At 70.6% G+C, this 57,126-nt stretch carries 48 protein-coding genes and 8 pseudogenes (1 of these 56 only partly in view); 39 read left to right on the top strand and 17 right to left on the bottom strand.

From position 1 onward, the window contains the following. Together IE98_RS0139385 and IE98_RS52145 are read left to right on the top strand one after the other, a co-directional pair. Positions 1–527: the 3' portion of an ABC transporter ATP-binding protein gene (locus tag IE98_RS0139385; RefSeq protein ID WP_030277266.1), read on the top strand. Its footprint begins 193 nt before the window's first position; the window shows 527 of its 720 coding nt (coding positions 194–720); its start codon lies beyond the left edge, outside the window; its stop codon occupies positions 525–527. 28 nt (positions 528–555) lie between these two features. Further along, positions 556–1,155: a TetR/AcrR family transcriptional regulator gene (locus IE98_RS52145; RefSeq protein ID WP_030277265.1), complete on the top strand. Its 600-nt coding sequence runs from the start codon at positions 556–558 to the stop codon at positions 1,153–1,155. Positions 1,156–1,176: 21 nt separating this feature from the next. Here IE98_RS52145 and IE98_RS52760 read toward each other — a convergent pair. After that, positions 1,177–1,450, bottom strand: a pseudogene (locus IE98_RS52760) (transposase); the annotation flags it as partial. A 913-nt stretch (positions 1,451–2,363) separates the two neighbouring features. On the opposite strand from IE98_RS52760, the gene IE98_RS0139375 reads away from it, so the two are divergent. Continuing rightward, the gene (locus tag IE98_RS0139375) at positions 2,364–3,530 is read left to right on the top strand and encodes a serine hydrolase domain-containing protein (RefSeq protein WP_324605843.1); all 1,167 of its coding nucleotides are present in this window, start codon (positions 2,364–2,366) and stop codon (positions 3,528–3,530) included. Between the two features lie 151 nt (positions 3,531–3,681). On the opposite strand, the gene IE98_RS0139370 is transcribed toward IE98_RS0139375, so the two are convergent. Next, entirely contained in the window at positions 3,682–4,407 is a 726-nt protein-coding gene (locus IE98_RS0139370; protein WP_030277262.1) for a TetR/AcrR family transcriptional regulator, read from the bottom strand. Between the two features lie 101 nt (positions 4,408–4,508). Here IE98_RS0139370 and IE98_RS0139365 point away from each other — a divergent pair, with 101 nt between their 5' ends. Both IE98_RS0139365 and IE98_RS0139360 read left to right on the top strand, forming a co-directional pair. After that, positions 4,509–5,588 carry an alpha/beta hydrolase gene (locus IE98_RS0139365; RefSeq protein ID WP_030277261.1) on the top strand — a complete coding sequence of 360 codons (1,080 nt, stop codon included), beginning with the start codon at positions 4,509–4,511 and terminating at the stop codon, positions 5,586–5,588. A gap of 161 nt (positions 5,589–5,749) precedes the next feature. Further along, complete coding sequence (locus IE98_RS0139360; RefSeq protein WP_030277259.1) at positions 5,750–6,247, top strand: cupin domain-containing protein; 498 nt, start codon at positions 5,750–5,752, stop codon at positions 6,245–6,247. On the opposite strand, the gene IE98_RS52755 is transcribed toward IE98_RS0139360, so the two are convergent. Both IE98_RS52755 and IE98_RS47395 read right to left on the bottom strand, forming a co-directional pair. Next, positions 6,165–6,482 (bottom strand): glycoside hydrolase domain-containing protein, encoded by a 318-nt coding sequence (locus IE98_RS52755; protein WP_420706266.1) that lies wholly within the window; start codon positions 6,480–6,482, stop codon positions 6,165–6,167. The genes IE98_RS0139360 and IE98_RS52755 overlap by 83 nt on opposite strands. After that, entirely contained in the window at positions 6,377–6,745 is a 369-nt protein-coding gene (locus IE98_RS47395) for a glycoside hydrolase domain-containing protein (protein ID WP_420706267.1), read from the bottom strand. Before IE98_RS47395 ends, IE98_RS52755 begins: the two co-directional genes overlap by 106 nt. A 698-nt stretch (positions 6,746–7,443) precedes the next feature. Here IE98_RS47395 and IE98_RS0139345 point away from each other — a divergent pair. The 4 genes and pseudogenes from IE98_RS0139345 (at position 7,444) to IE98_RS0139330 (ending at position 10,065) form a co-directional block, all read left to right on the top strand. Next, positions 7,444–7,644 carry a hypothetical protein gene (locus IE98_RS0139345; RefSeq protein ID WP_030277257.1) on the top strand — a complete coding sequence of 67 codons (201 nt, stop codon included), beginning with the start codon at positions 7,444–7,446 and terminating at the stop codon, positions 7,642–7,644. Beyond that, on the top strand, positions 7,645–7,881 hold the full coding sequence (locus IE98_RS47390; protein ID WP_078661668.1) for an STAS domain-containing protein: 237 nt from the start codon (positions 7,645–7,647) through the stop codon (positions 7,879–7,881). It begins immediately after the preceding gene. Further along, a pseudogene (locus IE98_RS51605) lies at positions 7,857–8,191 on the top strand (aminotransferase class I/II-fold pyridoxal phosphate-dependent enzyme); the annotation flags it as partial. The gene IE98_RS47390 and the pseudogene IE98_RS51605, both read left to right, overlap by 25 nt. Before the next feature lie 107 nt (positions 8,192–8,298). Then, the gene (locus tag IE98_RS0139330) at positions 8,299–10,065 is read left to right on the top strand and encodes an RICIN domain-containing protein (protein ID WP_078661667.1); all 1,767 of its coding nucleotides are present in this window, start codon (positions 8,299–8,301) and stop codon (positions 10,063–10,065) included. A gap of 261 nt (positions 10,066–10,326) precedes the next feature. Here IE98_RS0139330 and IE98_RS45525 read toward each other — a convergent pair whose 3' ends face one another. Together IE98_RS45525 and IE98_RS0139320 are read right to left on the bottom strand one after the other, a co-directional pair. Then, positions 10,327–11,388 carry a Helicase associated domain protein gene (locus IE98_RS45525; protein ID WP_030277254.1) on the bottom strand — a complete coding sequence of 354 codons (1,062 nt, stop codon included), beginning with the start codon at positions 11,386–11,388 and terminating at the stop codon, positions 10,327–10,329. Between the two features lie 45 nt (positions 11,389–11,433). After that, positions 11,434–11,658: a hypothetical protein gene (locus IE98_RS0139320; protein WP_030277251.1), complete on the bottom strand. Its 225-nt coding sequence runs from the start codon at positions 11,656–11,658 to the stop codon at positions 11,434–11,436. Positions 11,659–11,776: 118 nt separating this feature from the next. Here IE98_RS0139320 and IE98_RS49795 point away from each other — a divergent pair, with 118 nt between their 5' ends. From IE98_RS49795 to IE98_RS0139265, 9 genes and pseudogenes are all read left to right on the top strand, one after another. Then, on the top strand, positions 11,777–11,935 hold the full coding sequence (locus IE98_RS49795) for a hypothetical protein (RefSeq protein ID WP_159401208.1): 159 nt from the start codon (positions 11,777–11,779) through the stop codon (positions 11,933–11,935). A 377-nt stretch (positions 11,936–12,312) separates the two neighbouring features. Beyond that, positions 12,313–12,603: a S26 family signal peptidase gene (locus IE98_RS0139310; protein WP_234443865.1), complete on the top strand. Its 291-nt coding sequence runs from the start codon at positions 12,313–12,315 to the stop codon at positions 12,601–12,603. A 79-nt stretch (positions 12,604–12,682) separates the two neighbouring features. Continuing rightward, a complete protein-coding gene (locus IE98_RS0139305) occupies positions 12,683–13,816 on the top strand; it encodes an IS630 family transposase (RefSeq protein WP_324605842.1) in 1,134 nt (377 codons plus the stop codon). A gap of 738 nt (positions 13,817–14,554) precedes the next feature. Continuing rightward, the gene (locus tag IE98_RS0139290) at positions 14,555–14,950 is read left to right on the top strand and encodes a hypothetical protein (RefSeq protein ID WP_030277242.1); all 396 of its coding nucleotides are present in this window, start codon (positions 14,555–14,557) and stop codon (positions 14,948–14,950) included. Positions 14,951–15,671: 721 nt separating this feature from the next. Next, positions 15,672–15,767: pseudogene (locus IE98_RS48655) on the top strand (cold-shock protein); the annotation flags it as partial. A gap of 356 nt (positions 15,768–16,123) precedes the next feature. Further along, positions 16,124–17,632, top strand: a complete 1,509-nt coding sequence (locus IE98_RS0139285; RefSeq protein ID WP_030277240.1) for a DEAD/DEAH box helicase — start codon at positions 16,124–16,126, stop codon at positions 17,630–17,632. Between the two features lie 212 nt (positions 17,633–17,844). Beyond that, complete coding sequence (locus IE98_RS43845) at positions 17,845–18,225, top strand: CBS domain-containing protein (protein ID WP_052391551.1); 381 nt, start codon at positions 17,845–17,847, stop codon at positions 18,223–18,225. Positions 18,226–18,915: 690 nt separating this feature from the next. Next, the gene (locus tag IE98_RS0139275; RefSeq protein WP_030277237.1) at positions 18,916–19,278 is read left to right on the top strand and encodes a hypothetical protein; all 363 of its coding nucleotides are present in this window, start codon (positions 18,916–18,918) and stop codon (positions 19,276–19,278) included. A gap of 2,120 nt (positions 19,279–21,398) precedes the next feature. Then, on the top strand, positions 21,399–21,701 hold the full coding sequence (locus tag IE98_RS0139265; RefSeq protein WP_030277236.1) for a hypothetical protein: 303 nt from the start codon (positions 21,399–21,401) through the stop codon (positions 21,699–21,701). Positions 21,702–21,904: 203 nt separating this feature from the next. Here the strand turns inward: IE98_RS0139265 and IE98_RS0139260 are convergent, their stop codons facing one another. The 3 genes from IE98_RS0139260 to IE98_RS0139250 form a co-directional block, all read right to left on the bottom strand. Further along, complete coding sequence (locus tag IE98_RS0139260; RefSeq protein ID WP_030277235.1) at positions 21,905–22,120, bottom strand: hypothetical protein; 216 nt, start codon at positions 22,118–22,120, stop codon at positions 21,905–21,907. A gap of 100 nt (positions 22,121–22,220) precedes the next feature. Then, positions 22,221–22,565, bottom strand: a complete 345-nt coding sequence (locus tag IE98_RS0139255) for an ATP-binding protein (RefSeq protein ID WP_159401207.1) — start codon at positions 22,563–22,565, stop codon at positions 22,221–22,223. 136 nt (positions 22,566–22,701) lie between these two features. Then, the gene (locus IE98_RS0139250; protein ID WP_052391550.1) at positions 22,702–23,118 is read right to left on the bottom strand and encodes an STAS domain-containing protein; all 417 of its coding nucleotides are present in this window, start codon (positions 23,116–23,118) and stop codon (positions 22,702–22,704) included. A gap of 359 nt (positions 23,119–23,477) precedes the next feature. Here IE98_RS0139250 and IE98_RS52750 point away from each other — a divergent pair, with 359 nt between their 5' ends. After that, on the top strand, positions 23,478–23,642 hold the full coding sequence (locus IE98_RS52750; RefSeq protein WP_078661670.1) for a YdeI/OmpD-associated family protein: 165 nt from the start codon (positions 23,478–23,480) through the stop codon (positions 23,640–23,642). A gap of 138 nt (positions 23,643–23,780) precedes the next feature. On the opposite strand, the gene IE98_RS0139245 is transcribed toward IE98_RS52750, so the two are convergent. Further along, positions 23,781–25,469 (bottom strand): glycosyltransferase, encoded by a 1,689-nt coding sequence (locus IE98_RS0139245; protein WP_159401206.1) that lies wholly within the window; start codon positions 25,467–25,469, stop codon positions 23,781–23,783. Between the two features lie 533 nt (positions 25,470–26,002). On the opposite strand from IE98_RS0139245, the gene IE98_RS0139240 reads away from it, so the two are divergent. Both IE98_RS0139240 and IE98_RS0139230 read left to right on the top strand, forming a co-directional pair. Continuing rightward, positions 26,003–27,331: a glycosyltransferase gene (locus IE98_RS0139240; protein WP_234443863.1), complete on the top strand. Its 1,329-nt coding sequence runs from the start codon at positions 26,003–26,005 to the stop codon at positions 27,329–27,331. 846 nt (positions 27,332–28,177) lie between these two features. After that, the gene (locus tag IE98_RS0139230) at positions 28,178–28,882 is read left to right on the top strand and encodes an SDR family NAD(P)-dependent oxidoreductase (RefSeq protein ID WP_052391548.1); all 705 of its coding nucleotides are present in this window, start codon (positions 28,178–28,180) and stop codon (positions 28,880–28,882) included. Between the two features lie 583 nt (positions 28,883–29,465). On the opposite strand, the gene IE98_RS0139220 is transcribed toward IE98_RS0139230, so the two are convergent. Next, the gene (locus tag IE98_RS0139220; RefSeq protein ID WP_030277222.1) at positions 29,466–30,443 is read right to left on the bottom strand and encodes an ABC transporter substrate-binding protein; all 978 of its coding nucleotides are present in this window, start codon (positions 30,441–30,443) and stop codon (positions 29,466–29,468) included. Between the two features lie 258 nt (positions 30,444–30,701). Between IE98_RS0139220 and IE98_RS0139215 the strand changes: the two genes are divergently transcribed. Further along, positions 30,702–32,150, top strand: coding sequence for an aspartate ammonia-lyase (locus IE98_RS0139215; protein WP_052391547.1), 1,449 nt, complete (start codon positions 30,702–30,704; stop codon positions 32,148–32,150). A 93-nt stretch (positions 32,151–32,243) separates the two neighbouring features. On the opposite strand, the gene IE98_RS52140 is transcribed toward IE98_RS0139215, so the two are convergent. Beyond that, entirely contained in the window at positions 32,244–33,518 is a 1,275-nt protein-coding gene (locus IE98_RS52140; RefSeq protein ID WP_052391546.1) for a cyanophycinase, read from the bottom strand. 354 nt (positions 33,519–33,872) lie between these two features. Here IE98_RS52140 and IE98_RS0139205 point away from each other — a divergent pair, with 354 nt between their 5' ends. The 7 genes and pseudogenes from IE98_RS0139205 to IE98_RS0139175 all read left to right on the top strand — a co-directional run. Continuing rightward, the gene (locus IE98_RS0139205) at positions 33,873–34,826 is read left to right on the top strand and encodes an ABC transporter substrate-binding protein (protein ID WP_030277216.1); all 954 of its coding nucleotides are present in this window, start codon (positions 33,873–33,875) and stop codon (positions 34,824–34,826) included. A gap of 1 nt (position 34,827) precedes the next feature. Further along, positions 34,828–35,793: an amino acid ABC transporter permease gene (locus IE98_RS0139200; RefSeq protein WP_052391545.1), complete on the top strand. Its 966-nt coding sequence runs from the start codon at positions 34,828–34,830 to the stop codon at positions 35,791–35,793. 4 nt (positions 35,794–35,797) lie between these two features. Then, a complete protein-coding gene (locus IE98_RS0139195) occupies positions 35,798–36,562 on the top strand; it encodes an amino acid ABC transporter ATP-binding protein (protein ID WP_030277212.1) in 765 nt (254 codons plus the stop codon). After that, on the top strand, positions 36,559–37,785 hold the full coding sequence (locus IE98_RS0139190; RefSeq protein WP_052391544.1) for a M20 family metallopeptidase: 1,227 nt from the start codon (positions 36,559–36,561) through the stop codon (positions 37,783–37,785). Before IE98_RS0139195 ends, IE98_RS0139190 begins: the two co-directional genes overlap by 4 nt. 115 nt (positions 37,786–37,900) lie before the next feature. Next, the gene (locus IE98_RS0139185; RefSeq protein WP_030277208.1) at positions 37,901–39,196 is read left to right on the top strand and encodes a cyanophycinase; all 1,296 of its coding nucleotides are present in this window, start codon (positions 37,901–37,903) and stop codon (positions 39,194–39,196) included. Positions 39,197–39,302: 106 nt separating this feature from the next. Beyond that, on the top strand, positions 39,303–40,187 hold the full coding sequence (locus IE98_RS0139180; protein WP_030277207.1) for a MurR/RpiR family transcriptional regulator: 885 nt from the start codon (positions 39,303–39,305) through the stop codon (positions 40,185–40,187). A gap of 500 nt (positions 40,188–40,687) precedes the next feature. After that, a pseudogene (locus tag IE98_RS0139175) lies at positions 40,688–41,014 on the top strand (DUF5959 family protein); the annotation flags it as partial. A gap of 397 nt (positions 41,015–41,411) precedes the next feature. Here IE98_RS0139175 and IE98_RS43835 read toward each other — a convergent pair. Beyond that, positions 41,412–42,675, bottom strand: a pseudogene (locus IE98_RS43835) (non-reducing end alpha-L-arabinofuranosidase family hydrolase). 714 nt (positions 42,676–43,389) lie between these two features. Between IE98_RS43835 and IE98_RS49790 the strand changes: the two are divergent. Together IE98_RS49790 and IE98_RS0139160 are read left to right on the top strand one after the other, a co-directional pair. Beyond that, positions 43,390–44,241: a hypothetical protein gene (locus tag IE98_RS49790; protein WP_159401204.1), complete on the top strand. Its 852-nt coding sequence runs from the start codon at positions 43,390–43,392 to the stop codon at positions 44,239–44,241. Between the two features lie 52 nt (positions 44,242–44,293). After that, positions 44,294–44,581, top strand: a complete 288-nt coding sequence (locus tag IE98_RS0139160; protein WP_052391543.1) for a hypothetical protein — start codon at positions 44,294–44,296, stop codon at positions 44,579–44,581. A gap of 126 nt (positions 44,582–44,707) precedes the next feature. Here IE98_RS0139160 and IE98_RS49785 read toward each other — a convergent pair whose 3' ends face one another. Then, positions 44,708–45,130, bottom strand: a complete 423-nt coding sequence (locus tag IE98_RS49785) for a hypothetical protein (RefSeq protein ID WP_159401203.1) — start codon at positions 45,128–45,130, stop codon at positions 44,708–44,710. Between the two features lie 183 nt (positions 45,131–45,313). On the opposite strand from IE98_RS49785, the gene IE98_RS0139155 reads away from it, so the two are divergent. Next, the gene (locus tag IE98_RS0139155) at positions 45,314–46,615 is read left to right on the top strand and encodes a hypothetical protein (protein ID WP_030277201.1); all 1,302 of its coding nucleotides are present in this window, start codon (positions 45,314–45,316) and stop codon (positions 46,613–46,615) included. Positions 46,616–46,696: 81 nt separating this feature from the next. After that, complete coding sequence (locus tag IE98_RS0139150) at positions 46,697–47,329, top strand: hypothetical protein (protein WP_030277199.1); 633 nt, start codon at positions 46,697–46,699, stop codon at positions 47,327–47,329. Between the two features lie 147 nt (positions 47,330–47,476). Here the strand turns inward: IE98_RS0139150 and IE98_RS47370 are convergent. Beyond that, positions 47,477–47,791: pseudogene (locus tag IE98_RS47370) on the bottom strand (helix-turn-helix domain-containing protein); the annotation flags it as partial. A gap of 308 nt (positions 47,792–48,099) precedes the next feature. Here IE98_RS47370 and IE98_RS0139140 point away from each other — a divergent pair. Next, complete coding sequence (locus tag IE98_RS0139140) at positions 48,100–50,499, top strand: 2OG-Fe(II) oxygenase (RefSeq protein WP_030277196.1); 2,400 nt, start codon at positions 48,100–48,102, stop codon at positions 50,497–50,499. A 200-nt stretch (positions 50,500–50,699) separates the two neighbouring features. Continuing rightward, a complete protein-coding gene (locus IE98_RS43825) occupies positions 50,700–51,089 on the top strand; it encodes a hypothetical protein (protein ID WP_234443862.1) in 390 nt (129 codons plus the stop codon). A 156-nt stretch (positions 51,090–51,245) separates the two neighbouring features. Here the strand turns inward: IE98_RS43825 and IE98_RS0139130 are convergent. Beyond that, positions 51,246–51,740, bottom strand: a pseudogene (locus tag IE98_RS0139130) (IS5 family transposase); the annotation flags it as partial. A gap of 208 nt (positions 51,741–51,948) precedes the next feature. Between IE98_RS0139130 and IE98_RS43820 the strand changes: the two are divergent. From IE98_RS43820 to IE98_RS49780, 3 genes and pseudogenes are all read left to right on the top strand, one after another. Further along, positions 51,949–52,996: pseudogene (locus tag IE98_RS43820) on the top strand (IS256 family transposase). Positions 52,997–53,231: 235 nt separating this feature from the next. Then, the gene (locus IE98_RS0139120; protein ID WP_159401202.1) at positions 53,232–53,528 is read left to right on the top strand and encodes a hypothetical protein; all 297 of its coding nucleotides are present in this window, start codon (positions 53,232–53,234) and stop codon (positions 53,526–53,528) included. 49 nt (positions 53,529–53,577) lie between these two features. Further along, positions 53,578–54,351 (top strand): hypothetical protein, encoded by a 774-nt coding sequence (locus tag IE98_RS49780; RefSeq protein WP_159401201.1) that lies wholly within the window; start codon positions 53,578–53,580, stop codon positions 54,349–54,351. 128 nt (positions 54,352–54,479) lie between these two features. Here the strand turns inward: IE98_RS49780 and IE98_RS0139105 are convergent, their stop codons facing one another. Further along, positions 54,480–55,862 carry a helicase associated domain-containing protein gene (locus IE98_RS0139105; RefSeq protein ID WP_106976832.1) on the bottom strand — a complete coding sequence of 461 codons (1,383 nt, stop codon included), beginning with the start codon at positions 55,860–55,862 and terminating at the stop codon, positions 54,480–54,482. Positions 55,863–56,282: 420 nt separating this feature from the next. Here IE98_RS0139105 and IE98_RS0139095 point away from each other — a divergent pair, with 420 nt between their 5' ends. After that, the gene (locus IE98_RS0139095) at positions 56,283–57,032 is read left to right on the top strand and encodes an IS5/IS1182 family transposase (RefSeq protein WP_030277189.1); all 750 of its coding nucleotides are present in this window, start codon (positions 56,283–56,285) and stop codon (positions 57,030–57,032) included. Positions 57,033–57,126 lie beyond the last annotated feature (94 nt).

Genomic DNA, 57,126 nt, shown 5'->3' with positions numbered 1-57,126 from the left:
GCCTCCTCGCCGTCGCCGGCGGCCTGCAGAACCCCACCCGCGGCACCGTCCACGTCGCCGGCACCGACCTGACCACCCTCAAGGAACACCAGCGCACCGCCCACCGCCGCCGCCACATCGGCTACGTCTTCCAGCAGGCCAACCTCTTCGCCTCCCTGACTGCCCGTGAACAGCTCCTGCTCACGGCCCACGTCGCTGGCCGTCTCGACCGTGAGACCCGCCGCCGCGCGGACGAGCTCCTCGAAGCCGTCGGCATGAGCTCCCGTGCCGAGCACCGTCCCGACCGGCTCTCGGGCGGTGAGCGCCAGCGCGTCGGCATCGCCCGGGCCCTAGTCCTGGCCCCGGAGGTTCTGCTCGTGGACGAGCCCACCTCCGCCCTGGACCGCGCCCGCGCCTGCGACATCGTCGACCTGCTGGCCCGGCAGACCCGCGCCCACCGCACCGCCACTGTCATGGTCACCCACGACCACGAGATACTGGATGCGGCCGACCGCGTCCTGACCCTGCGGGACGGTCGACTGACCTGACGAACACCCCGAAAGGCATCCCCGCCCCATGCCGAAGATCAGCGCCGCCACCGTCGCCGAGCACCGTGCCCAGCAACGCGCCGCGCTGATTCAGGCCGCCGTCGACGTCCTCGTCGAACAGGGCGCCGCCGCGGTCACCCCGGCCGCGGTCGGCGCCCGCGCCGGGCTCGCCCGCTCCAGCTTCTACCAGTACTTCCCCTCCGCCGCCGCCCTGCTCGCCGCCATCGTCGAAGAAGCGTTCACCACCGCCGACACCGCCACCACCCAGGCCCTCGCCGACATCCACGAACCCGCCCAACGCCTCGACGCCTTCATCCGCACCGAACTCCACCTCGCCGCCCAAGGCGCCCACCGCCCCGCCAAAGCACTCATGCAGGCCGACCTCCCCCCCGAGTGCCTGGCCCGCGTCCACGAACTCCACCACCGCCACTACGCCCCCCTCCAAGCGGCGATCACCGCCATGACCGGAGAAGCTTCCGAGCTGACCGGCCAACTCGTCGGCGGCACCGTCCAAGCCGCCATGACCGCCATCGAACACGGCGCCGACCCCACCCGGGTCGCCGACCGCGCCCTCGCCCTCCTTCACCACGGCCTGACCGAGTCGGCCACCGACCGACCGCCAGCGTGATCACCTCTCCGCCGCGCGCAGTCACAGGAGCAGCGACGCAACAACAACGCCCGCCCGGTAGCGACCTGCGAGCTTGTCGAACCTTGTGGCGATCGCACGGAACTGCTTGAGACGGGCGAAGCACCGCTCCACGACATTGCGGTCGCGGTAGTTCTCCCTGTCGAAGGCGGGCGGACGACCGCCGAAGCCCCCCGGCGTCGGCGGTTGGCGGCTTGGTCACGGCGCTCGGGGATCGTTGCGGCGATGCCCGGCGCCGCAGCAGACAGCGAATCGCCTTGCTGGAATAGGCCGTGTCGGGCTTGGGCACGACAGCCTCCCCAGGCTCGGTACGTCTGCGGCTAACGTGCATTCACCCGTCGTGCTTCCGCGGGCGTGTGGCGCGTGTCAGGGGAAGGGGAGGTCGGCCCAGACGGTTTTTCCTGCGCCGCTCGCGCGGCATCCCCACGCAGTGGCGAGGTGCTCGACGGTTGCTGGTCGAGGTGTCCCGGTGCGCCGTCGTGATGCTGCCGCGGGGAATGGCCGATGTTCCCGGCCTGTCGGCCCTGCGACGGGCAGTGGCGGTGCCTGCGGTGGAGGGCGGAACACGCCGAGGTGCCCGTGTCCGGGTTGCGGCGTGTTCACGGCGCGGTCGTCCAGTAGGGCAGGCGAGGCGGGCTGATGGATCGGAAGGATGCCGCGCGGCCAGACCTTCCCGACCGTGACCACCGGGTGGACGCGGAGATCGACCAGCTCGTCGATCGTCTGCGCGAAGCCGCGCGGTCAGGACCGTTTCCGGGACATGCTGGACGCGTTGATCGCGGTGAGTCGGCAACTGGAGCCGCCGGTCGTGCTGCGAAGCGTGATCACGACGGCGATGGGCCTGGTGAACGCCCGCTACGGCGCCCGGGGCGTGCCCAGCGAGGACGGCCAACCGCTGGAGGAGTGCATCCCGGTCGGGCTGAACGAGCACGAGCTGGCGGACCTGGCCGGGGTCGCACTCTGGCTGAACGCCCGAGTCCAGTGCGGTGGCCGAGAAGGGCCACCGGGGTTGCCGGGGGTGGGCCACTGCTGGTCAGGACCTCACCGTGCGCGCGGGGGCGAGGGGCAGGGCGGTTGGGGGATGGGGACAGCCCCCGCATCAACCCGGGTGTCAGCAGGATGGGTGACCGGTGCGGCGACCCGGCACGCTGGGCGTGAACGGGTACGGACGCCAGGAACAGGGGAGATCGATGAGGGCACGTGCGGGGGCCGCAACACTGTGGGCGGGAATGTGCATAGTGGCGGTGTCGGGGTTCCGCCCGGTGGCCGTTGCGGAGCGGGTGCCGGTATCGCCACCCGTCGGCCTCGTGGAAGGCATTGAGCAGGCGGTCGCGGATGGATTCCCAGGAGTCGTAGCCTACGTCAGGCGTGGAGAGCAGGAGTCGCGCGTGGCGGCAGGGCTCGCCGACAGGGCGAGCGGCGAGCGGGCCCTGCCGCACCAGCGGTTCCGGACCGCCAGCAACACCAAGTCATTCGTGTCGACGGTGCTTCTGCAACTGGAGGGCGAAGGACAGCTCTCGCTGGACGACAGTGTGGAGAAGTGGGTGCCCGGCATGGTCCAGGGAAACGGCAACGACGGCCGGGCCATCACCATCCGGCAGCTGCTCAACCACACCTCGGGCATCTACGACCCCACCACCGAGGCGGAGTTCTTCGCCCCCTACCTGGTGCGCCACGACTGGGACTACGTCTACACCCCGCGGGAGGTAATCGCCCGCGCCGTCCGGCACGAGCCGAAGTTCGCGCCCGGCAGCGGCTGGTCGTACTCCAACACCAATTACCTACTCGCCGGACTGGTGATCGAGGCAGTCACACGTCACAGCGCGCCCGTCGAGATTCATCGGCGGATTCTCGCCCCACTCGGGCTGAAGGACACCTCCTTCCCGCTGACCGACCCCACTATTCACGGCCCTCACCTGCACGGTTACGACCTCAAGGGACAGGATGTAACCCGATTCAGCCCCTCGTACGACTGGACCGCCGGCGCCATGATCTCAACGGTCAACGACCTGGCCCGATTCCACCGGGCCCTGTTCACCGGCGCGCTGCTGCGCCCCGCCCAGCAGCGCGAACTCCTGACCACGGTGGAGTTTCCCGACACGCCGGCGTACGGACTCGGTGTGCAGCGCATGGGCCTGCCATGCGGTTCGGGGCCGGGCGCCTTGCCGATCACTGTCTGGGAGGCCGACGGGGGCGGACCCGGGTTCACCAGCATTTCACTCACCACCGTCGACGGTGAGCGACAGCTGGTCCTCGCTGTCAACGTCTTCGACCTCGGGGCCGATCTGAAGGGCGAGCAGCCCGTCCCGCGGAGCACGGGGTTGGTGAAGGCGCAAGCGGCAGCCCTGTGCGGCTGACGAGACGTCATGACAGTGCGCGCAGCCTTGCGTGGTGGTGGGTGCTCCGGTTCCGCAGGGAGCTTGGTGCGTGGCCGGCGTCAGATCGCCCCCTCCATGCCCGAAACAACGAGCAAGGCAGGCGATAGTCACATGATCGGGCGGACAAGTCCTATGCGTGGTCGATCAGGTAGGTGACGCCGTCGAGGATGCGGTCGAGGCCGTAGTCGAGCGGGTCGTTGCCGTGGGGGGCGAAGGCGCCGGCGGCGATGGCGGCGGCGAGCGCGGGGAAGCGGTGCCCGTGGCGCTCGAGTACTTCGCCGGCGAGCCGGTTCCACTCCTCGTTGCCTTCCTCGTCCGCATGGGCGAGCTGCTGGGCGAGGTTGCGGATGTGGCCGATGATCAGTAGGACGGTGTCGTGCTGCTGTGCGGCCGTCAGCCCGGCCGGGGCGAGGGCGGCCAGTGCCGCGTCGAGCCAGGCGAGCTGGTTGGGGCCCATGAGCTGGCGCCGCATGGCGGTGGCGGTCAGGATCCACGGGTGGGCGCGGTACAGCGCCCAGCACGCGCGGGCCCAGGCGGTCAGCTGCGCACGCCACCCCTCCAAGCGGCCGATGTCCTGGGGAGGCGTGCCGAGCACCGAGTCGGCCATCAGGTCGACCAGTTCGCCCTTGCCGGGGAAGTAGCGGTAGAGGGCCATGGTGGTGACGCCCAGGTCGGCGGCGACGCGCTGCATCGAGACCGCGTCCAGGCCCTCGGCGTCCGCGACCGCGATGGCTGCGGCGACGATGCGCTCCGCGGTCAGCGAGGGCTTCGGGCCGCGCCGCGGCTGCTCCTGCTCTCCCCATAGCAGCGCCAGGGTCACCTTCGGGTCGCGCTTCTTCTCCCTGCTCCCGGCCATGTGTCGACTCCTTCGCGGACGGTGGTGGTTGACGCTCCATCAGAACTGTGTATAGCATACACTCAATTGCGTATCCGATATACAGTTCAGGGGGGTCAACTGTGATCACCGCCGCCCTCATCGTCGCCACCCTCGCCACGCCCATCGCCGGGATTCTCGGCCACCGCCACATCCGCCAGGCCGCCGGCGCCCGGCAGATGCGGATCGAGGCCCCCAACGGCATCGACGAGCAGGGCTACGTGCGCATCGGCGGCATCGACCAATGGATCTCGATCCGTGGCGAGGACCGCGCCAACCCGGTGATGCTGGAGATCCACGGCGGCCCCGGCGCCTCCAACGCCATCTACGGACCGCGCACCCGCGCCTGGGAGAAGCACTTCACGATCGTGCGCTGGGACATGCGCGGCACCGGCAAGACCCTGCGCCGCTCCGGCGCCGCCCACCAGGGAGAACTGAGCTTCGCCCGGCTGTACGAGGACGCCGTCGAGGTCACCCGCCACGTACGGACCAGGCTGGGCGTCGGCCGGGTCGTCCTGGTCGCGAACTCCTTCGGCAGCGCCCTCGGACTGCGCCTGGCCCGCCAATATCCCGACCTCTACTCCGCCTACGTCGGCACCGACCAGAACATCCACGACGCCGGCCGCGACGACAGCGCCCACCGCGCGCTGCTCGCCCGCGTGCACGCCGCCGGCAAGCGCAAGGAGCTCGCCGCCCTCGAGGAGATGGGCGCCGATGCGCGGACGTGGACCGCCGAGCAGTACGCCTCCTACGCGAAGATCGCGGCCACCAGCGACCCGCTGACCTTCGCCACCATGAAGTCCGTGGTCATGAAGTCGCTCTGGTTCTCACCCCTGCACTCGCTCGGCGAACTCGGCGCCCTCGGCAAGGGCATGAAGCTCTCCGCGCAGATCCTCCCCGCCACCGCCGGCTTCGACGACTGGGCCGACGGCACGAGCTTCGACCTGCCTTTCTTCATCTTCCAGGGCGACCAGGACGTCCTCACTCCCACAGGCCGGGCCAAGCGGTTCTTCGACGACGTGCAGGCCCCGGTGAAGGACTTCGCCCTGATCGAGGACGCGAGCCACTTCGCCTCCTTCCGCCACCCCGAGCAGTTCCTGAACCTCATGCTGACCAAGGTCCGCCCCCTGGTCACGAACCAGGAGCAGGTCGCGGCCAAGTGACGGGGCCGAAGGCGAGGGCCCGGCCGCCGCCGGCCCCGGGTAGTGGACCCGTGGATTGCCATCAGGAATGAACCATTCATGGGTCTTTTCCCGCCATGCAGATGTGGACACAAGGCCGGGAGGGAACTCCGAAACGGCCACCGACCAGGGGAGATGCCACCATGAGCACCAACATGCTGAAACCCGTTCTGACCCGTGCCGCCGAGGCGGAGACGACCAGTGACCCGAGCAGCACGATGACCCTGCTGGCCGACTGCGGGACCGACGGCAGCCCGATCACCAGCTATCGCTCCACGTTCGCGAAGGGCGCGGTCGGGGCCCCGGCCCACTTCCACACCCGGGCCTCGGAGCTGTTCTTCGTCATCTGCGGCGCGCTCCAGGTGCTGGTGGACGACGAGGTGAAGACGCTGAACGAGGGCGACTTCCTGCTCGTCCCGCCGCACACCCCGCACGCCTTCGCCGCAGCCCCGGGCTGCGAGGCCGACGTGCTGTTCACTTTCACGCCCGGCATGCCTCGCTTCGACTACCTGCGCCTGCTCGGCCGGGTGATGCGCGGCGAGGCGAGCCCGCAGGAGATCAAGGACTCCTCCGAGCTGTACGACAACCACCACGTCGACAGCCCGCTGTGGCGCGCCACCCTGGAGGCGGCCGCCGAGTAGGCCCAGCCCCTCGAGGAGGACCCGGACGCCGACGCTGAGGCGATCCGGCAGGCTTACGCTGCACGGCCGCGTCGCCTCCGGCGGCAACACCCGCGAAGCCGTAGAACCCGGGCCGGTAGGAGCGGGCCTTCAGCGCCCGGTTGAAGGACTGGGTGGAGGCGAGGACGGCGCCGCAGGCGGTGTCGGCGCTGTTGTACGCCTCGACGTCGAGGTAGACGGTGCTGCTGGCGCGCATGCCGAGCGCGGACGCCTTGGCGGCGGCGTCCGCGCCGTCGGCCGCGCCGAGGAGACCGCGGTGGCGGTGGTGGTCTTCTCCGGGCTGCTGCCGGTCTGGCACGGCGGCTGGGCGCCGACGTGCAGCGGGATCAGCTTCCAACCTGAGGAGCTGACCGGCCGGATCCAGGAGGCGGTGAGCTGCGGCTGGGCGCAGCCGCGGCTCTTGCCGCCCACGTACACGGCGATGGCGCCGTAGGGGGAGGTGCCGCGCCAGGCATTCATGGTGGCGAGCGGCGGGGCGGTGCAGGTGTCGAAGGCGAGGCCGGTGAAGGTGCTGCCCGAGGAGGTGCCCGCCGGGGCACCCCCGGCGGCCGTCGGCGTCTTTGATGCACCGACGGATATCGACGCCGAGGCTGAGGCCGACGCCGAAGCGGAACCTGACACGGAAGCAGAAGCCGACGGTGCCCCCGGTCGCGGTGACCGTGGTGGTGCCGCTGACCAGCGCGGCCTGAGCGTTCGTCGAGTTGACCAGGATGTCGCCGGTAACGTGAATGCTGCCGGGGTGGACGTACAGGGCGTCCGCGGCGCCGGCGTTGAGGACGCACAGGCTCGCCGTACACGCGGTCGCGGCCCGCGCCGTACCGGACGGTCCGGCCACCACCGAGATCAGCGTCCACACGAGCGCGACAACCAGAGCATGAACCGCATACGGCAGACGGCACAGCCTTTGAGGACGGCTGCGCGCTGTCGCAACCGGCCGCGAAGCCGGCGCAACGCGGGCTGATCCCCTGTCGCCGTTCTCACGTCGGCCCGTGCCTGCCTGGGCAATGCCTGCGCCTCCAGCGACAACTCTCACCGCCACGTCCGTCATCCTCAGCGCGGCCCAGAACGTACCAAATACGCTATACCGGACGCCGTTCTTGCACGGAGTGACGTGCCCTCGGCGTGTCGGGCAGCCTCCTCGCCGAGCAGGGCGTTCGATGCCGGTGCCCGGCCGGGACATCGACCTTGCAGCCGGGACGGTCGTCGACGACCCTGCCGCCGGCGCCCGCTTCCGCTCGCTCGACAAACCGCCGCCGCGGTCTACCCGCAGCTCAACCCGCGCTGGCGAGGCCGATCACGGCCAGCAGCAGAAGCTGGAGGCTCATCTCACCGAGACGGTGAAGACCGGCCAGCCGTGACTGGTCGTCGACCTGTCCGGCCTGACGTTCTGTGACCCGACCGGCTTGAACGTCCTGCTGCGGGCCCGCAGGGACGCCGAGAACTCAGGGATGGGGATGGTCCTGGCCGCGCCGTCGCTTGCGGTCACGCAGGTCCTGGAGATCACTGGGACCGACGCGGTGTTCACCGCCCGGGGCAGCGTTCGCGCCGCCCTTGCCCGACCTGATGAGTCCGACCCGCCGTCCCGTTCAGCCTGATGCCGGGTACCCCCGACCTGACCCGCTTCCCGCGCGGCCCCTGGCCGGCGGCGGCCCGCCGCGCCCTGAACGCCGCCCCGCACGACGTGTTCGGCTACGGCGCGACCCGCGTGGCCGGATCGAACTGCGCCAGGCCCTGGCCTGCTACCTGGCCCGGGTCCGCGGCGTGCGCACCGACCCGGAGCGGCTGCTGGTCTGCTCGGGCTACACCCAGGGCCTCGGCCTGCTCTGCGCGGTGCTGCGCGAGCACGGCCTGGCGAGCGTCGCGGTGGAGGAGTACGGGCTGCCGCCGCACCACGAGATCATCACGCTCTGAAAAATCCTTTCGATCCGGGGCAACCTTTCCGGGGGCGGTGACAACTGGGGGATGTCCGGACAGGCGGTCCGGCCAGAGGCCCCGGCTGAAAGAGAGCAGACATGTCCCTCGCGCCAAGTCGCAGGAAGCGGCGCCTGTACCAGCGCCGGAGTTTCTGGGCGGCCGTCGGCCTGGCGGTCCTGGGCGGCTCGGTGGCCGTGGTCAGCACGGCCTCGGCGGGACCCGTGGACACCAACACCTGGTACACGCTGGTCAACCGCAGCACCGGCCAGTCGCTGGACGCCCTCGAGTACGCCACGTACGACGGCTCTCCGCTGGGGCAGTGGAGCCGCACCGGCGGGACCAACCAGCAGTGGAAGTTCATCGACTCCGGTGACGGGAACTACCGGCTGCAGAACCGGAACTCCGGCAAGGTGCTGGACGACTACGGCTGGTCGAAGACCGAAGGCTCCGGGCTGGTGCAGTGGCGCGACCTGAACGGCGCCAACCAGCAGTTCCACCTGGAGAAGTCGTCGGACGGCTACGTGCGTCTGATCAACCGCTTCAGCCACATGGCCGTCGAGGTCCCGGGCGGCTCCAAGACCGACGGGGCCCACCTCGCCCAGTACCACGACTGGAACGGCCCCCAGCAGCAGTGGCAGCTCGTCCCGGTCGGCGGCGGCAACACGGGCGGCTCCGGCAGCACCGCCACGCCCACCAAGCCGGCCGGCAGCGCTCCGGCGAGCCAGGCCCCCAGCACCCGCCCGGCCTCCACGCCGCCGGCGCCCCCGACCACCGGAGGCGGCAGCTCGGCGAAGACCCTCATGGGCAGCACCACGATGCTCATCGGCGGCGCGATGTCCGACGCCTCGGCGAACGCCGCGCCGTTCGACGTGCGGTACAACTACGTGCACAGCCGGCCCGCGCCCTCGTCGGACTACTACACGGCGGCCCGCTGCCAGGATGCGTGGTCGGGCTGGTGGGGCTGCTGGACCGGCAGCACCACGGCGCCCGGCACGTTCATCACCTACAAGGACGCCAATGCGACCAAGATGACCTACCAGGGCAAGTCGCGCCCGCAGAAGCAGCTCTGGACCTGGTACTCGCTGCGCGACCTCGGAGACGCGGCGGGCCAGGGCGACGGCCCGGGCGAGGTCCAGGCCATCAACAGGACCGACCTGCTCACCCGCTACCTGAACGACTACCGCTTCTTCCTCCAGAAGATCGGCACCTCGCACGACATGATCGACCTCGAGCCCGACTTCTGGGGCTACGTCCGCTCGCTCGGCAACCCGCACCAGGTCGCCGCACAGGTCAAGGCTGCGAATCCCACCGACTGCGGATCGCAGGAGAACAGCGCCACTGGCCTGGCCCAGTGCATGATCGCGATGGGCCACAAGTACGCGCCGAACACCGGCATCGGCCTGCACCTGTCCTGCTTCGACTGGCAGCAGAACACCCCGCAGTGCGTCAAGGACTACGCGGACCTCGGCGCGAAGAACGCCGACTTCCTGGTCACCGACGTCACCGACCGCGACGCGGGCTGGTACGCACTGCCCGCCCACGGCAGCAAGAACACCTACTGGAACGACCAGAAGGGCTTCGCCGCCCTCGCCTTCTACAAGACGATGACCGAGTCCGTGGGCAAGCCGGTGGTCCTGTGGCAGGTCCCCCTGGGCAACATGGCGCAGAGCAACACGCCCGACCACTACAAGGACGACAAGGTCGACTGGTTCTTCTCGCACCTGAGCCAGGCGGCGGACGCACACGTCGGCGGCATCCTGTTCGGCGCCGGCTGGCAGGAACAGACCACGCCCGAGACCGACGGCGGGAACCTGATCAACAAGACGATCGCCTACCGCAACGCGGGCGGCACGCCGCTCAAGTAGCCGGCAAGCGCACAAGCGCGAAAGCCCCAGGCCGTCGGCCTGGGGCTTTCGCCCGTCCCTGGGCCTTCGCCGGGCCCGGAGCCCTCCGTCAGTGGCCGCGACTTGGAGCAGGATTGTGGGTCGCCAGGGGCCGCCGGTTGGAGACGACCGGCGGTCCCGTACTACCGATTGACGAACACCAGGCCCCGCACGGCAGCGCCCCTGCCCCCACGACCCCAAGAAGCCGCCACCCGTGCGTGGGTGGCGGCTTCCGGTGCTTTCTCAGGGCTGCAGCAGCGTATCGCCGACCGGCAGGCCGGGCCGGGACGCCGGGTCTACCAGTCGAGTGGCGGGCCGAGGTAGTCGTCGCCGTACGCGTCGGCGGTGCGCTCGTCGGGATCGGACCGCCGGAACACCTGCCGCCAGCCGGACCGGGGCGTGCCCTTGTCGATGCAGGGGCCACGCCGCACGGCACGCTGCCGGGTGGCGTTCCACGGCTCGGGGAGAAGGTGTCCGCCGTGGCAGTCGACGCCCCCGCAGTGCACCCCCACCGGGCCCTCGCTGTGGCCGCTCATGCCCACTCCACTCCACGCCGTGCTCGGCGAGCTGCGCCAGCTGCCCCGGCGTGAGCTTCGCGCGGCGGGCCTTCTGGTTGTTCAACCACGCACCCAGACCGACGTGGACGACCTCGACGCTCTCCTCCCCACCGGGGCCGGCCACCGCGACCTCCAGCGGCTCCTTGTGCGGGCGCGGAACCCGGACATGGCCCTCCCGCTCGACGAACCGCGCCAGGGCGGCCAAGCCCTGGGCGAAGTGGTCCGCGCGGGACACCTTCGGCTTCGCCTCCGCCGCGGCCTTCGCCGCCACCAGCCCCGGGTCCTCCTCGATGCCGATCGCCGCCAGCAGGTCCTGCTGATCCGCCTCCAGACCCGGCCAGCCGGCCCGCTGCGCCACGACCCAGCGGCCGAGCTGCTCGCCCTCGAACACCGTCTCTTCGGGCGACGCGGCCCAGTCGACCCGCCCGTCGGACTCCAGCCACCACATCCGCGCCACGCTGTAGGCGCGCTGCCAGACGATTGGCCAGGCGGGGCACCACCACGGGTCGATCTCCTCCAGCGCGGCCCTCCGCTCCGGCGCCAGCGCCCCCGGCTCCCCGGCCGGGCTGGTGTTGGTGACGGCGATCCGCAGCAGGCCGGTGCCCGGATCGAAGCGGAGGCAGAGCGCGGTCGGCCCGCCCCCGTGGTCGGCGGCGTTGGCGAGCAGCTCGGCGCTCACCAGCACCAGGCATCGACTGGCGGTGATCTGGAGGACCCGGTGCACGGTCCGGCTCGGGGCGGCCGGCATCGGCGGCACGCCCCGGGCATGGGCTGCGGGCCGTCAGCAGCGCGTTCAGGGCGCCGGAGGTGAACAGCCGGGCCTCGGACAGCTCGACCACGACCATCGCCGAGCGCCGCCGAGAACCTGGTCCACCAGTGCCCGTCGCATCCGGTCCTCGTTGTCCGTGTGCAGGTCCCCGGCGAGCGAGCACACCATGGCGTCGCCGACCGCGGTGACGGCGATCTCCAGGTCCGGCGGCGGTCCGCCGGGCAGCGCGGACTGCTTGAGAGTGGCCATAGCGTCTGTCCCGGTCCACCAGAGGCTCCACTGCCATGGTGGGCGCCGGGGCATCCGTGTCCACGCGGGTGCGGGAGACAGCGCGGCGACAGCCGACGGGCATCCGGTGAGCGTCACGATGACACCTGGGGTCAGTCTTACGGGAGCATCGACAGACCAGGCCGCCATCCCCGCGGCGGGTCTGCAGGAGCACTACTTCCGCGACGGCTGCTGCCGCGCGTCCGGCTTGGCGGTGGAGTTCACCGGGATCGAGTGGGCCGACTTCGGCGGCCTGTGATGGGTGCCGGGCCTGGGCTGACCGATCGGCCGGAGGGCGATTCCTCGCGCTCACCGACACCGCCGTGTGCCGCGCTCCAGGGACTGTCACGTGCGCGCACCCTGCGCGCACGTGACGCGCCACGGTTCTGGTGACGGCCCGTATCAGTAGCGGCGTGGTCCCTGCCCCGCCCGTGGGGCACCTCCGCCCCGGGTTGCTCACCAAGTTGCCTAGTGCCGCATCAGGCAACGTTCGCCTTGTCGGTGGCGCCGGGAACGAAATAATCCGTGGGCCGGCCGAGTCGACTCTGCGACGATCGCCGGATGGGTGCATTGGATGGAGTGGCGGCCAGGGTCGCTGGCGGAGCTACGGTTGAGTTCCGGCCGAGCGGGTCTTCGATGGTCCCGCTGATACGCAGTCGGCAGCTGGTGGTCGCCGCCCCGGTCGACCCGTCGAAGCTCGAACTCGGCGACATCGTCCTCGCCCGCGTCGCCGGAACCGTGTACCTGCACCTGGTGTCGTCCCTGGACCCGGCCAGGAGGCGGGTACAGATCAGCAACAACCGGGGCCGGGTCAACGGCTGGACCAGCCACGACCGCGTCTTCGGCATCTGCGTCGCGGTCGACGGGGTCTCCCGGTCAGGTGTCGCGGGCAAGACTCTGCCGCCCCTGAAAGCCGGTCCTGAATAGCGAGACAAGGGAACAGAACCCGCTCTCGCCGCGGCGGGGTCCTTCGTCGCAGCGGCAGGTAGGCCGCCAAGCTATGCGGGTGGCACAACGAGTGAGCGTTCGCGAGATCGATGACGACGAGGGACAGCACCTGCTGCGGATCATCCGCAGGGGGACGGGATCGGTGGTGACCTGGCGGCGGGCCCAGATGGTGCTGTTGTCCGCGCAGGGCATGCCCGTGGCGAAGATCGCTGCGGTGACGTTCACCAGCCCGGACCGCATCCGGGACGTGATCCACAACTTCAACGCCGACGGCTTCACCTCGCTCTACCCAAGGTACAAGGGCGGCCGGCCCAGGACGTTCATCCTGCCCGAACGCCGGGAGATCAAGAAGATCGCCAAGTCCAAGCCGGCCGAGCACGGCCTGCCGTTCTCGACCTGGAGCCTGGTCAAACTGGCCGACTTCCTGGTCGCCGAGGGGGTGGTCGACGACATCAGCCACGAGGGCCTGCGGGTTCTGCTCCGAGAGGAGGGCGTCTCCTTTCAACGGGTGAAGACCTGGAAGACCTCCCGTGACCCCGACTACGCCGCGAAGAAGGCCCGGGTCGAACACCTCTACGCAATCGCCGACGGCGAGGTCATACCCGACGAAGGCGAACCCGAAGTCGTCTTATGCCTGGATGAGTTCGGCCCGCTCAACCTCCAGCCCCACCCCGGACGCCAGTGGGCCGAACGCGGCGGGAGGCACAAGGACCCCAGCCGGGAGCCACGGCCGCGCCGCCGGGCGACCTACACCCGTCCGCATGGGGTCCGGCACCTATTCGCTGCCTACGACCTGGGCAAGGACCAGCTCTACGGCCACATCAAGCCGAGGAAGCACCGCACCAGGTTCCTGGAGTTCTGCCGGTACCTACGCAGCCTCCACCCCGTCGACAAGCGCATTGCGATCGTGCTCGACAACTTCTCCCCTCACCTGAGCACGAAGAAGGACAGCCGGGTCAGCGACTGGGCTGCGGCCAACAACGTCGAGTTTGCCTACACCCCGACCAACAGCTCCTGGCTGAACCGGATCGAGGCCCAGTTCACCGCCCTGCGCTACTTCGCCCTCGACGGCACCGACCACCCCACCCACAAGGCCCAGGGCAGCATGATCCGCCGCTACATCATCTGGCGGAACAAGCACGCCGCCAACCAGCGGCTACGCGAGGTGGTCGACAGGGCGAACGTTGCCTGATGCGGCACTAGGAGTGGCCTACGGACTCGTCCACGCAGTGTCTTGCGACCGGTGCCGTGCGGTGCCTGGTCAAGGGGGCTGATCTGCGGGACAAGAGGCAGGGCAAGGGGGTGCTGGGGCACAAACTACTTCCCTAGGACGACGGCCGCCGCACCCACGGCATGGATGTCGAATTCCTCCATCGAGTCCGGCGTCTGACCCACCCTCACACCCGGGGCCGGCCGGTCCGGGGCCTCTTGCCGAGCGCCGCCCGCCACAGTTCTCATCGGCGTGCAGGGCCGCCAGACGGCCTCGCAGCACCTCCCGCGCGCCCTGGAGACCCCAGGACTGCAGTGCCGGGCACTCGCGGGTCGTCCCAGGGCCCATGTCGCGGCCGTCCGCCGTCTGCCACCGACCCGCCGCCACCGGATCCCTGAGCACCGCGCCCAGGAACGACTTCACCCGGCCGCCCCGCGGCGCCTCATCCGGCCGGTAGACCAGCAGGCTGGCCTGCGCCAGAACCAGCGCCGGACTGCCCTCCCCGGCACGGGCCGGTCACTGCCGTTGCCACCCCCGCTCCATCTGCCGGCGCTCGTCCACCACCTCGCCAGACCCAGCTCCTGCGTCTCCCGCTCCATCCGCTCCTGCCGGGCCGCCCGCTCCCTCTGCTGCTGCTCCGGCGCAGCCGAGCGAATGGCCGACACCAGCAATCGAGACAAGTGCACGCCCAGTTGGTCCTTCTCGGTAGACTGCAGGTACATGGACGGCGATCAGCAGCGGGACGAATGGCGGACCACTCTGGCCCAGCAGGTCATCACCGACTGCCTTGGCCAATGGCTACGGTCGGCCAATGAGGCGGCGGTGGCCGCGGTCGGTTCTGAGCACGCCGCCGAGAGTGCGCGGCGGGCCCTGCAGGCCAGCGAACGGTTGACTCGCTGGCGTGAGCACGGCGACCTCGGCGGCGACACGGCCGCCCGGATCGCCGACGCGGTGGTGCAAAGGATGAAGGATGACGAGAGGGGCGTTCGGGCCGCGGAGAAGGCCGACGACTCCTTTCCGTCCTTCGACAGCAGTTACCGGGCCGCGGCAACCTGCCAGTGGCTCCGCGACCAGGGCTATGAGATTCCCGTCTATCCCGAGGAGCCGGGTATGTGACCTGAATCCAGGTCGGTGGCCTGTTCGGGGACACGCGGGCAGAGCGCCCGGAACGATCACCAGGACAGGGATTCCGTGCACGGCCCCGCCACCCATCATGAGCACAGCCGGCGCCGCCGATCGCCGGTCCGCCTGGCGGCGATGTCGAGGAGCCGGGCTGAGCCGTCGGCCGTCACCGGAAGGAGTTCCGAACAAAGTCGAGCAGTATGCGCGGGAAATGTGGAACCGGGGCCTTCCGGAGAATCGCATTCGCTGGAGCAGAATCCCGACCGCCACGGTCCACCTTCCGGTGGATGTAAACGGCGGTGCGCGGTGCAGCCGGCCCGTCTCGGGCTGCCGGGGCGACCGTCCCCGCCGACTGGCGGCCGCCCGCTGCGCGCCGCTCTGCGCCGGGCGCCTGTCCTCCCGGCTCGGTCTGATCCTGCGGCCATGCTGGGCAACTACCTTGGGGCGAATGCCTGTTGGCGGCTGTGGCGCCGCAGTGGTGCCGTCTTGCGGGCGGCGCCGACACGACCGGGGCGGAATATTCCACCGCCGCGCACTCGAGCCTGCTAGGCTCGTCGGTAGTTGCAGTAGTGGTTCCCATGAACTTTGTGTGCGCCTGCTGATGTATCGCAGGCGCATTTTTGTTTCCCGGCTCTTCCCCGGGTGGGTGCTCATCGCGGCGACTCGAAGCCCGCGCGGTGCGTGCTTCGGACAGCCCCTTGAAGGAGATTTCTTTATGGCTAATGGCACTGTGAAGTGGTTCAACGCGGAGAAGGGCTTCGGCTTCATCGAGCAGGAGGGTGGCGGCCCGGACGTCTTCGCCCACTACTCGACCCGCCTAGCAGCGAGGGGCCCGCACCGCGTACATGATGCCCGGTGCGGGCCCCTCGACATTGCGCCACGACGCATTCCCCGGTCGTTCAGGCTCTCTGGCTCCGGCACCGGCGGCCATCCCCACGCGAGACGCACAGCGCCGCGTGCGGATCGGCGCACTACCGTGACATCTCACGGTTCGAGGTTCTTCGCTCCCGCCCTGTTCGGTGAGCGCCGACCGTAGGTGACGTGCCGCACGGTTCTACCGTCCACGCTCCACCCGTCGCATCTCTCGGCCCGTTCCCTTGCGGTCTCCGCCGGCGCCCCGCGTCACGGAGTCTTCCTCGTGACGTGCCGCCTAGGAAGGTTTCCCGCATGAACCGCTCCAGTCGCTCCTCGTACCAGAACGCCAACTCCCGCTCCGCCGGCGCCTACGGATCCCGCTCCGGCGGCAGCTCCTTCTACGGCGACCGGCCTGCCGGCGGCCGGCGCACCTCCGATCGCAACGCCCGTCAGGGCTCTTCCCCGCAGGGCGAGTTCGCGATGCCGGTGAGCACCACCCCGGCACTGCCGGCCGTCAAGTCCTTCGACGAACTGGACATGCCGAAGGTCCTGCTGTCGGAACTGACCCGCCAAGGCGTCACCGAGCCGTTCCCGATCCAGGCCGCGACGCTGCCGAACTCGCTGGCCGGCCGCGACGTCCTCGGACGAGGCCGCACCGGCTCCGGCAAGACCATCGCGTTCGGCCTCGCCGCGCTGGCCCGCACCGCCGGACACCGCGCCGAGCCCCGCCGCCCGCTCGCCCTGGTGCTGGTCCCCACCCGCGAACTCGCGCAGCAGGTCACCGAGGCCCTCACCCCCTACGCCCACGCGGTACGACTCCGCCTTGCGACCGTGGTGGGCGGGATGTCGATCGGCCGGCAGGCCCAGGCGCTGAACCGCGGCGCGGAGGTCATGGTAGCCACCCCCGGCCGACTCAAAGATCTGATCCAGCGCGGCGACTGCCAGCTGGACGGGGTCGCCGTCACGGTGCTCGACGAGGCCGACCAGATGGCCGACATGGGGTTCCTGCCGCAGGTCACCGAACTCCTGGAGCAGGTCGCCGAAGGCTGCCAGACGATGCTGTTCTCCGCCACCCTGGACCGCAACGTCGACCGCCTGGTGCGGCGCTTCCTCAAGGACCCGGTCACGCACTCGGTGGACCCGTCCGCGGCGGCGGTCAGCACCATGGAGCACCACGTGCTGCACGTACAGAACTTCGACAAGAACGCCACCATCGCCCACATCGCGTCCCGCGACGGCAGGGTGATCATGTTCATCGACACCAAGCACGGCGCGGACCGCCTGGTGGAGGACCTGCTCGCGAACGGGGTCAAGGCCGCGGCCCTGCACGGCGGCAAGTCACAGCCCCAGCGCACCCGCACCCTGGAACAGTTCCGCACCGGCCAGGTCACGGCCTTGATCGCGACCAATGTCGCCGCCCGCGGCATTCACGTCGACGGGCTCGACCTGGTCGTCAACCTGGACCCGCCGAACGACCACAAGGACTACCTCCACCGGGGCGGTCGCACCGCCCGGGCCGGCGAGTCCGGCACCGTCGTCACCCTCGTCCTGCCCAATCAGCGCCGCGAGATGGCCCGCATGATGACCACGGCCGCCATCACCCCCGTCACCACCAGGGTCAGCGCCGGCGATGAGAACCTGGCCCGCATCACCGGCGCCCGCGTACCCGCCGGCATCCCCACCGTGATCGCCGACCCCGTCGTCGAGCGGCCGCGCCGCAGCCCGTCCACGCGCCGCGGCCGCCGCGCCTATGCCGGCCGTAACCCGCAAACCGCCAACGGCTCCCGCAGCACGGCCCCCGGGCGCCTCGCCGCCGCATAGCACTCTCCGTGTAGCAGCTGCCGGGCCCGGCTCGCCGTGCGGACCGGGCCCGCGCAGTTCGCCGGCCCGGCGACACCGGCTGCCCGCGACGGCCGCACGCGGAGTCCGTCAGCAGTGCCGGGGCCCGCTCCGCCGGACCACACCGGCCGTTCCCACCGTTAGTGCCCCGATCACCGCCGGCCCCGGCGGGAGAGACACGAAGGAGCCTGTCCATGACCATCACCCTCGAATACCCCACGACCACCACCACGGTCGGCGACCTCATGAACCCCCCGGAGCTGCAGATCAGCGACGACGTCATGGTCGACATGGCGATGGACATCCTGCAGAGCTCCGGCGCGGACCACCTCCTGGTCCGCGCTGAGGACGGCCGCTGCGCCGGGCTGCTGACCCGCCTGCACCTCGCGCCGTTCCAGGCTCGGTCCTGGTACATCGAGCGCACCCCGGTACGCGACGTGGTCTTCGACCGCGCCCCGTTCGCAACTACCGTCATGCCCGCCGCCACCGCGGCCGCCACCATGCGTGCCCGCGGCCTGGACACCTGGCCGGTGGTGGACCACGACGGCCACGTCATCGGCCTGCTCAGCTTCTAGGACCGGCCACGGGCGTCAACACGCAGCAAAGGGTGCCTGCTCTCGACGACCTGAGACAAGGGGCAGTGCCGCCCGGAGCCTGTGGGATTCCCGCCGGGCCCGGCAGCCGCTGCCACCCGCGCAGGCGAACGGTAGGAAGGCCCCCGCGGGATCCTGGCGGGAAGAGGCAGTTGCGCGCTGAGAGCGGCCTGGGCGATCCGGTCCTCAGGAGCGGTAGTCCGACGGGTGGATCTCGCAGAAACCGTGTCGACGTCCCTGCCCCGCGCGGCGCGGGCGGTCGCGTGGCGACCATGGGGCGTAACTGCGGGCTGGGGCGGGAGCGTGGGCACGGTCCGGTCAACGGGAAGTTGGCCGGGCCCGGGCCCACGCCGCGGGGCACGGTCATCACCCGGGCAGAACGGTGGTGGATGAACGCGCGGCTTGAACTCGAGGTATGGCAGTGAGCCGCCGCACTGGGCGGTCCCGAACGGCTCTGCGTCGGTACGGCAAGGTCTCGGGCCGCCGGGACGGCGAAGACGGGCCGGCCTGCGGTAGCGGCGAATCCCCGCTGCGGTTGATCCCGCACATGACCTGGGTGACCGCGCAGCACAAGCGGTTGGTTCGGTGTGTGAGTCCGTTCCTGGCCGTGGCCGCCTTGGCCGCAGCCCTGGGGTCTGGGAGGCCAGGCGCCGGTGTCCTAATCTGGACGTCATGTCGAACCCTGACGGGCTGCTCGTCGACATCGCCGCGATGGTCGAGTCCGAGCACAACAACCAGATGTCGCTGACCGTGGTGGTGCCCGGAGCCGTGATCACCGGCAGGCTTGCGCCAGTGGCCCTGTGGTGGGAGCGAGTTGCAGAGGTCCTGCAGTCCTCGGAGCACCTGAAGCCGTTCGCCGCCCTGTTCACCCCGCCCGTCGACGCCTCGCCCGCACGCCCCACTCACCTCCACCTGCACCGGGCGAAGATCCTGCAGGGAAACTTCGGGCTCCCCTATACCGGCGGCATGTACCGCATCGCCATCGAGGACGTCAGTAGCTGGACGGTCGGGGACCTCAGCTACTCCGACACCTGACAAGGACTCGACGGGCCGGGGCGCGATCCGCCTTTCGGCCGGCTCGGCGACGGGCCGATGCGGCGGTCAGCGCACGTGCTGGCAGGCGTGTGACCGATACAGTCGGTGGCACAGGGGTGCCCCGGTGTCCTTCGTCAAGCCGTTTCGGCCACGGCCTCGCCGTCATGCTGATGAGGGCGGTCCCGGGTGCAGCATGCCGTCGGGAGCAGTGGACGTGGCACAAGCCTCCAGGCGGGGGCGGGCCGCCGGGAGGTGCGCCAGCGGCGGTCGGCGGTGTCAGCAGCGGTGGTCGGCGGCCAGGATGCGGCGGGCGAGAGTCCGGGTGAGCCGCACACCGCAGGGCCCGCAGGGCTGACCGAGCCGTGAGGTGCCGGCACCGTGGCAGGTCGCGCAGTCCGCGTCGGCAAGGCGTACCGCCTCCGAGCCCGAACCGTCCGTTGTCCTGCGCATGTGCACCACCGTCCTGTCCCGCGAGCACATCGCCCGCTGCCACTGGCCGCACGCCGGATCGAAGACAGAATGTAGTCCGCTACCGGACCATCCAAACGTTGCGGCATTTGCGCAACGTTTGGGCTCGCAGCACGCAGTCGGCTGATCATCCGGCCGGGTAATCGGCCGGTCCGTGACTGCCGGCCCGCCCGCGGCCCCGGCCGGTCCGCGGACACCGTTTTGCTGCGGCACCGTGCATCCGTCCTGCCCCCGCGTACTGCTGTCCTGGCCGTTCGTTCTTCCAGCGCCGACTTCCTGGGGGCGGGGCCCGGTGGCCTCCTGGCGGGGGCTCGAATCCCGGCCGTCCTCGCGCGGCGGGAGGTTACCGACCCTCGGGGTGAGCGGAAATCTGTCCCGGCCGGAGTAGACATTGCGGGTCGGCGCGGTTATGGTTTCTCTCGTAGCCAGCAGTCGAGAGTGCCCGGCAGACACGAACTGCCGGGAGCAGTAAATGGTTCGCAGGTCGGCACGGCTGCGGGGTTCTGAAGCCAGAGTTGTGTGCAGTAAGGCAACGGGACCGGTGGCCGGGCCCGGTGGCCCGCAGGTATCAGGGGCCGCCACGAGTGGTGCCCGCTGGCTGAGTTCAGTGGGTGAATGGTGCAGTACCAGCAGTTGCAGGATGCGGTATCCCAGTGAAGGCGCCGGGCTGCGGGCGCGCGTGCTGGGGGTTCGGCCAGCGGAGTCCCAGAACCCGGGCAGGTGCCGGGGGAGGGCCGGCTTCCGGACCGGGCGGTCTTCCAGGCCGCCGCGGCAGTACCAGGCAGTACTGGCGAAGGATGAACGGAGGGGACAGAGCGCCATCAGGATCGCCCGGCCCGTGAGGATTCTTTCCGGGCGGACACCGCAGACCCCAGAGTGTGAAGGACGGTGGTTTCCGGTCACGCATACGCGATCCCGGCACGCCTCATCCCCCGAGGCAGTGCCCACACAAGGAAGCCGGCCCAGGGCCGGTGGATGGTGATATATCCCTTCGGGGCCCCGGAGCCGCAATGGCGCCGGGGCCCCTCCACGTGCTCCCAACCAGCTCGCACAACCCCACCCGAAGCGCATGTGAAAGAGGTGCAGTGGCCACGACCGCCGTCCGACCCCACACCCCAGAGCCCGACTCCCACGCCCGCCCGAGTTCCGGCACCAGTTCCGATTCCTTCCTCGAAGACCAACTCGAGGAAGCCCTACGCCTCAACGAACAACTCCGCCGCTCCCAGCACGACCAGGAGCCCACCGCGGACACCTGACCGGACCGGCGGCCGCCGGAAGCCGACCAGGCTTCCCGCACAGGTGCGGGCGTTCCCGGCGGAACGCCTGCCGGATGCCGCGGCGGGTCCGACCGGAGCGGGGCAGCGGTGTCTCGCGGCTGCGGCGTCGTCCTCCTCGACGGCCGGCCGTCGCCCCGGTGGGCGCCGTGCTCCGGTCGCGTCGGTGCCCACCGGCCGACAGTCGGCGGCGAAGAGCGTGGCGCCGGTGCGGGCGGCCGCACCAAGGCCGGCCGTCCGGGGAGGCGATGTGCCCGCCGCGCCCGGCCGGGGGCGGCAGTCGCCGCCGACCTCGGTGACACGGCTACGTCGGTGGTGGCCGGGGCGAAGCGGTGGTGTGGGAGGCAGGCCAGAGCCGTCGGGCGGAAACTGGAGCGCATGGAACCCCGCTTCCACCAGAGCGATGCCACGGTGCACGCCGACGGTGACATCTACCGCTGCCGAGCGAACCTGCGCAGTTGGGCCGAGGATCCGGCAACCGGCCACCCGCCCGTGAGGACGAGCCAGGAACAGTGGGCCGGGCGCCTGCACTTCGACAGCGACGCCGATGCTGAAACCGTCCTGTACGCCGACGCGCCGCACCTGGTCGTCGACGACACCGAGACCACGTTCACCGTCGACGACCTGGACCGTCCGACCGCGACGCTCACCATCCGCGGCAGCGGCACCCCGCCGTTCTGACCCCCGGAGCGCGCCTGCTCTCGCGTGCGCGCGCAGGCGCCCCTACGCGTTGGACGCGTATCCGTTTGCGAAGTTTGCCCACCAGGCCGGTCGCGCATGTCGGCGCCGCCAGCCCGGCCGGGCGTTGCTCGAACACCTGGGAGGCAGAACAGGCCGTCCGCTTCGGTGGACGTCCCCAGCGCTGGCCGCCGGCCCCGGGAGAACTACGGCAGGTCCGAGTCCGCCTGCCGGGCACCGGGGCGCGGGGTCTTGGTGACGATCTCGTACAGGCCGGGGCCGGCTTTGCGGAACCAGCCGCCGACGGCTTTGGCGAGGCGGGCCCGCTGCACGTCCAGACGGTCCATCGCGACGCCGGGCGGGATGTCCACGTACGCGCGGACCAGGGCGATCTCTTCCGGTGTCAGGTCGGGCTCGGGCACAGCAGCCTCCCCAGGCTCGGCACGTCTGCGGCCAACGTAGCCAGAAAGGACCCTCGCACATCGTGCTCATCTGCGGCGTGTCGTCAGCGCGTGGGCGTTGTCAGGGCAGGGGGAGGTCGGCCCAGACGGTTTTTCCCGCGCCGTTCGCATGGCATCCCCAGGCGGTGGCGAGGTGGTCGATGATGCGCATGCCGCGGCCGTGCGGTTCTTCCGGCCGGACCGCCCGCAGGCGCGGCCTGGCGGGGCTGGTGTCGGTGACGGCGATCCGCAGCAGGCTGGTGCCCGGATCGAAGGACAGTTCCAGGGCGGTGGGGCCGCCGGCGTGGTCGGCGGCGTTGGCGAGGAGCTCGGCGCCCGCCAGCACGATGGCGTCGACGGCCATGGCGTCCGCCTGTGGCCGCCACTCGGCGACGGCCTGCCGGACGAAGACGAGCCCGCGGCGCACGCCGGGTCCCGGCTCGCCGGGCAGAAGATCCAGCCGCAGGTGGCCGCGGGCAGCACTGGTGGAAGGGCACACAACAGTCCCCGCAGGTCTCGAGGAAATGTCGCCGACAGGCGCGTGTGCCCGCTAGGGAACCGTCCTACACCGCCTCCACGGCCTGCCCGTCACCGCCGGGGTGGCACAGCGCCTCGTCGAGGGTCGGATAGGTGGGGAAGACCTGGTCGGTCTGGGTGATCTCCAGGACGCGTACGACGATTGGGCTCGGGGCGGCCAGGACGATCGGAATGCCGTGGGTGAGGCCGGCGCGGCGGGCGATGAGCAGCGCGTTCATGGCGCTGGACGTAAACAGCCGGACGGCGGAAAGCTCGACCACGACTCGGGCCGGTCGCCGGTCGAGTGCCTCCCCCAGCGCCTGCCGAACGCCGGCCCCGTTGTCCCGGTCGAGCTCGCCAGCGAACGAGCACACGATGCTGTCACCGACAGGAACCAGGACGACCCGCAGGTCGGAATCCGACGGGGGCCCGTCGGACAGCGTGAAATGGGCGGGTATAGCCATGATGCGTCTCCCAGCCCACCAGAGGCTCCACCATCACAGCGGGCCGGGGCATCCATGTCCTCGCGGGTGCGGGAGACAGCGCGGCGACAGCCGACGAGCGACGGTGAGCGCCACGGTGACACTCCACCGACACCCCCACCGTACGCCGCCCGCCATCAGCCGGTCAGCCCGACCGCGGCCGCTGCGCCCCGCTACAGACCGTGTGTTTGGGTCGATTCAACAAGTCAGGGGCCCTCAAGGACCTGCAGCGCCTGACAGCCACCCTCACCAGCAACGGCCACGGCCCCGCACCGTTCTGACCCCGCACCGCCCGCGGACCTGGCAGCCGCGCTCGACCGAGAGCCGCAGGCACGCCACTCCTGGGAGCATTCCCACCGTCCGTCCGACGGGCGATCCTGGAGTGGATCTTTTCCGCGCGCCGCCCCTCCACGCGCAAGCAACGCATCGCACGCATAGCGGCCGACGCCGCAGCCGGCCGACGCGCCAACCAGTGGCGTCGGCCCGGCCCCGCCTCGGGTCCCTGATTCGTGCACCCCACCAAAGGCTGGTGCAAACGCAGGCGCCGAAAAGCCTCCGCAAGACCGTGCGCGCGATGAACGGGGCCCCAAGGCCACGAGGGACCGCCCGGAGACCGTGCCCGCCGCCCCGCGCGGCAGCGAGGATCAACCTCCGAACGAGGCCGCGTAGGCCTCGGCCAGGGCATCGGCCATCGCACGGACGGAGTAGCTGCGCCGTACCGTGCTCCGGCCGCGCGCCGCGATCGCAGCCAGGCCGGCGTCGGAGACGTCGCACGCCGATGCCAGCGCCGCGGCGAGTTCGGCTGTCGCCCCGGTGGGAAGCAGGAAGCCGTTCAGCCCGTGCCTCATGTAGTGCGGGACGCCGCCCCGCAGCGGGCCCGCAGCGGCGAGTCCGGCCTCCATGGCTTCGAGGATCGCGAGGCCGAACTCCTCCTTGGCGCTCGGGCACACGTACAGCACCCCGCCCGGCTTCTCGGCCGCGAGCATCCGTTCCAGCACGCGCACCTGCCGGTTCGGCAGGGCCGGCCACAACGCCACCCGGCGACGGGCCTCGGGGTGGGGGGCGAGGACTTTGCCGATGGCGGCCCGCATGTCGCTCTCCACCGGTGTCGGCTCGCCCGGGGAGCCGCCTACCAGAAGGAGCGTCGTCGACCGGTGCAGTCCGGCCTGCAGCCATGCCTCGACCAGCCGGGCCTGCTGTTTGACGGGGTGCAGCCGGCCGACGTTCAGCAGTAGCTGCAATCCGCGGTCGGCCGGGTCGAGGCCGTCCGGTCGGCGGCCGTCGGCGAACAGGCGGGCTGCCATCGCCTGCGCAAGTCCGTCGTCATCCGGTTGCGGCACGAACGGCGGAATCCCTTCCGGCACCTCGACAACACGTCGCGGCAAGGGGCCGGCGAGCTGCGGGAAGTGGGCGGCGAGTTCACGACTTCCCGCGCGCCCCGGGATCCCCACCAGGAGGTCCGCGCGTGCGACCAGGCGGTCCGCGACGAAGATCCGGTGCAGGTCGGCGCGGAGCGTCCCGCCGGCGTCGGCGTCCGGCAGGGCCGGCAAGCCGGCGTGGCGCTCGACCATCGTGCGGTGCGGGTCCGGCGTCACGGTGAAGGCCAACCCGGCCCCGCACCGTCGGGCCGCGTCCGCGACCGCGAGTGACCCGTCGTCGGCGAACCGCACGTGGACCAGGCGCGGTCGGGCTCCTGGCAGTTCCAGCAGGCGAGCCGCCCACCAGGCGAGAGCGGAGCGGTGCTCCGCAATCACTGCCGGATCCAGGGGACCGTCGGCGTCCACGGGGATGCCGACCTGCCAGTGGCCCGGGCCGAGCAGGGACACCAGGCCGACCCGCCCGCCGCGCAGGGCGGCGCGGTCGGCAGTGACCAGGGTGAGGACCCGACCGATCCGGCCGGTGCCGGTGAGCGCCCCACCCAGGGCGGCGAGCAGAACGCCCATCCCGCCGCTCATGCCGACCCCCGGCTCGGCCGGATTCCCCAGCAACATGGACTGTGCCACCACCGGACCCGGTTCCGCGCCGGGCAGGGCCTGCACGGTGTTCCGGAATGCGGCGGCCTGCGGCGCCCGGGGGCAGGCCCGGTGCCAGCACGCCGCGAGCAGCAGGACCTCGTACGCGTCCGATGGGTGAGGTGCGGTCGACGGCAGCACCTCGTACCCACGGGGGATGCCCGCCAGGTAGCGCCACGCCGCGTGCCGCACCCGCCGGTCCGGACGCAGCCAGGGAGCGCATTCGACCGGCCGCAGCGGGCGCAGCCCCGTCGCCTCGGACAGGTCCAGCAGGAAGGCGGCCTCGGCCGCGGGCGGGCCCGACAGGAGCCGCGTCCGCACCTGGGCGGTCGCCGCCTCCGGGTTCGTGGCGGCGTGCCGCGTCCAGACTTCCGTGAGTGCCGTCCCCAGTTCCGGTGAACGGGGCGCCAGCAGAAGGAGATCCGGCCGAGGAGCCGTCCCGGGGCACCGGGCGAGCCCGCGGACCGCCGCGACGGCCAGGTCCACGGCCCACCCGTCGCGGCCAGCGGTCCGCGGCAGGTCCGGGCCAGGCCGTCCGCCACGGCGGTACTCGGCGCCGGCGAGTATGCCGAGAAGGTCCCGCGGCGCGCCGGGCGGAGCATGACCTGCCCAGAAGTGGCGGCGCCACGCCTGCAGTTCGTCGGCCACGCCCGACGCCCGCGCACGTTCCTCCTGCTGCCCGTACCACCCCGGCTGCGACTGCATCCGTTCCTGCCTCCCATGCACGGCGGGTTGCCGGGGGACGGTTCGGTGCGCGGGCCGGCACGGATTGGTCGCGCTCCGTCGCCTGCCGCGCACGGGCCGGCCTGGCATCATCGACGGCAGCCGCGATGCCTGCCGAGGGAGGATCCGTCGTGCACGTAGTCGTCATCAGCCCGCCGTTCGCCTCGCACGCCGCGCCGCTCGCGGTCCTCGGCGCGGCCCTCCACCACCACGGAGCACGCGTCGACCTGGCCTGCACCCGCCCCTTCGCCCCGCTCGCCGCCCAGGCCGGCCTCGGCTTCCTCGACCTGTCGGTCACCCGCAACGCCAACCACGGAATCGCCGAACGGACCCGACAGGACCCCGAAGAGGAAGCCCGCCTGCGCGAGTTCCTCGCCGCCACCGCCGACGGCCCTGCCGCTGCGCTGCTCACCCAGGCCGCGCACCGCCGGGCCGACATGCTCGCCGAACCCGACCGGGTTCTGGCGGACGTCCGGGACCTCCACCAACGGCTGCGGCCCGACTGGTACCTCGTCGACCAGCTCGCCTACTCGGCCACTCTCGCCCTGCACTGCCTCGACCTGCCGTACGCCACGTTCTGCCCCGGTCACCCCACGTACGTCCCGGCCGGCCCCGATGCCTACTTCGGCCTGCCCTACGCGTGGCCGGACACCGTCCGGCCCACGCCCCGAGACCTCGCCCGCCTGACCCGTGCCGTCGCCGAGAACGACCGCGCCTTCACCGCCGCCTTCCACCGGGTCATCGAGCGCCACGCCCCGCATCGGCCCCGCCCCGAACGGGCCTTCGCGCTCACGTCCTCCCGCGCGGTCGTCCACAACTACCCCGACCTGCCGTGGCTGCCCGCCGCACCCGCAGGCACCGCCATCCACTGCGGCCACTGCACACCCGACCCGCCGCCGTTGGACGATCACTGGACCACCGTGGTCGACCGCCTCACCGCCGACGGCCGACCGCTCGTCCTCGTGGCCCTCGGCACCTTCCTGTCCGCCCGCCACGACGTCCTGGCGACGGCGGCGGCCGGGGTGCTCGAACACACCTCGGCCGCGGTGATCGTCGCGGCCGGAGACCGCGTGCGCGAGGTGTCGGCAGCCCTCACCGCTTCCGGCGCGCCGGCCGACCGCCTCCACGTGGCACCGCGCATCCCGCAGCACGCCCTGCTGTCCAAGGCGTCCGCCATGGTTCACCACGCAGGCAACAACTCGTTCACCGAATGCCTCGCGGCGGGCGTGCCAGCCCTCGCCCTGCCCTTTTCCAGCGACCAGTTCGCCATCGCCCACGACCTCGAACGAGCTGCCCTCGGCCTGTGCCTCGACCCGAACACCCTCACGCCGGCCGCCGCCGGCACCGCTGTCGCCCGGCTCCTGGCCGACAACGGAGCAGCGAGCGAAGCGGTGCGCGAGGAACTCCACCTGCGCGGCCCGCGCTGGGCCGCAGCACAACTGATGCACCTCATGGCGTGACACCGCCCCCGGGCCCGCTCCGCCACGCGTGTGCGCGTGGGGCGCTGCAGGGCTCCGAGGCGGCGGCCCCGCGCCGACAGCGGCGGACGGTCATCCATGGCGATCGGCGACGGCTCCCTCGACGGCCGCTTGACCGGCGTCACGGTCCTGCGGATGCCCGTGCAGCCATCGCCATGGATCCGCAGGCGATGACCGGGCCGCCCGTGGTTGCGACTCCCGCCGGCGACCTCGGGCAGCTCGACGGCGTGGAGCCGCGGACCGCAGCCGCCGACGACCTGCACGAACGCCCCGCCACCGACGGCCCGGCCGAAGCCCTACCGCAGGACGGCACCCGCCTACCGAGATGCGCAAACGCTGCGACTGCCGCTGAGACCCCCAGGCGGTGATGCTGGACCCACGACCGCGAACGGGGGTGCTCACCGTGACCGCGCCACTGACCGCCAGCGAACTGCGGGCGCTCCACGAGACGAACAACACCTGCGACTCACCGACCCCAGGCTCGACAGGGTGCTCGGCACGTGGAACACAGCGCGTCGGCTCGCCTGGCACCCCAAGGTGTTGGTCATCATGGTCGGCCTGTCCGCCCTCGCCGCCGCTTGCGCACTCTGGCCGCCGCAGGCACGCACACAGCCGCCGTCCCTGCCGCCGCCGCGACCGCGGTGCTCGCCGCCGTCTTCCTCAGACCGGGCCGACTCAACCGCCCCTGACACGTGCCACCCGCGCGACGCACCACGGCGCGCAGACCTTCTTGAAGCCCGCAAGCTGCGCAAGCACCCGCCCGGTCCCGCACCGGACCTGCAGCGGCCCGAAGCACCCCAGAGCCTGACCTGTGGAGAAGAACCGGCCGTGGAAGCCGCCGACTTGAGAATCCTCGTCGCAGGGGCAACCGGCGCACTCGGGAGTGCAGTGGCCGTACTGGCCGCAGAGCGAGGCGCCCGTGTCGTCCCGGCCGGCCGCGACCCGCACCGACTGGAGCAGGTCGCCTGTCGCCTGGGAAGCCCGGCGATGCTTCGATTCGACGCCTACGACTCGGACGGATGTACCCGCCTCGCTGCCCGGGCGGCCGATCGACTCGGGGGACTCGACGCCGTGCTGGTGACCTCCGGGACCGTCGCCTTCGGCCCCGCAGAGCGGACGTCGGCAGTCATCGAGGAGCACCTGATGGCCGTGAACGCACTGGCACCGATGGCGGTGCTGCGCGGAGCGCTCGCCGTTATCGGCTCGGGCGGTGCCGTCGGAGCGATCACCGCAGCGATCGTCGACCGGCCCGTGAAGGGCATGGCCGCCTACCAGGCCTCCAAGGCTGCCCTGTCGGCGTGGCTCGATGCGGTGCGGACCGAGCAGAGACGAAACCGGATCTCGGTGTTGGACGCGCGCCTGCCGCACATGGACACCGGCCTCGTTGACCGCGCGGTGGCCGGGACCCCACCGCCGACACCACCGGGCGCGGACCTTCCGGCCTGGGTCGCCGCCCTCCTCGAAGGCATGATCTCCGGAGCGTCCGTCCTCATGCCCCACCCCGTCCACGGCGCACCCGCGCTGCGCCGCTGAGGCAGGGGCAGGGCGGGCGTCCGTGAGGAACGATCGGCCGGGGCGGCCGGACGCGATGGAGGCGTCACTGCCTCATTTTGCTTGACAGGTGGGCCCGGTAGGCGTCGCACGTGCTGAGCAGACACCGCTTCGCCGCGGCGCGTTCGGTCTCGTCCAGACCTGCGGAAGCCTGGTGGAGCAGACCCGGCAGAGGGGCCAGTTCGTCCATCATTACGTGCGTGAAGCCGCTGTCGGTGACGTCCAGGACCTGGCGGCGGCCGTCCCGCGGGTGGGGCCGCGGGGCATGTGGCCTTCCGCGACGAGCCGGTTGACCGACCGGGTCCCGGCGGCGCCGGTGATGCCGAGGCGCGGCGAGAGCTCGACCGGGCCGATCGGCTCTCCCGCACTCGTCCTGCCGGCCGGCCGTAGCTTCTGGTGGCCAGGCCGCCCCGGGGCCACCACCGGTGCCCCGTCGAGGACCGAGCACCACCTCGACCGAACAACCTCCGGGCGTGCCTGCACCGGCACGCCCCCGGCCGTGGTCGCGACCGGCTGCCGGCCACAGGTGGGCCGTGCGCCCCGTCGGCAGGATCCGCTGCACTGATCAGTCGAGGGCGCCGTTGATCGTCGCCTGTGGGATGGCGATGTTCGGCACGTGGTAGGCCTCGAGGATCTTCTTGTAGGAGCCGTCGTCCATCAGGGACTGGAGTGCCGCCCGGACGGCCTCCTTGAGACCGGGAACCGACTTCGAGATGCCGATGCCGATGGGCGACGCGCTGGTCGGCCCGACGGCCTCCTTGCCGGTGACGGTGTCGAAGGCGGTGCCGTTGTCGGCCGTGTCGGCGACGAAGGCCGCGGTGACCTCATCGAGGAAGTCGGCGGAGACCTTGCCCGAGCGCAGGGCGAGCTGGGCCTCGGAGTCCTTCGGGAACGCCAGGACGGTGATGGCCGGCTTGCCCTGCTGCCTGCACAGCTCCTGCCGCTGCTCGAGGATCTTCTGGTGGTTGGTGCCGGTCTGGACCGACACGCTCTTGCCGCAGACGTCCGTGACGACCTTGATGCCGTCCGGGTTGCCCTTGCGCACCAGCCACCCGGGACCCGCGTTGACGTAGTCGACGAAGTCGACCGCCTGCTGACGCTCCTTCTTGTCCGTCATCGCCGACATCACGGCGTCGAACTTGCCGGCCTGGACGGCCGGCAGCAGGCCGTCGAACTTCTGGCCGGTGAACTCGAACTTCACGCCCAGCCGGGCGCCGATGGCCTGGCCGAGGTCGTGGTCGATGCCCGTGATCTCCTTGCTGCCCTCGGAGACGTACATCTCGAACGGCGGGTACGGCACGTCGGTGGCGACCCGCACCTTGCCGGCCTTGCGGATCGCCTCGGGGAGCGTGGCGGTGAGCTTCCCGTCCGCCGAGATCGGCACGCCCTTGACCGTCACCGGGGCGGACGGCGCGGCGGCGGCCGAAGCCGCGTCCGAGGACTTGCCGGAGGAGCTGGAACAGGCGCTGAGCGACAGTGCGGAGGAGGCCAGCGCGAGGGTGACGGCCGCGTGGCGGAGCAGGGAGGAGCGGAAGGAGGTCATGGGGCGCCCTCTGTCGAAGGAGGAAGGGGTGGCGCGCCGTCATCGGCGCGAAGCAAAAGTTACATCTATGCGATGAAGTGAGTGAATGTATTGAACGTTACGTTCCGGCAACGGTGCATTCCCGCGAGTGCGGGTAGCGCTCGGCCTGGCATGGGCGGTGACTTCGCCGCCCGCATGCGTTACATATGGACTAGATACGTCCAATCTTGTAACTTGCGATACATTCCTTCGACTCCCGACCCCACCTGGACTCCCTTCATGACCAGCACCAGCGGCCCCGCCTCCTCACCACCTTCCTGCGAAGGCCGCGGATCACTGCGAACCGAGCACGACCTGATCGGCGACCGCGACCTCCCGGCCGACGCCTACATCGGCATCCACACGCTGCGAGCCGTCGAGAACTTCCCGCTCAGCGGCATCCCGCTCTCCGCCCATCCCGAACTTGTGTCCGCGCTCGCCTCCGTCAAGCAGGCCGCCGCCCTCGCGAACCGCGATCTGGGCGTCCTCGACCCGGAACGGGCCGAGGCCATCGCCCGCGCCTGCGAGGAGATCCGGGAAGGCGCCCTCCACGACCACTTCCTCGTCGACGTCCTCCAGGGCGGCGCCGGAACCTCCACCAACATGAACGCCAACGAGGTCATCGCCAACCGCGCGCTGGACCTCCTCGGCGCGGCGCGTGGCGACTACTCTCGCCTCGGCCCCAACGACCACGTCAATCTCGGGCAGAGCACCAACGACGCCTACCCGACGGCCGTGAAGATCGCGCTGTGCACGGCCACCCGCGGACTGAACCTGGCCCAGGAGATCCTGGCGGACGCCCTCGCCGACCGCGCCCACGCGTTCGCCGACGTCGTCAAACTCGGACGCACCCAGCTGCAGGACGCCGTCCCCATGACGCTCGGTCAGGAGTTCGCAGCCTTCTCCCTCGGCGTACGCGACGACACGGCAGCCCTCGAGCACGCTGCCCGCGCCCTGCACGAGATCAACATGGGCGGCACCGCCATCGGCACGGGCCTCAACGCCCATCCCGGCTTCGCCGAGGCGTGCACCGACCACCTCACCCGCATCACCCGCATCCCGCTTCGGCCTGCCCGCGACCTCATCGAGGCCACCCAGGGCGTGGGAGCGTTCATCGAACTCTCCAGCGCCCTCAGGCGGTTCGCGCTTCGCCTGGTCAAGGTGTGCAACGACCTGCGCCTGCTCGCCTCGGGCCCGCAGGCGGGCTTCGCCGAGATCCGGCTCCCCGAACTCCAGGCAGGGTCCAGCATCATGCCGGGGAAGGTGAACCCGGTGATCCCCGAGGCCGTCACCCAGGTCTGCTTCGACGCCATCGGCGCCGACACGACCGTCGCCTTGGCCGCGCAAGCCGGCCAGCTGCAGCTCAACGCCTTCGAGCCGCTGATCGCCCATGCCCTCCTCACCGCCCTGCGACGCATGGCCGCCGCCTGCAGGCTGCTGGCCGAGCGCTGCGTGGTCGGCATCGAGGCCGATGCGGAGCGCACCTACGCCCACGCCAGCGGCTCCGCCGTCCTCGCCACCGCACTGAATCCGGTGATCGGCTACCGCCGGTCCACCGAACTGGCCCGGCGCTGTGTCGTGGAGCGCCGCACGGTGCGCGATCTCGCGGGTGAGGCGCGCGTGCTGCCTTCCGGGCAACTCGACGGCATCCTCGATCCGCGCCGCCTGACCGGGCTGCAGCCCGACTGACGATGCCCGGGAGAGGAGGCCGGGTCCGGAACGGCCCGGGCCGGCGCGCCGCACGGCGCACCGGCCCGGGTTCCGCGTCGGGGTCGCGGAATCTCAGTAGACGTACAGGTGGGTGTTGAGGTTGGCGAAGGACACGGTGGTGCCGCTCTTCCACGCCTGGTAGCCGGTGCCCTTGGTGAGGTCGGCCTCGAAGGTGGGACCGCTCTCGTAGCTGATGCCGTACTGGTAGGTGCTGCGGCCGGCGTTGACGAGTTCCTTGGCCATGTTGACCATCTGGTAGGGGTGGCCGGTGGGGGAGTCGGGCGAGGAGAAGACGTCGCTCCAGCGGCTTCCGACGGTGCCGGTGCTCGGGGCGTGGCCCGGCTTGGTGGAGCTCGTCGTCCAGGTGCCGGGGGTGTAGGTGTCGCCGCTGGTCAGGTAGCTCCACTTGACGTTGTCGATCGACCAGTAGCCGCTGTGGGTGCCGACGGTGGCGGTGCGCAGGTCGAAGACGGAGACGCCGTTGGTGCCGACGACGGCGTCGGTCTCGTTGGCCGATCCGGGGCTGGTCACGACGAGTGCGGTGTCCTCGTCGATGCCGAAGGCGCGGGTGTGGGCGGTGTCGGCGGCCAGGCGGGTGAGGCGTCCCTGGCGGCCGCGGGCGGCGAAGTGGGTGTCGATCAGGCCGGAGGTGAAGAAGTTGAAGCCGCCCTCGGGCCGGTAGGTGAGGTCGTCGGGGTAGCTGCTGCTGATGGTGGTGTAGGAGCCGTAGCGCAGGCCGTCCCAGCTCTCGCCGCCGGTGACCATGTCGCGGCCGTTGGCGATGGTGGTGCCGGCGCTGGTGCCCATGATGGCGGCACCGGCGGTGAACTTGGCGCGGATCGCCGCGAGGGCGGGGGAGTCGGTGTTGTCGCTCTTGAGGAGGGTGGTGACCAGGCGGCTCTGGTCGCCTCCGCCGAAGAAGAAGCCGCTCATCGAGTTGATCTGGTTGATGACGCTCTGGCTGGAGTTGTTGGTGATGTGGTCGAGGTCGATGGGGATCCACTGGGCGTCCGCGGCGCCGTAGGTGTTCTTCAGCAGGTCGACGTAGTAGCTGCCGTTGCAGACCGAGTTGCTGCAGGTGTTGGGGTCGCTCGCGTTGGGGTCGTTGGCGGGGACGTCGGAGGCGGCGGTGATGACGCCGATCCGCGCGCCGCTCCCGCCGGCCTTGGTGAGGAACGTTCCGTAGACCGCGGAGTTGGTGGGGGCGACCGCGCCACCGGCGAGCACCAGGCTGCCGGTGATCGCAGCGGCGTGGGCCGACTGGGCGGGGGAGAGCAGCGCCAGGGCGAGTGCGGCAGCGCCGGCCAGGGAGGCGGTGCGGGCAGCGGGACGTGCGGACACGGACATGCGTGCTCCTAGGCAAGGCCGGACCCGGATTCGTGGGGCGGGGCCGGCGGTGTGGGGGTGTCGCCCCGGACGCGGGGCCGGGGCAGGGGAAGGCCGCCGACGGGGAACGGCGGCGCGCCGATCGACGCTTGGGAACGGAAGATACAGATCCAGCCCTGCAATCGGTAGATGTAACGGCAAGCTGGGCGGAAATCTTGACCACGCGCTGCGGAAACGATGCGGCACGTAGGCGGATGCCGCCCGTTACCTATTCGTATCCCTCGTTACATCTGTTCATTGAAGTGGCATCGATGTAACGTCATGCCTCGCGGCGCGGCCCCATGGGCGCCGCCAAGGTTCCTGAAAGGTAGCGACGTGAACTCCCTCGTCTTCCGCAGACCGGTCCTGCTGGCGGCCATCGCCCTGTGTGGATCCCTCTGCCTGTCCGCCTGCACCGGTGGAAGCGGCGAACCGTCCCCCGCCGCGGCCGCTCCGGTCACGATCGCGGGCGTCACCATCACTCCCGACGCCGCCCTCCGCGCCACGCTGCCGGATGCCGTCAAGAAGGCCGGCAAGGTCCGTGTCGCCACCGACATCCCCTACCCGCCGTTCGAGATGTACGTCTCCGAGGGCAGCAAGGAGATGACCGGCCTCGACTACGACCTCGGCCGGGCCCTCGGTGCCAAGCTCGGTGTCACGTTCGAGTTCCAGGCGCAGAAGTTCGACGGCATCGTCCCCGCGATCCAGGCCGGCAAGTACGACGCCGCGATCTCCGCCATCACCGACAACAAGGAACGCGGCCAGGTCGTCGACTTCGTCGACTACTCCGCCTCCGGCACCGGCATCATGGTCGCCAAGGGGAACCCCCAGAAGATCGTCACCCTCGACGACCTGTGCGGCCGCTCCGTCGCCGTCCAGACCGGCACCAACCAGCAGAAGCTCCTCGAAAAGCACCAGGACAAGTGCCGCGAGCTCGGCAGGAGCGCCATCCACCTCCAGACCTTCCCCAAGGACTCCGACGCCCAGCTCGCCCTGCGCTCCGGCAAGGTCGTCGCCGACGTCCTCACCAAGCCCGCCGCCGGCTGGACCGCGAAGTCCGCCGACGGCGGCGCCACCTTCGAGGTCGTCGACGACCCCGCCGCCCTCGGCGGCTACAACGCCTCACCCAACGGCATCGCCGTCGCCAAGAGCCTGCCGCAGCTCACCGACGCCCTCCAGAAGGCCCTCCAGCAGCTGATCGACGACGGATCCCTCACCAAGATCTACGCCAAGTACGGTGCCGCCTCGATCGCCGTCAAGCAGGCCACCAAGAACGGTGCGGTGGACTGACATGACCGCCACCCGGACCTCCACCCCCATGACCCGCACCGACGGCGCCCCCGTGCACGCCGACGAACTCACCGCCGTCCCCGTACGCCACTGGGGCCGCTGGATCGCCACCGCCGTCGCGCTGCTCTCCCTCGTCGGACTCGTCGGCTCCCTCGCCAAGAACCCCAACCTGCACTGGGACGTCGTCGGCCACTACCTCTTCGCCGACCTCATCTTCGACGGCCTCGTCACCACCCTGTGGCTCACCGCCGCAGCCATGGCCACCGGCCTGGCCCTCGGCACCCTCGTGGCGGTCATGCGACTGTCCGCCAGCCCCGTGCTGTACGGACTCTCCTCACTGTTCGTCTGGCTGTTCCGCGGCACCCCGCTGCTGGTGCAGATCATCTTCTGGGCGTACGCCGCCGCCCTCTACAAGCACGTGATGATCGGCATCCCGTTCACGACGATCACCTTCGTGCAGTTCGACACCAACAGCCTGCTCACCCCGTCGATCGCCGCCCTGCTCGCACTCGGCCTCAACGAGGCGGCCTACGCCTCCGAGATCGTCCGCGCCGGCATCCAGTCCGTCGACCCGGGCCAGACCGAGGCCGCGCACTCCCTCGGCATGAAGCCGGCCCTGACGATGCGCCGCATCGTCCTGCCGCAGGCCATGCGCGTCATCATCCCCCCGATGGGCAACGAGACCATCAACATGCTCAAGACCACCGCCTACGTCTCGGTGATCGCCGCCCACGACCTGATGTCGAACATCCAGGACGTCTACGCCCAGAACTACCAGGTCATCCCGATGCTCGTCGTCGCGGCGCTCTGGTACCTCGCGCTGACCACCGTGCTGTCCGTCCCGCAGGCCTGGCTGGAGCGCCGCTACGGCCGCGGAACCACCCGCATGGCCCAGGTCTCACCCCTGCGCCGCATGTTCGTCGGCGTCGCCGACCTCCTCCCTGCCAACCGCAACCGGAAGGGCTGAACCGATGGCCCAGCCCATGGTGCACGCCGAGGGCGTGCGCAAGCACTACGGGAAGCTCGACGTCCTCAAGGGCATCGACCTCACCGTCGAACGCGGCCAGGTGTGCTGCCTGCTCGGGCCCTCCGGCTCCGGCAAGTCGACGTTCCTGCGCTGCATCAACCACCTGGAGAAGGTCGACGGCGGCCGCCTGACCGTCGACGGCGACCTGGTCGGCTACCGCCAGGCCGGCAACCGCCTGCACGAACTCCGCGAGTCCGAGGTCGCCGACCGCCGCCGCGAGATCGGCATGGTCTTCCAGCGCTTCAACCTCTTCCCGCACATGACCGCCCTCGAGAACGTCATCGAGGCTCCCGTCCGGGTGAACGGCGTCAACAAGAGTGATGCCCGCGCCGAGGCCCAGCGCCTGCTCGACCGGGTCGGCCTCGGCGGCCGCGCCGGCCACTACCCCTCCCAGCTGTCCGGCGGCCAGCAGCAGCGCGTCGCCATCGCCCGCGCGCTCGCCATGAAGCCCAAGCTGATGCTGTTCGACGAGCCGACTTCCGCGCTCGACCCGGAGCTCGTCGGCGACGTGCTCGACGTCATGCGCGACCTCGCCGCGGACGGCATGACGATGGTCGTGGTCACGCACGAGATCGGCTTCGCCCGCGAGGTCGGCGACACCGCGGTGTTCATGGACGACGGCGTGGTCGTCGAGGCCGGCGATCCCCGCACTGTCCTCGTCGACCCGGAGCAGGAACGCACCAAGGCGTTCCTGTCCAAGGTCCTGTGAGCGCCCCCGCCGACCAGGCGCCCACCACGGCTCGTCAGCCGGACGGCGCTGCCGACCTGCTGGCCGCCGCCGAGGCGGCCCTGCCGTCCTACCTCGCCGACCTCGCCGAACTGGTCGCCATCGACTCCGGCTCCTACAGCCCCGTCGGCGTGAACCGCGTCGCGGACTGGGTCGAGCAGCGACTGGACCGCATCGGCTTCACGACCGAGCGCATCCCCGCCCGCCTGCCCGACGGCCGCCCGTGCGGCGACGTCCTGGTCGGCCGTCTCGCCGGCACACTGCCCGCCGCCGACGGCGGGGCCCGGATCGTACTCGTCGGCCACATGGACACCGTCTTCGAGGACGGCACCGCCGCGGCCCGCCCCTTCCGCACGGACGGGGACCTGGCCCACGGCCCCGGCGTCAGCGACGACAAGGGAGGACTGCTCGCCGGCATCACCGCCGTGGACCTCCTGGTCCGGCACGGGCGGACCGCATTCGCCGAACTGGTCCTCCTCGCCACCCCCGACGAGGAGATCGGCTCGCCCGCGAGCCGCCCGATCACCGAACACGTCGCCGCCGGAGCCGACTACGCCCTCGCGCTCGAGTGCGCCCGGGAGAACGGCGACCTGGTCGTCGAACGCAAGGGCGTCGCCGACCTCCTCGTGACGGTCACGGGCCGCGCCGCCCACGCGGGCATCGAACCCGAACGCGGCGCCAACGCGGCCCTCGCCGCCGCCCACCTCGTGGTCGCCCTCCAGGCACTCAACGGCCGCCGGCCCGGTGTCACCCTCAACGTCGGCGTGGTCCGGGCCGGCACCCGGACCAACATCGTCTGCCCCGAGGCCGAACTGCACATCGAGGTCCGCGCCACCACCACCGCCGGGCTGCACACCGCCATCGCCGGGATCCGCGAGACCGCCGCCCGTACCGTCGTCGACGGCACCACCGCCCGGGTCCACCAGGTCGACCTGTGCCCGCCGATGGAGAACACCCCCGCCGCGCAGGCCGTCCTGGCCCTAGCCCGGGAGGCCGCCGCCGAACTCGGCCTGGACATCGACGGGGCCTCCACCGGAGGCGTCGGCGACGCCAACCTCACCTCGGGCCTAGGCATCCCCACCCTGGACGGCCTCGGCCCGATCGGCGGCGCCGACCACACCCCCCAGGAGTGGCTCGACACGGCCAGCGTGCCCACCCGCATCGCACTCCTCGCGGGTCTCGTCGACCGACTGCGCAAGGCCTGACCCCTGGCACACCCGTGCGCGCCGCCGACGGGCGGTGCGCACCCGGCCGTGTCGGCGCCCGATTCGGCGCACCCACCTTTTCGAATCCACCCCCTCACCTGGCGGGAGACCCCGGATGCACCGAACCCCCACCCCACGCGCCAGCCGCGCGGCCCTCGCTCTCGCAGCCGCCATCGTCCTGGCAGCGACCACGGCCCCGGCGGCCTGGGCCCGCACCGGGCCGGACGGCGGAACACTCATCCTCGTCGGCGGAGGCCTGAAGGACGACAACGCCGAGGTCTACGGCGAGATCATCACCAAGGCCGGCGGAGCGGGCCGTGCCCGCATCGGCGTCCTGACCGCCGCATCGGTGCCCGAGAGCCAGGACCCCGACGCGGCCGACCCCGAGCGTTGCTCCAACTCGGTCTGCAACGGCACCTACTACGCCGACCTCTTCAAGCGCCACGGCGCGGCCGACGCCCAGTGGGTCCCCGTCGACATCGAGCACGTCGCGGCCGCCGACTCCGACGCGGTGGTCGCCCAGGTCGAGTCGATGACCGGCTTCTTCTTCGGCGGCGGCGACCAGTACCGCTACATCACCAGCCTGCTCCACGGCGACGCCCACACCGATTCCAAGGTGCTCGCCGCGATCCGCGCCAAACTGGCGGCCGGCGCGGTCGTCGCCGGATCCAGCGCCGGCGCCCAGATCGCCTCCGGCCCCGACATGGTCAGCGGCGGCGACAGCTACCAGGCCCTGCGCGACGGCAGCACCCCCGGCTACTTCGACGACCCCACCCGCCTCGGCTACATCCCCGCCGGCGGCTTCGGCTTCTTCGGCCCCGGTCTGCTGGACACCCACACCGGCACCTACGGCCGCGAAGGCCGCGCCATCCGCCTCGCCTCCGACACCGGCCACGACCGGGTGTTCGCCCTCGACGAGAACACGGCCATCGAGGTCGAGCACGCCGGAGGCCGGGAGGAGTCCCTGCGCGTCCTGGGCACCCACGGCGTGTCCGTCTTCGACCTGCGTCGGGCCCGGACCCGCACCGTCTCGGGCCGCTGGAGCATCGAGGGAGTGCACTACGACTACCTGACCCGCGGCGACCGCTACCGGCCGCGCACCCGGCAGGTCCAGCCGGCCGCCGGCCGGCACACGCTCACGGCCTCCACCGACGCACCCGTCCCGGTCAACCACGACGTCTTCTATTCCGTCGACGACCCCGACGGCGTCCCCTACAGCTTCTCCGGGACCGCCCGGGCGCTCACCACGACCACCGCCCAGCGCACCGCCACGGCCACCACCTACGAGACCGGCCCGGCGTTCGCGATCCGCTTCGAGAAGCGCGGCGACACCCGGGCCTGGACGGACGACGGCACCACCACCGCCTCCCTCGCCGATCTGACCCTCGGCATCGGCCCCACCGACCGCTGACCCACCAGCTCCGCACGGCTGATCCCCGCAGCCTGACGTTTCGCTAGGCTGCGGGGATCACGCACTGCGACCGACCCGATTCCCGACCCGGGAAAGGACCCCGACCATGGCCCCCGTCACGCTCGCCGAAGACATCCGGCAAAGGCTCGGCGAGTGCAGCCCTGCCGAGCGCAAGGTCGGCCGGGTCCTGCTCGCGGGCTGGCCCGCAGCCGGCTTCGAGACCATCGCCACCCTCGCGGAACGGGCGGACGTCAGCGCCCCCACCGTGCTCCGATTCGTCAGCCGGCTCGGCTACCGCGGATTCCCGGACTTCCAGGCCGCGCTGCGGGTCGAGCTGGACGAGCGCCAAGCCTCCCCGCTCACCCTGTACGCCGCGGGGAACTACGGCTCCTCCGCCGAAGCCGGGCAGGGCGGGCCGAGCGGGCCGGCCGGCCTGCTCGCCCGGGGCCGGGAGGTCTTCACCGCCGCGGTCGACCGCACCCTTGCCGAGGTCACCCCCCACGACCTCGAACGGGCCGTCCAGCTCCTCGCCGACCCCAAGCGCCGCATCACCCTCGTCGGCGGCCGATTCAGTCACCTCTTCGCCCAGTACCTGGGCCTCCACCTGATGCAGATGCGCGACGACGTGCGCTTCCTCCCCGACCGGCCGGTCGAGCGCACCGCGCACCTCGCCGCCCTGGGCCGGCGCGACGTCCTCGTGGTCTTCGACTACCGCCGCTACGAGGACGACAAGGTCACCGTGGCCGAACTCGTCCGCGAGGCCGGCGGGCGCGTCGTGCTCTTCACCGACACCTGGCTGTCGCCCGTCAGCACGCAGGCGGAGGTGGTGCTCTCCAGCCAGGTCGGAGCGCCCTCGCCCTACGACAGCCTGGTGCCCACCCTCGCCGTCGTGGAGACGGTGGTGGCCGGCATCATCGGCGAACTGGGCGACGCCGCCCACCAGCACATGCAGCGGGGCGAGCAGACCGCGCGCCGCATCGGCCTGACCTGACTCGGATCCCAAACGGATCCCGCGCGGGTGCGGCCGGCGGGGAGACTGCTCCCTGCCTGCCGCACCCGCGTGGGTGCGGTTCAGCAGACAGGCGTGCCGGAGTACAGATTGGGGTCGGCAACGCCGTTGGTCACGCCGCGGGTGTAGTACCCGCAGGTGGGCCGGTTCTTGAAGGCGTAGGCGGATGGCGAGCGGGTGTGCGGCCGGTGTCGAAGACGGGGATATCCCGGGGCCGCCGGCGGCCCCACACCGCTGGGAGGCCCCGGGACGCCGCCGCCCCGGTCCATGGCCGTGCGGGCCTTTCCGACCGGCTCAAAGCTAGAACTGCTGACGAAATGAGGTGAAGGATGCCGTCCGACCGGCGAGGATCTCTCAGTACTCGCCGATGAAAGGGCAGCTATGGACGACAACCCTCCGAGGGAACTCGTCTGCCTCGCTGATGACGAGGGGAACAGCGTCACCGTCAACGTTCTGGGACGTAAGGCAGGTGGACTGCTGGCCTCGATGCCGAGATCGTCGTCAAGACGCCCTTCGTCTCCGGCCGCATCGACCTGGCGTTGTACGTGTCGAGGCTGGAAGGCTGGGCGAACGCGCTGGACAGGCTCGACGCCGGCGAAGACGTCGCCTGGATGGAGATGAGCAGCGGGCCGTCCATCTTCATCCAACTCACTGGCGAGCGTGACTGCCCGGAGGTGGTCGTGGAGGACGAGTCGGGGGCCATGGTCACTGTGCGGGTCCCGCTCGTTCCGCCGGACAACTGGATTCCCGACCATCGGCAACGCCTGCACCAGGTGATGAACCACTGGGTGCCGATGCTGTCAGGGTAGAGAGACAAGCCGCCGCCAGCAGATGAGCGCGCAGCCGAGGGGCAGGAAGGCTTCGTGGATGTCGTCGCGGATCTCCCACCGGATCCGCAGCCGACGAAACCAGTGCAGATGGGCGAACGCGCGCTCCACGAGCCAGCGTTGGGTCCGAGTCCAGAGCCGTGCTCGGTGCCGCGTCGGGCAATCACCGGCTTCACGCCGAGGGTCCGGACGAGGCGGCGGTACTTGTCGTGGTCTTGACCGAGCGCTGCCTCGTCCCCGGGGGTCCCCCGGCCGGTGTCCGGCCGGGGGACCCCCGGGGTGGTGGGTGTCGGTCAGCGGGTGGGGCCGCCTGCGCCATGGGCCGCTCGGCTGCGTGTCAGCGGGCGGAGTCCGATGGTGATCACCCCGGGTCGGCGGGTCAGTGCTGCAGGGTGAGGACGCCGGGCCGGTACGGCAGCTGGTCGTAGGGGCCGCTCGCGGTGGGGGACTTGCCCTGGTAGAGGAACTGGAGGTTGCAGGGGTCGATGGTCATGGTCTGGTCGGGGTTGGTGCGGACGAGGTCGCCGTGGCTGATGTCGTTGGTCCAGGTGGCGCCGCTGTTGGCCTTGCCCGCGAAGGGGTTGCTCTCGGTGGCGGCCTGCGGGGTCCAGGTGCCGCTGAGGCTGGTGGCGGTGAAGGAGCGGAAGTAGCGCTGCTCGTTCGCACCCCGCGCCTCGACGATCATGAGGTACTGGTTCCTTCCCGATCGGCATGCTCGCCCGGTAGATGCTGCCGTTGTCGCCGGCGAAGAACAGGTACATGTTCTGGTCGTCGGCGATCAGGGTCTGGTCGATCGGGGCGGCGCCGGGGATGCTGCCGGTGAACAGGGGCTGCGGCGCGGACCAGCCGTTGGGGTTGGTCGGGTCGAAGTAGAACAGCGTGGGCGCCACCGCGGCCTGGCCCATCCCGCTCTGCCCGGCGGACGCCATGTCCGACCAGTTGGTGAACGGGCTGAACATCATCGACCCGTACGACGAGCCGTTGACGTTGGACGCGTAGACCAGGTGCTTGCCGTTGTAGACCACGTCGGTGAAGTCCTTCACCGACGCCCACCCGTTCGCCGGCTGCGCGAGCGCCCCGGTCGAGGTCCAGCGGTACGTCGAGGGAAGGGCGCACGTCCCGGTCGGGGGAGTGGTCGGGGTGGACGACAGGCCGGTCCACTGTTGGTTGCTGCGGCCGTTGCACGTCCAGATCTCCACGGCCGTGCCGTTGGCCGTGCCCGAGCCGGTGACGTCCAGGCACAGCCCGGACTCGACGCCGACGATCGTGCCGTCGGCGTTGACCTTCCACTGCTGGTTCGCGCTGCCGCTGCAGGTCCAGATCTGCACCCGGGTACCGGCCGTCGTGGCGTGGCCGGGAACATCCAGGCACTTGTTGCCGTAGACGGTCAGCTGGCCGCTGTCGGTCGCCGTCCAGAGCTGGTTGGCGCCGTTCCAGCATTCGTAGATCTGCACCGATGCGCCGTCGCTCTGGCTGGCGTTCGCCACGTCGAGACACCGGCCGGACCCCACGCCGCGCAGGGTGCCGGTGGTGGCCGCCTGGGCCGGGTTGGCGACGAGCATCGTTGTCAAGGCCGCCACGGCCGCAAGCAGTGCTGTGAACAGCACGGTCAGCCGACGGCGGCTGGAACGTCGTCTGCGCACGGAAACCTCCTGAGAGTACGGATATCTGCCACACGGCTTCTGTTAGCGCTAACATGCGCGGCCGCCGTGAGCGCGCGCACGCCAATGCACGTCAGTGCCCTGGGTGGTGTCGGGTTTCGTGGTCCTCATCGGGCGGCTGCGGCGACATCGCCCCAGCGGCTGGGCTCACCCGGGGTTCCAGTGCTGGCTGGCGGCGCCGCTGGCGTCCCGTGCCTGGAGCGCGATGCCGTTGCGGAGACGGGTTGTTCCGTTGAGCCGTGGCATGACGGATCGTTCTCCTTGGCTGGGGACGCGGCACCGGCGGGAGAGGCTGGACGTGCCGGCGGTCGTGCGGGCACGTGCGTTCCGCCGGGTGGCGCGCAAAGCGGGTGGGAGTGGCTCAGGGGAAGGGTGGACGCCGGGCCCCGAGCACTCCTGTTAGCGTTAACAATTTTTCTGCAAAGAAAGCCTCTCCAGGCTTGCCTCGGTGAAATCTGTATCAGGCGTTGCGAGTTGTCAATACTCCGCGCAGCTGTCCACCCGAAGCCGGGGCGACCGCCCGACAGCCAGGGACCGTCGAGGGGCACCAGGTCGTCGGAGGCTGCCGGTCCCTCCCTCCGTGCCTTCGCTACGCGGTAGTTGACGCCGATGACCGACTGGCACGAGTATCGTTGGCGTTTCATCCGTGGTGGCGCCGGAACCTTCTCACGCTCATGCAATCGACGGAGAGGTCCCATGCCCCGATCCCGCTCGTTCGTGTCCAGGCTCATCGGCGTCATCGCCGCGGGCGCTACAGCGGTCCGCCGCGACATCCACCACGGCAAGGTGCGGTCGGCCCAGCCCTATCGGGCGATCACCGACACCGGAAGCGTGCTGCACCTCGCCTACTGGCCCGGCATCCGCTCACTCGCCCCCACCGCCTGGACCACCGCGTTGCGCACCGGTGACGACACCGCACGCAAGAACGGCCTGCACGATCTTGTGGCCGGTACCTGGGAGCTCGGCCCCTGGACCTGGCAGCACACTGTCGTGCGGGCGCGCTTCGAGCCGGGGGAGACCTTCTGCCTGCATGACTTCCAGGACCCGGTGACGGCCCGGCCGTTGCGCTTGTATGTGAACTTCGAGCGGCCGGTGGTCCGGACCGGTGCCGGGATCGACACGCTGGGTCGACGGGTTCTGCAGGCTGTACTGCGACCAGCAGGGGACCCGAGTCTGCCGTGTCCGCTGACACTGGGGGAACTCGTCCTCACCGGCCGGGCCGGCACCCGTCTTGCAGCCAACTGCCGAACCAGCACCCAGGCCATCGCCGCCATCCGCAACGGGAAACGCCACCGCGTGTCCATACTTCGAGCGCATCCACCACCTCCGGTCCCGCCTGGCGGCTACCACCCCGCGCATCCAAGGCACCCGAAGGAGCAGACGCCGCCCGCGCTCGCGCATGCTGCTGTGCCAACACGCGTCCGACCCGGACGCCTTTGGCAACGCAGGGCACACCTACAGCCAGGCAGTCGCATGCGGCCGGCGGCCACGCGACCGTCGGTGAGGGCTGCGCTGCAGCCGAGCGGGGCGGCAGCACGCAACGGGTAACAACCCCGGAACTGGGGGTTTCCCAACCCCGGACGGGGCGTGACGCACCGGCATGGGTAACTACGTGATCATCGTTCCCGGAACCATTCAGAGGCCGATGGACCCCTCGGCACGCCGGGCCCTGCTGGCTGTCGTCCATGGGGCCGATCCGGAGGAGGTCGGCGGCCAGGTGCCCGACCTGGATGTGCTGACCCTGGACGAGCCCGATGGCACCTTCGTGCTGCGGCTGGAAGTCCAGGCCGCCGACCGGACCGCTGCCGGCCGGGGTTTGCGGCGAAGAGCTACCGGATCAGGAGCTGGGGCGACTGGCTTCTTCTCCATGCCGTGGGCGCTGATGTGATACAGGCCCGGTTCGGGGAGAGTGACGAGCGCCGCCAGGCCGTCGCCGTCCGAGGGCAGCCGCGGCCGTGCCAAGGTTGCGCCGCTGTCGGTGTCGACGATCTCGCAACTCATGCCGGTTGGGCGGTTACGTCTGGTGAGCCGCAGCTGCCACGGCCTGCCGGCGGTGACGCCGGTGTCCGGAAGATCGAGGCCGAGCTGGCCCGGCGCCATGGGCGGGGCGATATGCGGTTCGCTCGGTCAGTACGCCGAAGACGTACTCCAAGGTGTGATCGTCCTTGGCCGGCGGCGCGTGTTGCAGCGCCATTGGGGTGGGTTTGCCAGCGCCGCTGCTCGTAGCGTCACGGTAGACGGTGCCATCGCCCTGGCGGTCCCACCACTGCGGCATGCCGTGTGCGTTGAGGGCCAGGAGGCCGTCGGTGTGGGTGCGGAAAGCCTTGTGCTGTGGGTGGATAACGCCGTCCCCAAGCCGGACGCTTTGCACGGTCGGCTGGGCTGTGCGGTACACGGCCCGATGATCGGGCAGCCCCGGCAGTTCCTTGGAGCGCATCTTCTCCTGGAAGCGGGCGACCGCCTTGGCCGGGCCCGTCCCATGAAATAGAACCAATGTTCAAGACTTCTGATGTAGCGTCAGTTCTCTTCGCGCGTGCGTGCGGAAGCGTCTTGGGGGAGGGATGCGAGTGCGTATTCGACGCGCTCTGGTGGCGCTTGCCACCACCAGCATGTGGCGGCGATGACGGCCGCCGCACCGATGGCGTCGGCCGGCCTGATGACCGACGAGCAGTTCGCCAAGCTCAGCCTCGCGGAGCAGACGGAGATCCTCACACCGCTGCGCAGGGTCGCCGACGCCGTGGGGGAGCAGGGCCGCAGTGCCCACGCGGACGTGTACGGCTCGCTGTCGATCGATGTGACCACACGCTCGGTGACGCTCTTCGCCACCGACACCGCGCAGGCGACCCGACTACTGAAGGACGCGAAGGCGCAGCACCCAGGCATCGACACGTCCCTGGTGAGGGTCGTCTGGGGCGAGCACACCCGCAAGGAGCTGGACGCGGCCCGCGACGCCATCATGGCGGACGTCCAGAACAAGAAGATCACTTATCCGGTGTTCTCGGTGTCGGTGAAGGCCGATGCCTCTGGGCTCAACGTGGCCACCGACCCGACCACCGCAGCAACCCCTACAGCCGCACAAGCCGCGCACGCTCAGCTTCGGGAAGCTGTGAAGAAGACGCAGCCCGCCCGTGCAGCCAAGAGCGCCGGCACCACGGCACAGGCGGATGCTGGCGCCGCTGCGGAGGTGCCCGTCTCCCTCGCGCAGGGGCAGGGGCAGGGGCAGGGGCAGATCAAGAACCTGACGTGGAGGTGGAACGACTCGCGGCCCTTCATCGGCGGGGACTACGTCGGCATCACCAACCACAGGTGCACCACCAGTGCCGCCGCATACATGGGGACAGGGGATTGGATCCTCACCGCCGCGCACTGCTTCCCCGAGGGGCAGAACGTGTACGGCAACGCCTCCACCTACGGCGACCTGCGCTACTTCACCGCGGGCAACTACACGGGCAGGGTCACCGACGTCCATCCCGAATGGGACATGGAGGCCATCTACACCGGCACGAGCGGTGGCGCCGGCTCCAACTCCGACGAGGCCGACCAGCCCTACGGGCAGTGGTACCCGGTGATCGGCGTCCAGTACTCCTACAACGGCGACTGGGTCTGCCAGGACGGCATCACCGCCTACTACACGGGCAACGGCGTCCCCTGCGGAATCAAGGTCTCCGACGAGGACACCACCTGGACCAGCGACGCGTACTGGTGGGACGGTGCCCGGCACACCGCCCGAGGTGTGTGTGGCTACGCCTCCGGGTACGGCGCCGACCACGGAGACAGCGGCGCGCTGGTCTTCACCGTCGACGGCAACGGCCGCCAGGCCCGGGGCAGCATCTCGGGCGGCTCGGACATCCACCACATCTGCTGGACGGAGACGAAGGACTACCTCAAGGCAGCCGGCCTTTTCCTCTCCCCCTACCCGTAGGGGCGCCTGGAGGGGCAGCACCGAACCGGTGCTGCCCCTGCGGCGTCCTAGGGTTGGTCCATCACCCCGAAGGAGCCCGTTGTGCGAATCTCCCGGCCCGCCGCGGCCTGCGCCGCAGTTGCGCTAGCCGTCGCCGTGTTGTCCGCCTGCGGAAGCGCGACCCAGACTCCCGCAGTCCCCTCCAGCCGGCCCACCGCCACGTCCTCCCTTCCTCCCCACGTCGACGCGCTCACCTACACTGCGCTGCAGAACCTCGAATCGGCACTGGGCGAACAGGGCCGCGGCCCGTTCAAGGCCGTGTTCGGATCCCTGGAGCTGGACGCACAGGCCGGCAAGGTGAAGATCTACGCCACCGACGAGGCCAAGGCCCGCGACCTCATTGCCGCAGCCGCAGCCACCCACCCCGGCATCGAGACCAAACGCGCCGAGGTGGCGAAGTGCCGCTACGCGCGCGTGGACATCGACCCGGTCATCGAGAAGATCGGGAACGCGGCGCAGGCCGGAACGCTCCCGGTGCAGGTCTTTGCCGCCCAGATGGCACCGGGCGCCGCGGGCGTTCAGGTGCAAACCACCAAGGAGGGGACCGACTCCCAGAAGCTCAAAGCCGCGCTGGAGGGCATGGCCGGGAGCATCCCGGTGACCCTGGTGGAAGGACGGGAAATCCACGGCCTCGACGGAACCAACCAGCCCCCTCCCTCCACCCCCGTCCCGTAAGCACCGTGGCGTCGGCCGGCGCATCCTCGGGGACAGGTCGACGTCCTAGCGTGTGCCGACCGAGTCAGGGCCCGAGCGTGGTGATGCATTGTCATCTCCGGCGGCATCCGGGCTCTCGCCGCTCTCCGCCTTTGGGATTGGCGGCGATCCGGTCGGTCGGATCAGGGTGCCGTCGACGATCACGAAGTCGTCCTCGCCCAGGCCCACCAGCGCCTCGCGCACACCCGGGGCCCATGCGGCCAGAAGCTCGAGGGTCTCGTCGACGTACCGCCCGGGGGTCGTCTCCGAGACCCCGAAGCCGGCTCCGACCTGCGTAAGCGTCTCGTTCTTCCGCAGATGGGCCAGGGTGAGCAGAGTCTGCTTGAAGCAGCTCAAGCGCCGCCAACGCGAACGCAGTTCACGCCTTCGGGGGTAGATCAGCCACGAGACGTGCTCAACGAACTCGTGCGGGACGTCGAGCATGGCAGGACACGGAACCAAGCGAGGTTCCTCGGTCAGAGCGTGGTGCGTAGAGAACGCCAGCGCAACGACCAGGAGCCTCGCCCTGTTACTCCACCCCGCTGACCAGCCATTTCACCCTGCCGAGACAGGATGAAAGAGGTTCACTGGCGCTACCACCAGCAACGCGAACACCTACGCGTCCACACCATCCGCTACCGCGGCCTACTCACCCTTGCCGCATGCCAACAGCCCGGGAGCAAGGACTGCCTGCGGCGTTAGTGTTTCCGGGACAGCCATACGGCACGCTGCACCCCTGGGGACGAAACAGTATGGGACACGGAGCGCGGAAGCAGTTGGCGGAGCTGCTCGGCGACGCACAGCGGCGCGGGGACTTCAGCACCCGTATTGAGATGTCGGCCAGCGCGCTGCGCATCGAGGTCGACGGGGTGGGGGAACTGCCGCTGCCGCTGCGTGCCCCGGTCACCAAGAAACTGATCGCGCAGGCCCGGCAGGCATCCTTCGGCCGGGGCGAGCAGACCCTGTCCGACACCAGCGTCCGCGACACCTGGGAGATCACCCCGGACCGCATCACGCTCGGCGGCACTGACTGGGACCGCACCCTGGACGGCGTCCTCGACGGTGTCCGTACCGCGCTCGGTCTGCCGCCCACCACCGTCCTGCGTGCCGAGCCGCACGCACTGCTCGTCTACGGCAAGGGCCAGTTCTTCCTGCCGCACCAGGACTCCGAGAAGGACGACTCCATGGTGGGCACCCTGGTCGTCTCGCTGCCCTCGCATCACACCGGCGGTGAACTCGTCGTCTCGCACGCCGGCCGCAGCGTCGTCCACCAGACGTCCCGGGAGAAGCTGACCTTCGCCGCCTTCTACGCGGACTGCCTGCACGAGGTCAAGCCCGTCAAGTCCGGCTACCGCGTCACCCTCACCATGAACCTCCTCGCTGAACGCATCCGCCCGGCCGGCGAAGACGACGGGGACTCGGTCCCCGACCTGGCCCACTGCCTGACCGAACACTTCACCAAGCCGGCCGAAGAGCGCTACGCCTACGGCCGCCAGAAGGCCGTGCCCCCGAACCGCCTCGTGTACCTCCTCGACCACGAGTACACCCAGCGCGGCCTGGATTGGGACCGCCTCAAGGGAGCCGACGCCACCCGCACCACCCTGCTCCGCCAGGCCGCCGCAGAGGCGGACTGCGAAGCGGTCCTCGCGTTGGCCGAGGTGAAGGAGACCTGGGACGCGCATGCTCCGTACGATCGCTACGACTACTACGGCGAGGTCGAGCACTACGACGACTGCGAGGACGAGGAGTGCGAGGGTGAATGCCTCCTGGACCCCGACGGGGAACCCGGTACCGAGCGCCGCCGCAGCGGCGACTTCTCGAACTACGAACTGAACGAGCTGATCGACGACGAGATCACGCTGAGCTGGTGGACCCGCCCGGACGGCACCGGCGGTGAGCAGATCAACCTGCCCGTCGCGTACGCCGAGGTGTGCGCCACCACCGAGAACAAGGACCTGCCGCCCTACCAGTCCGAGTACGAGGGCTACATGGGCAACTACGGCAACACCCTCGACCGCTGGTACCGGCGGGCCGCCGTGGTCCTGTGGCCCCGGCAGCGCTCGTTCACGGCCCGCGCCGAGGCTGGCTCCGAGGGCGCACTGCGGGAACTTCAAGGCCACCTGGATGCCGGAGACCTCGACCAGGCGCGCACGCTCGCCCGGTCGCTCGCCCCGTTCTGGAGGCACCACGGTTCGGGCGAGGCGGCCGCGGGGCTCCTCGCCGCCGCCCTGCCCGTCGCGGTGGGACTTCGGGAAGCGGACACTGCCACGATGCTCCTCTCGCCTTTCGGGGTGGAGACCCTGGGCGAGCGGCACGCCCCGGGTCTCGCGGCAGCGGCCGCGCGGTACGGACGGACGTGGGCCCGCGGGGCCGTCAGCAGCTGGTTCGGCACAGTTGGCGCGTACACCGGGGCCGACCGCGCGGCGTGGCTCGAATCGCTGCCCGGCCTGTGCACCGCGCTGCAGGCCGCCGACGGCGATGGGGACGCGATGTCCTCGCCGCTGGCCGAGGGCGCCTGGCAAGCAGTCGAGCAGCAGCTCACCAGCTGGCTCGGCATCGGCCGCGAGAAGGAGCGCCGCACAGGAATGGAGGGGCTCGGCGCATCAATGGCCCGCGTCCTGCAGGCGGCAGGGCCCGAGACCGCCGACACCATCGCCGCCACGCTGCGCGGCCTGCCGGACACCGCCCTGGAATGCCTGCTCCCCGCCCTGCGCACAGCGGCCCGCCACCAGACAACCGTCCACGATGGCGCACCCGCCGCCCGCGCCTTCCAGACCCTCGCCGACCACTGCGAGGACCGGCTCACCGCAGCCCTCACCCGCCCGGTGCGCGCGGCCGACGACTGGTCCCTCACCCCGGCCGGGGCATGCCGGACTGTCTGCGGACTCTGCCCCGACTTGGACGCCTTCCTCACCTCCCGTACCCGCCACGTCATGGAGTGGCCGCTCGCGAAGGACGGACGCCGCCACCTCCACAGCCGCATCGACCAGGCCGGCCTGCCCGTCTCCCACACCACCCGGCGCCAGGGACGTCCCTACGTCCTGGTCCTGACCAAGACGAAAGCCGTCTTCACCCGCGAACAGGCGGCCCGCACCCGCGCCGAGACCGACCTGGCGTGGCTGCGGGACAAATGGCCCCGGGCGCGCGGCTGAGGGTGGCTGTTGGGCCCAAGGCGCTCTCGACAGGAGCCAGGCCCTGGCCAACACTGAGCGGTGTGGGGGACAGCGCTATGTGGGTCGCGGCTTTGACCGGTGGCACAGCTGTGTTCGCGAGCTGGGTAACCAATCTGGGGAACGTGCGGGCTGCGCGGGTCCAGGCTGAATCGTCGGTATAGGCCCAGCACCGGGAGCGGGTGCGGGAGCTGCGGCGGGCTGCGTACCTGGAGCTGATGGATCGTGCCCACGTCACGGGCGAGTTGTACCGAAGGGTTGGGGACGCATTCCATCAGATCCCGGATCCAGACCAGCAACTGGCGCGCCTGGAACACCTGCGCTCCGAGTTGCGTGAAGCCTACGACCCTCTCACGCACAGCGTCCGTGTCGTTGTCTTGGAAGGGCCGTCCGCTACAGCCGAAGCTGCCCAGGCCGTCCTCAATGCGGCGCAAATGGCCAACCGGCACCTGTGGCGCCTCACCTGCGGTGACGCCGACGCCCGCGATCGGTTCGACGCGGCGCAGAGCGCCTACCTGCAGTGTCTGGGACGATTTGTTGATGCGGCGCGCACGGCCGTTGAGGCATCCTGACCACACATGTGCGGGCCTGTCCAGCCGATCCCGAGCAGTACGCCCACAAGCAGTCGCCGATACCAAGTCGCTCGCCGGGGCACACCTGGCGTATCGCGGTGCTCCCTCACCGGGCGGTGTCGGGCGGGCGTCCGGCCCTAGGCAGTGTCCTGGCGATCACGAGCGGAGCCAGATGATGAGCGCGGCTGTGGTGACCGTTCCGAGGTGGACGTATCCGCGCTTGTCGAACCTGGTGGCGACCGCGCGGAAGGTCTTCAGCTTGTTGATCGCCCGCTCGACGGTGTTGCGCTTCTTGTAGCGCTCCTTGTCGAAGCCGGGCGGTCGACCGCCGGCTTTCCCGCGTCGGATCCGGTTGGCGGCTTGGTCGGCCTTCTCCGGGATGACGTGCCGGATTCCGCGTCTGCGCAGGTAGCGGCGGGTCCGGCGATTGCTGTAGCCCTTGTCTGCGCTGACACTGTCCGGCTTCGTGCGGGGCCGCCCGGTCGTCGCCCTCGGCACGCGGATCTTCTCCATGACCGACTCGAACTGGGTGCAGTCGGCACGTTGTCCGGGCGTGATGACCAGCGACAGCACCCGGCAGCGGCCGTCTGCACTCAGGTGGATCTTGGTGGTGAAGCCGCCGCGCGAGCGGCCGAGCGCCTCACCTCCCGCACCACCTCCGCCAGCAGGTCGATCAGTTGCGCCCGGATCCGAGCGGCTTTGACCACTGCGGAGAAGCCCCTTTTGAGGCCAGGCGGCGGAGCCTGCCGGATGGCGTCCCGTGGAGTGGTGTAGCAGGGATCTTGGTGTAACCCCTGGTCATGAAGGAGCCATCGCGCAACTCTCCGAGCAGGAAGGTTCGTTGAGTGAGGGGTGCGCGATGGCCTTGTCCCAGCCTGACCTACTCCGCCTCATGGAGTCGCTGCGTACGGCGGACGGAATCGAGTTGATCAGGGCTGTCGCCCAGCGGATGCTCCAGGAGCTGATCGAGGCCGAGGCCACCGCCCGGATCGGCGTCGACCAGGCGCTCTACGCGGTCATCATGGAGGCCTACGTCCTGGGCGTGTCCACCCGCTCGGTCGACGACCTGGTCAAGGCCCTCGGCGCGGACACCGACATCTCCAAGAGCGAGGTCTCCCGGATCTGCGCCGACCTGGACGAACAGCTCACCGCCTTCCGCGACCGCCCCCTGGGCCACACCCGCTTCCCCTACGTCTACTTGGACGCGGCCTACTGCAAGGCGCGGGTGAACCACCAAATCGTCTCCGGGCCGTGGTGGTCGCCACCGGCATCACCGAGGACGGCGGCCGGGAAGTGCTCGGCCTGATGGTGGGCGACAGCGAGACCGAGATGTTCCGGACCGAGGTCCTGCGCTCGTTGCGCGAACGCGGGCTGACCGGGGTCCGGCTGGTCATCGGCGATCACCACAGCGGTCTGGTCAAGGCGATCCGCAAGGTCATGCTCGGCGCCGCCTACCAGCGCTGTCGCGTTCACTTCCTGAGGAACGCCTTCGCGGTGATCCCGAAGGAGGCCGGTGAGATGGTGGCCGCGACGATCCGCACGATCTTCGCCCAGCCGGCAGAGGCCGCGGTCCGGGCCCAGCTGGACACCGTCGCCGAGATGCTGGGCAAGCAGTTCCCCAAGGTCAAAGCGATGCTGCTGGAGGCCAAGGACGACCTGACCGCCTTCGCGGCCTTCCCCGAGCGACATTGGAAGAAGAGGAACGGATCAACCGCGAGATCGAACGCCGCACCGATGTCGTCCAGGTCTTCCCCAACGACGACGCGCTCCTGCGGCTGGTCACCGCCGTGCTGTTCGAGATGCACGACGAATGGATCGCCTTCCCTCGCCGCTACCTGCCTGAGGCCAGCATGGACCAGATCTACCCCGGCGAGCGCACCCGCGACGAACTCCCGCCGGTTTCATGACTGTTGGCGCACGACCACTACACCACTTCACGGGACACGACCCTACGACGGCGACGACGGCTTCGAATGGTCCGGGAGCCTGAAGCAGTACCAGCGGGAGATCGCAGGGAAGGCGCTGTGGTGGTGGGCGAACAGGCCGGATGGCACCGGACGACTGCAGGCGGCCTTCGCGCACAGTCATGGCGGGACGGTGTTGCTGTGGGCTGCCGCGCACCGGGGGTTGGAGACGGACCTCATGGTGGCGCTCGCGTGCCCGGACTACGCGTGGAACAACGCGGAGTACGCGGCCATATGCCAACTGGTCCCGGCCATTGTCTCGGTCCGGGCGCAGCACGACCCGGTGCTGTTGGCTGATCGGCTGATGCCGCTGCACAACGGCCGGCGGCAGAAGGGGAACGCACTGACCGGCGTGTACGGCGAGGTGATAAAGGGCGCCGGGCACTCGCATGTCCACGAAGCCGCACTATGGGACCGGAAGGGAATCGCGAATCGCGTCCTCGCCGCAGCGGAGGATCTCGGCTGGTCTCCCTGAAGATCATCAGCGGCCCGATCGGGGCTCCGCCTCCCAGCACCTTCAGGCCGTGCAGAAAGCTGCGTACGCTCTCAAGCCGGACTCGGTCCGGGCCTACAGCGAGGCGATCAAAGCGGTGGAGGCCGCCGCCCACGCGACCCTGAAGCCGAAGCACGCCACTGCGACGCTCGGCACAATGCTCGGCGAGCTTCGCCAGGTACGGAACAAGGTCAGCGTGCCGACCGCCGGGCGGAGCGGCACCGGATCCTCGATCCTGGTGGCGACGGTCGGGTTCTCTTCGGCAGCCAGCCACGCACCCCGGCCACCGCCGTGCCGACCAGGACCTTCAGCAGCCGCGGGAAGGACTGCGGAGGTCGGCATGGAGGGCCTGAGTAGCATGTGGCCCACTGTCGAAGGGGGCGTGATCATGGGGGGCGACGTGACGGGGGCCGCGGGTTTCGGGTGCGCGGCGTGTTGCGCCGAGGACGCCGTGGTGGCGCGGGCGCATCACCAGAGTCACACCGGGGTCCGGGTCGAGAGGATGATTCAGGACGACTCGCACTTCATCGTCTCCGTTCAGCGCTGCGGCCTCTGTTCGCAGGCCTTTGTGAGCGTTTTCACCGAGTACGTCGACTGGGTCGCCTCACGGGATGCGCAGTACCGGACCGTGCTGCCGATCACGGACGCCGAGGCGGACGACCTGATGGCGGGGCGGTTGAGCCCGCACCGGGCCGGGGCCCTCGGATACGGCCGCCGCCATCTGCAGAGCGACTGGCCGAGCGGGGCCGACGAGCCGTCCGTGTACTGGGACAGCGGCGTCTTTGAGGTGCGCGAGGGGTACTGACCCGGCGGCCCCTTGCTGGCCTTGTCGGTCGGGCGCCGTTGTTTCGCCGCCGGACGCCGGGGGAGAAGGGCCCGGCGGGGGCGACAGGCTCGGTAGCTTGCCGCCCTGGCCGGTGTCCGGCACCCCTTCTATTCCCAGCGCATGCCGAGTTCGGTGAGCCGCTCCGCACGGGCGGCGGGAACGTTGGCGCGCCGGCTGCGGCTGTTGGCGATGAACAGGCCGAGGCTGATCTGCACGGTGGTGCAGCCGGCCAGCACCAGCCACTCCTTGTGCTTGCGCGGCACGTTCAGGTGCCCTTCCCGCTCCCGGAACTGCGCGGCCGCTGCCAGGTTCCGCTGCTCCTTCTCCGCGTGCGACACCTTCGGGGCCGGCCGCTGCTCGGCGGCCGGCGGCGTGAGGCCGAGGACGTGCTTGCACAGCCACTGCTGCGCCGGGCCCAGCTTGTCCCAGCCGACCTGCTGGGCGCGGCCCCACCCGGCGAGGTCTTCGCCCTGGACGGCGATGCTGCCGGGCACGGCGCCGGCCAGCGTCCCGCCGTTCTTCACGTGCCGCCAGGCCAGGGCGAAGCACCGCTGCCACTCCACCGACCAGGCCGGGCACCAGCCAGGGTCGATCGCGTCCAGGGCAGCCTTGCGGTCGGCGGTCAGCGCCCCGGCCCAGCTGAGTCCCTGCTCGCCGGCCTCGGCGCGGCGCTGGAGGGCCTCGGTGCGCCGCTGTGCGGTGCACAGGTTCTTCAGGATGTTCCCGACCGGCCGCAGGATGGTCCCGACCAGCCGCCCGCCCCACACCGCGTCCGCGGGCGGGCAGACGTGCCCGTGCTCGGCCGCGTACCCGGCTACCGCGGTCAGGTTGTCGGTGAAGGCCGTGTCGAAGGCCGACCAGACCATGCCCAGCTCGTCCAGCTCCTTCACCCGTTCCGGGTCAAGGACGTCGGCGGCCTTGTAGCGGCGCTGGTCGGCTACCCATACCCCCAGCCGGTGCCCGGACGGCGCGACGTAGGCGTACGGCACCTTCACGTCGCCGAACTTCTCCCGATAGGCCAGCAGCTCCTCCAGACCCCGCCGGAACTCGGCCCGCTCCGGCTCCAGTACTCGGGTGCGCACGAACGCCGCGATCACCGCCGGATCGCGCTGGGTGGAGAACTGCAGCAGCTGCGCCTGGCCGCCGGCGGAGCGGAACTCGTCCGGATCCCCGGTGTGCTTCGGCTCCCTCGGCGGCCGGGACTCGGACTGCGGCAGGGCCAGGCGCTCGACGGCGGCCGCGTCGTGCGAGCGCAGTGCCATGAGCAGTTTGCTCAGCCCGTCGTATGCCCGGGAGGTCAGCAGCTGGTCGCCGTTCTCGCCGGCGCCGAGCAGGACGGGCACCACGATGGCGGCCACCTTGCCGCTGCCCGGCTTCATCCGCAGCGCCCGGCCGACGGCCTGGACCAGGTCGACCATCGAGCCGCGCACGTCGGCGAAGAACACCGCGTTGCAGTCGAAGGTGTCCACACCCTCGGACAGCACCTTCACCGAGGCCAGGATGTACCACAGCAGCCACTGTGGACGGTCAGCGCAAGTTCCGCCGCCTGGTCACGAAGGAGGTACTCCTCATGGGTCTCGGGAGTTTGCCCACCGAGTTCGTCACGTTCCCACGCTGCCAATGCGGCCTCGGCTACAGCCCTGGGCAGTCGCATCGTGACCCGACCGACCTGGGCGTCGACATGCTCTCCGATCGCTGACAGTACCTTCGCGTCTTCCCGATACCGGAGGTACTGCTGCACCACCGCTGGTTCGAACGGCCGCAGACCTACGTCAGGAAGCACTGAGCCTTTTCAGGGCGGGCACCGATCGGGTGACGGCCGGACGGTCGGCGTGAGCGCATAACGAACGAGGCTCCCGGGCGGTTGAGCGAGATGTCTCATGTCTCAAGCAACCAGCCAGGGAGCCTCGTTGGTCACTTGTCCTGCCGCACTGGACCTGCCGCATGCGCTCGTTGAGTGGGTCACGATGCCGATCGTCACCCGGGAGGGTGACCGCCGGTGCAAGCTCCGGCCCGCCCAGCGAGCCCTGGTCGCGCTGGTGTACCTGCGCAAGCACGACACCCTCGCCCAGATCGCCGCCGGCTTCCGGATCAGCGTCGGCACCGCGCACGCCTACGTCCACCAGGTCACCGACCTGCTCGCCCGGAAGGCACCCGGCCTGACCCGGGCCCTGCGCGACGCCGACCCGGAGTACGTGCTGGTCGACGGCACCCTCGTGGAGTGCGACCGCGTCGGCGACAGCCGGGCCGACTACTCCGGAAAGCACCACCGCCACGGCGTGAACCTGCAGGTCATCACCGTCCCGACGGGCGGGCTCGTCTGGATCTCACGGGCGCTGCCTGGCCGCACCCACGATCTGACCGCCGCCCGCACCCACCGCATCGTGAGGACCTGCGTCCGGCTCCGCACCCCCGCCCTGGCCGACCTGGCGTACACCGGCGCCGGCGGAACGTTCGCTGTAGCCAAGAGGCGCCCGCCTCGCGGAGAACTCACAGCCGGGCAGAGATCGCTGAACCGAGCCCACGCCCGGCTCCGCTACCCCGTCGAACGCGGCGTGGCCACCGTGAAGCGCTGGAGGATCTTCCGACACGCACGCTGCAGTCCGAACTGGCTGACGTCAGCAGCCAAGGCGGTCCGCACCCTGGAGCTGCACCGCTGAAAAGGCTCCTTACCTTCGTGCGTGGGTTCGGTCCGGTCATTCGTACGATCGGGAGACCCAGGGGCGCCGGGTGTGGCTCAAAAAGCTCATGCCG

The sequence above is a fragment of the Streptomyces sp. NRRL B-24484 genome, assembly GCF_000717715.1.
GTDB lineage: Bacteria > Actinomycetota > Actinomycetes > Streptomycetales > Streptomycetaceae > Kitasatospora.
The sequence above is the reverse complement of the archived record's forward strand: the minus strand, read 5'-3'. Positions and strand labels throughout refer to the sequence as shown.

What these genes read in the sequence shown, in the direction of transcription:
- IE98_RS52145 (WP_030277265.1), top strand. Translation starts at nt 556, where the DNA reads ATGCCGAAGATCAGCGCCGCCACCGTCGCCGAGCACCGTGCCCAGCAA.
- IE98_RS0139375 (WP_324605843.1), top strand. Translation starts at nt 2,364, where the DNA reads ATGAGGGCACGTGCGGGGGCCGCAACACTGTGGGCGGGAATGTGCATA.
- IE98_RS0139370 (WP_030277262.1), bottom strand. Translation starts at nt 4,407, where the DNA reads ATGGCCGGGAGCAGGGAGAAGAAGCGCGACCCGAAGGTGACCCTGGCG.
- IE98_RS0139360 (WP_030277259.1), top strand. Translation starts at nt 5,750, where the DNA reads ATGAGCACCAACATGCTGAAACCCGTTCTGACCCGTGCCGCCGAGGCG.
- IE98_RS52755 (WP_420706266.1), bottom strand. Translation starts at nt 6,482, where the DNA reads ATGCGCGCCAGCAGCACCGTCTACCTCGACGTCGAGGCGTACAACAGC.
- IE98_RS47395 (WP_420706267.1), bottom strand. Translation starts at nt 6,745, where the DNA reads ATGAATGCCTGGCGCGGCACCTCCCCCTACGGCGCCATCGCCGTGTAC.
- IE98_RS0139345 (WP_030277257.1), top strand. Translation starts at nt 7,444, where the DNA reads ATGCCGGTGCCCGGCCGGGACATCGACCTTGCAGCCGGGACGGTCGTC.
- IE98_RS0139330 (WP_078661667.1), top strand. Translation starts at nt 8,299, where the DNA reads ATGTCCCTCGCGCCAAGTCGCAGGAAGCGGCGCCTGTACCAGCGCCGG.
- IE98_RS45525 (WP_030277254.1), bottom strand. Translation starts at nt 11,388, where the DNA reads ATGCCGGCCGCCCCGAGCCGGACCGTGCACCGGGTCCTCCAGATCACC.
- IE98_RS0139320 (WP_030277251.1), bottom strand. Translation starts at nt 11,658, where the DNA reads ATGGCCACTCTCAAGCAGTCCGCGCTGCCCGGCGGACCGCCGCCGGAC.
- IE98_RS49795 (WP_159401208.1), top strand. Translation starts at nt 11,777, where the DNA reads ATGACACCTGGGGTCAGTCTTACGGGAGCATCGACAGACCAGGCCGCC.
- IE98_RS0139310 (WP_234443865.1), top strand. Translation starts at nt 12,313, where the DNA reads ATGGTCCCGCTGATACGCAGTCGGCAGCTGGTGGTCGCCGCCCCGGTC.
- IE98_RS0139290 (WP_030277242.1), top strand. Translation starts at nt 14,555, where the DNA reads ATGGACGGCGATCAGCAGCGGGACGAATGGCGGACCACTCTGGCCCAG.
- IE98_RS0139285 (WP_030277240.1), top strand. Translation starts at nt 16,124, where the DNA reads ATGAACCGCTCCAGTCGCTCCTCGTACCAGAACGCCAACTCCCGCTCC.
- IE98_RS43845 (WP_052391551.1), top strand. Translation starts at nt 17,845, where the DNA reads ATGACCATCACCCTCGAATACCCCACGACCACCACCACGGTCGGCGAC.
- IE98_RS0139275 (WP_030277237.1), top strand. Translation starts at nt 18,916, where the DNA reads ATGTCGAACCCTGACGGGCTGCTCGTCGACATCGCCGCGATGGTCGAG.
- IE98_RS0139265 (WP_030277236.1), top strand. Translation starts at nt 21,399, where the DNA reads ATGGAACCCCGCTTCCACCAGAGCGATGCCACGGTGCACGCCGACGGT.
- IE98_RS0139250 (WP_052391550.1), bottom strand. Translation starts at nt 23,118, where the DNA reads ATGGCTATACCCGCCCATTTCACGCTGTCCGACGGGCCCCCGTCGGAT.
- IE98_RS0139220 (WP_030277222.1), bottom strand. Translation starts at nt 30,443, where the DNA reads ATGACCTCCTTCCGCTCCTCCCTGCTCCGCCACGCGGCCGTCACCCTC.
- IE98_RS0139215 (WP_052391547.1), top strand. Translation starts at nt 30,702, where the DNA reads ATGACCAGCACCAGCGGCCCCGCCTCCTCACCACCTTCCTGCGAAGGC.
- IE98_RS52140 (WP_052391546.1), bottom strand. Translation starts at nt 33,518, where the DNA reads ATGTCCGTGTCCGCACGTCCCGCTGCCCGCACCGCCTCCCTGGCCGGC.
- IE98_RS0139200 (WP_052391545.1), top strand. Translation starts at nt 34,828, where the DNA reads ATGACCGCCACCCGGACCTCCACCCCCATGACCCGCACCGACGGCGCC.
- IE98_RS0139195 (WP_030277212.1), top strand. Translation starts at nt 35,798, where the DNA reads ATGGCCCAGCCCATGGTGCACGCCGAGGGCGTGCGCAAGCACTACGGG.
- IE98_RS0139185 (WP_030277208.1), top strand. Translation starts at nt 37,901, where the DNA reads ATGCACCGAACCCCCACCCCACGCGCCAGCCGCGCGGCCCTCGCTCTC.
- IE98_RS0139180 (WP_030277207.1), top strand. Translation starts at nt 39,303, where the DNA reads ATGGCCCCCGTCACGCTCGCCGAAGACATCCGGCAAAGGCTCGGCGAG.
- IE98_RS49790 (WP_159401204.1), top strand. Translation starts at nt 43,390, where the DNA reads ATGCCCCGATCCCGCTCGTTCGTGTCCAGGCTCATCGGCGTCATCGCC.
- IE98_RS0139160 (WP_052391543.1), top strand. Translation starts at nt 44,294, where the DNA reads ATGGGTAACTACGTGATCATCGTTCCCGGAACCATTCAGAGGCCGATG.
- IE98_RS49785 (WP_159401203.1), bottom strand. Translation starts at nt 45,130, where the DNA reads ATGCGCTCCAAGGAACTGCCGGGGCTGCCCGATCATCGGGCCGTGTAC.
- IE98_RS0139155 (WP_030277201.1), top strand. Translation starts at nt 45,314, where the DNA reads ATGACGGCCGCCGCACCGATGGCGTCGGCCGGCCTGATGACCGACGAG.
- IE98_RS0139140 (WP_030277196.1), top strand. Translation starts at nt 48,100, where the DNA reads ATGGGACACGGAGCGCGGAAGCAGTTGGCGGAGCTGCTCGGCGACGCA.
- IE98_RS0139120 (WP_159401202.1), top strand. Translation starts at nt 53,232, where the DNA reads ATGGTGGCGCTCGCGTGCCCGGACTACGCGTGGAACAACGCGGAGTAC.